60 protein-coding genes (2 of these 60 running past the window's edge) are annotated in these 54,642 nt (G+C 73.9%); 31 read left to right on the top strand and 29 right to left on the bottom strand.

Translation table 11 applies throughout. The features are described 5' to 3' along the window. The 3 genes from V6U89_RS10210 to V6U89_RS10200 form a co-directional block, all read right to left on the bottom strand. Positions 1–680 carry the start of a hypothetical protein gene (locus tag V6U89_RS10210; protein ID WP_334570568.1) on the bottom strand. The gene continues 730 nt to the left of window position 1, outside the view, so the window shows 680 of its 1,410 coding nt (coding positions 1–680); the start codon lies at positions 678–680; its stop codon lies off the left edge, out of view. Between the two features lie 83 nt (positions 681–763). Then, a complete protein-coding gene (locus V6U89_RS10205) occupies positions 764–1,150 on the bottom strand; it encodes a barstar family protein (RefSeq protein WP_334570566.1) in 387 nt (128 codons plus the stop codon). Between the two features lie 57 nt (positions 1,151–1,207). Then, entirely contained in the window at positions 1,208–1,681 is a 474-nt protein-coding gene (locus V6U89_RS10200) for a ribonuclease domain-containing protein (protein WP_442933903.1), read from the bottom strand. 159 nt (positions 1,682–1,840) lie between these two features. Here V6U89_RS10200 and V6U89_RS10195 point away from each other — a divergent pair, with 159 nt between their 5' ends. Further along, on the top strand, positions 1,841–2,359 hold the full coding sequence (locus V6U89_RS10195; RefSeq protein WP_334570562.1) for a hypothetical protein: 519 nt from the start codon (positions 1,841–1,843) through the stop codon (positions 2,357–2,359). 112 nt (positions 2,360–2,471) lie between these two features. On the opposite strand, the gene V6U89_RS10190 is transcribed toward V6U89_RS10195, so the two are convergent. Both V6U89_RS10190 and V6U89_RS10185 read right to left on the bottom strand, forming a co-directional pair. Beyond that, positions 2,472–3,416: an HNH endonuclease gene (locus V6U89_RS10190; protein WP_334570557.1), complete on the bottom strand. Its 945-nt coding sequence runs from the start codon at positions 3,414–3,416 to the stop codon at positions 2,472–2,474. Positions 3,417–3,529: 113 nt separating this feature from the next. Further along, complete coding sequence (locus V6U89_RS10185) at positions 3,530–3,769, bottom strand: winged helix-turn-helix domain-containing protein (RefSeq protein WP_334570552.1); 240 nt, start codon at positions 3,767–3,769, stop codon at positions 3,530–3,532. A 284-nt stretch (positions 3,770–4,053) separates the two neighbouring features. On the opposite strand from V6U89_RS10185, the gene V6U89_RS10180 reads away from it, so the two are divergent. Next, the gene (locus tag V6U89_RS10180; RefSeq protein WP_334570548.1) at positions 4,054–4,311 is read left to right on the top strand and encodes a cell division protein DivIVA; all 258 of its coding nucleotides are present in this window, start codon (positions 4,054–4,056) and stop codon (positions 4,309–4,311) included. 243 nt (positions 4,312–4,554) lie between these two features. Here V6U89_RS10180 and V6U89_RS10175 read toward each other — a convergent pair whose 3' ends face one another. From V6U89_RS10175 to V6U89_RS10165, 3 genes are all read right to left on the bottom strand, one after another. Beyond that, a complete protein-coding gene (locus tag V6U89_RS10175) occupies positions 4,555–5,391 on the bottom strand; it encodes a PH domain-containing protein (RefSeq protein WP_334570546.1) in 837 nt (278 codons plus the stop codon). A gap of 144 nt (positions 5,392–5,535) precedes the next feature. Further along, a complete protein-coding gene (locus V6U89_RS10170) occupies positions 5,536–5,859 on the bottom strand; it encodes a hypothetical protein (protein WP_334570544.1) in 324 nt (107 codons plus the stop codon). Beyond that, entirely contained in the window at positions 5,856–8,042 is a 2,187-nt protein-coding gene (locus tag V6U89_RS10165) for an EAL domain-containing protein (RefSeq protein ID WP_334570543.1), read from the bottom strand. The genes V6U89_RS10170 and V6U89_RS10165 overlap by 4 nt, the downstream gene beginning before the upstream one ends. A 290-nt stretch (positions 8,043–8,332) precedes the next feature. On the opposite strand from V6U89_RS10165, the gene V6U89_RS10160 reads away from it, so the two are divergent. Beyond that, positions 8,333–8,818, top strand: coding sequence for a hypothetical protein (locus V6U89_RS10160; RefSeq protein WP_334570541.1), 486 nt, complete (start codon positions 8,333–8,335; stop codon positions 8,816–8,818). 185 nt (positions 8,819–9,003) lie between these two features. Next, positions 9,004–9,687, top strand: a complete 684-nt coding sequence (locus V6U89_RS10155) for a DUF1345 domain-containing protein (protein WP_334570539.1) — start codon at positions 9,004–9,006, stop codon at positions 9,685–9,687. Positions 9,688–9,697: 10 nt separating this feature from the next. Here V6U89_RS10155 and V6U89_RS10150 read toward each other — a convergent pair whose 3' ends face one another. Continuing rightward, positions 9,698–10,387, bottom strand: a complete 690-nt coding sequence (locus V6U89_RS10150; RefSeq protein ID WP_334570537.1) for an HIT family protein — start codon at positions 10,385–10,387, stop codon at positions 9,698–9,700. Positions 10,388–10,442: 55 nt separating this feature from the next. After that, the gene (locus V6U89_RS10145) at positions 10,443–12,245 is read right to left on the bottom strand and encodes an ABC transporter ATP-binding protein (RefSeq protein ID WP_334570536.1); all 1,803 of its coding nucleotides are present in this window, start codon (positions 12,243–12,245) and stop codon (positions 10,443–10,445) included. Between the two features lie 81 nt (positions 12,246–12,326). On the opposite strand from V6U89_RS10145, the gene V6U89_RS10140 reads away from it, so the two are divergent. Continuing rightward, positions 12,327–12,755 (top strand): MarR family winged helix-turn-helix transcriptional regulator, encoded by a 429-nt coding sequence (locus V6U89_RS10140; RefSeq protein WP_154936353.1) that lies wholly within the window; start codon positions 12,327–12,329, stop codon positions 12,753–12,755. A gap of 142 nt (positions 12,756–12,897) precedes the next feature. Here V6U89_RS10140 and V6U89_RS10135 read toward each other — a convergent pair whose 3' ends face one another. The 4 genes from V6U89_RS10135 to V6U89_RS10120 form a co-directional block, all read right to left on the bottom strand. Beyond that, positions 12,898–13,923, bottom strand: a complete 1,026-nt coding sequence (locus V6U89_RS10135; protein WP_334570535.1) for a DUF559 domain-containing protein — start codon at positions 13,921–13,923, stop codon at positions 12,898–12,900. A gap of 186 nt (positions 13,924–14,109) precedes the next feature. Then, positions 14,110–15,303, bottom strand: a complete 1,194-nt coding sequence (locus V6U89_RS10130; RefSeq protein WP_334570533.1) for an RNA polymerase sigma factor — start codon at positions 15,301–15,303, stop codon at positions 14,110–14,112. After that, positions 15,300–15,647: a YciI family protein gene (locus V6U89_RS10125; RefSeq protein ID WP_334570532.1), complete on the bottom strand. Its 348-nt coding sequence runs from the start codon at positions 15,645–15,647 to the stop codon at positions 15,300–15,302. Before V6U89_RS10125 ends, V6U89_RS10130 begins: the two co-directional genes overlap by 4 nt. 81 nt (positions 15,648–15,728) lie before the next feature. Next, on the bottom strand, positions 15,729–16,271 hold the full coding sequence (locus V6U89_RS10120) for a carboxymuconolactone decarboxylase family protein (protein ID WP_334570531.1): 543 nt from the start codon (positions 16,269–16,271) through the stop codon (positions 15,729–15,731). Positions 16,272–16,503: 232 nt separating this feature from the next. Between V6U89_RS10120 and V6U89_RS10115 the strand changes: the two genes are divergently transcribed. The 4 genes from V6U89_RS10115 to V6U89_RS10100 are packed head-to-tail and all read left to right on the top strand — an operon-like array spanning position 16,504 to position 19,005. After that, positions 16,504–17,235: a lysozyme gene (locus V6U89_RS10115; RefSeq protein WP_334570530.1), complete on the top strand. Its 732-nt coding sequence runs from the start codon at positions 16,504–16,506 to the stop codon at positions 17,233–17,235. Positions 17,236–17,294: 59 nt separating this feature from the next. Then, complete coding sequence (locus tag V6U89_RS10110) at positions 17,295–17,966, top strand: peptidoglycan recognition protein family protein (protein WP_334570529.1); 672 nt, start codon at positions 17,295–17,297, stop codon at positions 17,964–17,966. A 35-nt stretch (positions 17,967–18,001) separates the two neighbouring features. Beyond that, positions 18,002–18,364, top strand: a complete 363-nt coding sequence (locus V6U89_RS10105; protein WP_334570528.1) for an ArsR/SmtB family transcription factor — start codon at positions 18,002–18,004, stop codon at positions 18,362–18,364. Then, positions 18,364–19,005 carry an SRPBCC family protein gene (locus V6U89_RS10100; protein ID WP_334570527.1) on the top strand — a complete coding sequence of 214 codons (642 nt, stop codon included), beginning with the start codon at positions 18,364–18,366 and terminating at the stop codon, positions 19,003–19,005. Before V6U89_RS10105 ends, V6U89_RS10100 begins: the two co-directional genes overlap by 1 nt. Before the next feature lie 155 nt (positions 19,006–19,160). On the opposite strand, the gene V6U89_RS10095 is transcribed toward V6U89_RS10100, so the two are convergent. After that, a complete protein-coding gene (locus V6U89_RS10095) occupies positions 19,161–19,526 on the bottom strand; it encodes an ADP-ribosylation/crystallin J1 (protein WP_334570525.1) in 366 nt (121 codons plus the stop codon). 119 nt (positions 19,527–19,645) lie between these two features. On the opposite strand from V6U89_RS10095, the gene V6U89_RS10090 reads away from it, so the two are divergent. Together V6U89_RS10090 and V6U89_RS10085 are read left to right on the top strand one after the other, a co-directional pair. Continuing rightward, positions 19,646–20,236 carry an NADAR family protein gene (locus V6U89_RS10090; RefSeq protein WP_334570522.1) on the top strand — a complete coding sequence of 197 codons (591 nt, stop codon included), beginning with the start codon at positions 19,646–19,648 and terminating at the stop codon, positions 20,234–20,236. 11 nt (positions 20,237–20,247) lie between these two features. After that, entirely contained in the window at positions 20,248–20,757 is a 510-nt protein-coding gene (locus V6U89_RS10085; RefSeq protein ID WP_334570521.1) for an NUDIX domain-containing protein, read from the top strand. Positions 20,758–20,985: 228 nt separating this feature from the next. Here the strand turns inward: V6U89_RS10085 and V6U89_RS10080 are convergent, their stop codons facing one another. Continuing rightward, on the bottom strand, positions 20,986–22,392 hold the full coding sequence (locus tag V6U89_RS10080; protein WP_334570518.1) for an endo-1,4-beta-xylanase: 1,407 nt from the start codon (positions 22,390–22,392) through the stop codon (positions 20,986–20,988). Between the two features lie 340 nt (positions 22,393–22,732). Beyond that, positions 22,733–24,694, bottom strand: a complete 1,962-nt coding sequence (locus tag V6U89_RS10075; RefSeq protein WP_334570517.1) for an ABC transporter ATP-binding protein — start codon at positions 24,692–24,694, stop codon at positions 22,733–22,735. A gap of 238 nt (positions 24,695–24,932) precedes the next feature. On the opposite strand from V6U89_RS10075, the gene pgi reads away from it, so the two are divergent. The 4 genes from pgi (at position 24,933) to V6U89_RS10055 (ending at position 28,869) form a co-directional block, all read left to right on the top strand. Further along, positions 24,933–26,570: a glucose-6-phosphate isomerase gene (gene pgi, locus V6U89_RS10070; RefSeq protein WP_334570516.1), complete on the top strand. Its 1,638-nt coding sequence runs from the start codon at positions 24,933–24,935 to the stop codon at positions 26,568–26,570. 108 nt (positions 26,571–26,678) lie between these two features. After that, positions 26,679–27,404: a FadR/GntR family transcriptional regulator gene (locus V6U89_RS10065; protein WP_334570515.1), complete on the top strand. Its 726-nt coding sequence runs from the start codon at positions 26,679–26,681 to the stop codon at positions 27,402–27,404. Then, positions 27,401–28,231: a sterol desaturase family protein gene (locus tag V6U89_RS10060; protein ID WP_334570513.1), complete on the top strand. Its 831-nt coding sequence runs from the start codon at positions 27,401–27,403 to the stop codon at positions 28,229–28,231. Before V6U89_RS10065 ends, V6U89_RS10060 begins: the two co-directional genes overlap by 4 nt. Beyond that, on the top strand, positions 28,228–28,869 hold the full coding sequence (locus V6U89_RS10055) for a lysoplasmalogenase (protein ID WP_334570512.1): 642 nt from the start codon (positions 28,228–28,230) through the stop codon (positions 28,867–28,869). The genes V6U89_RS10060 and V6U89_RS10055 overlap by 4 nt, the downstream gene beginning before the upstream one ends. A gap of 134 nt (positions 28,870–29,003) precedes the next feature. On the opposite strand, the gene V6U89_RS10050 is transcribed toward V6U89_RS10055, so the two are convergent. The 4 genes from V6U89_RS10050 to V6U89_RS10035 form a co-directional block, all read right to left on the bottom strand. Continuing rightward, entirely contained in the window at positions 29,004–30,722 is a 1,719-nt protein-coding gene (locus tag V6U89_RS10050) for an acyl-CoA dehydrogenase (RefSeq protein WP_334570511.1), read from the bottom strand. 25 nt (positions 30,723–30,747) lie between these two features. Beyond that, a complete protein-coding gene (locus V6U89_RS10045; protein WP_334570510.1) occupies positions 30,748–31,299 on the bottom strand; it encodes a PadR family transcriptional regulator in 552 nt (183 codons plus the stop codon). A gap of 109 nt (positions 31,300–31,408) precedes the next feature. Further along, positions 31,409–31,867, bottom strand: a complete 459-nt coding sequence (locus tag V6U89_RS10040) for a DUF4383 domain-containing protein (protein ID WP_334570508.1) — start codon at positions 31,865–31,867, stop codon at positions 31,409–31,411. Positions 31,868–31,961: 94 nt separating this feature from the next. Then, entirely contained in the window at positions 31,962–32,405 is a 444-nt protein-coding gene (locus V6U89_RS10035) for a hypothetical protein (RefSeq protein ID WP_334570507.1), read from the bottom strand. Between the two features lie 123 nt (positions 32,406–32,528). On the opposite strand from V6U89_RS10035, the gene V6U89_RS10030 reads away from it, so the two are divergent. Together V6U89_RS10030 and sigJ are read left to right on the top strand one after the other, a co-directional pair. Continuing rightward, a complete protein-coding gene (locus tag V6U89_RS10030) occupies positions 32,529–32,849 on the top strand; it encodes a hypothetical protein (protein WP_334570506.1) in 321 nt (106 codons plus the stop codon). 145 nt (positions 32,850–32,994) lie between these two features. Continuing rightward, the gene (sigJ, locus tag V6U89_RS10025) at positions 32,995–33,876 is read left to right on the top strand and encodes an RNA polymerase sigma factor SigJ (RefSeq protein WP_334570716.1); all 882 of its coding nucleotides are present in this window, start codon (positions 32,995–32,997) and stop codon (positions 33,874–33,876) included. A 129-nt stretch (positions 33,877–34,005) separates the two neighbouring features. On the opposite strand, the gene V6U89_RS10020 is transcribed toward sigJ, so the two are convergent. Together V6U89_RS10020 and V6U89_RS10015 are read right to left on the bottom strand one after the other, a co-directional pair. Continuing rightward, positions 34,006–34,851 carry a siderophore-interacting protein gene (locus V6U89_RS10020; RefSeq protein WP_442933902.1) on the bottom strand — a complete coding sequence of 282 codons (846 nt, stop codon included), beginning with the start codon at positions 34,849–34,851 and terminating at the stop codon, positions 34,006–34,008. 4 nt (positions 34,852–34,855) lie between these two features. Continuing rightward, positions 34,856–35,887 carry an ABC transporter substrate-binding protein gene (locus tag V6U89_RS10015; RefSeq protein WP_334570505.1) on the bottom strand — a complete coding sequence of 344 codons (1,032 nt, stop codon included), beginning with the start codon at positions 35,885–35,887 and terminating at the stop codon, positions 34,856–34,858. 197 nt (positions 35,888–36,084) lie between these two features. On the opposite strand from V6U89_RS10015, the gene V6U89_RS10010 reads away from it, so the two are divergent. The 3 genes from V6U89_RS10010 to V6U89_RS10000 are packed head-to-tail and all read left to right on the top strand — an operon-like array spanning position 36,085 to position 38,883. Further along, entirely contained in the window at positions 36,085–37,020 is a 936-nt protein-coding gene (locus V6U89_RS10010; RefSeq protein ID WP_334570712.1) for a FecCD family ABC transporter permease, read from the top strand. Beyond that, positions 37,017–38,039, top strand: a complete 1,023-nt coding sequence (locus V6U89_RS10005) for a FecCD family ABC transporter permease (protein ID WP_334570504.1) — start codon at positions 37,017–37,019, stop codon at positions 38,037–38,039. Before V6U89_RS10010 ends, V6U89_RS10005 begins: the two co-directional genes overlap by 4 nt. A gap of 43 nt (positions 38,040–38,082) precedes the next feature. Beyond that, on the top strand, positions 38,083–38,883 hold the full coding sequence (locus V6U89_RS10000) for an ABC transporter ATP-binding protein (RefSeq protein WP_334570710.1): 801 nt from the start codon (positions 38,083–38,085) through the stop codon (positions 38,881–38,883). Positions 38,884–39,022: 139 nt separating this feature from the next. On the opposite strand, the gene V6U89_RS09995 is transcribed toward V6U89_RS10000, so the two are convergent. Then, complete coding sequence (locus tag V6U89_RS09995; RefSeq protein WP_334570502.1) at positions 39,023–40,633, bottom strand: sulfatase; 1,611 nt, start codon at positions 40,631–40,633, stop codon at positions 39,023–39,025. 452 nt (positions 40,634–41,085) lie between these two features. Next, positions 41,086–41,868 (bottom strand): CDP-alcohol phosphatidyltransferase family protein, encoded by a 783-nt coding sequence (locus V6U89_RS09990; RefSeq protein ID WP_442933901.1) that lies wholly within the window; start codon positions 41,866–41,868, stop codon positions 41,086–41,088. Between the two features lie 95 nt (positions 41,869–41,963). On the opposite strand from V6U89_RS09990, the gene V6U89_RS09985 reads away from it, so the two are divergent. The 10 genes from V6U89_RS09985 (at position 41,964) to V6U89_RS09940 (ending at position 50,140) form a co-directional block, all read left to right on the top strand. After that, positions 41,964–42,944, top strand: coding sequence for a zinc-dependent alcohol dehydrogenase (locus V6U89_RS09985; RefSeq protein WP_334570500.1), 981 nt, complete (start codon positions 41,964–41,966; stop codon positions 42,942–42,944). A 4-nt stretch (positions 42,945–42,948) separates the two neighbouring features. Further along, entirely contained in the window at positions 42,949–43,347 is a 399-nt protein-coding gene (locus V6U89_RS09980) for a 6-pyruvoyl trahydropterin synthase family protein (RefSeq protein ID WP_334570499.1), read from the top strand. Between the two features lie 3 nt (positions 43,348–43,350). Further along, positions 43,351–44,385 carry a glycosyltransferase family 4 protein gene (locus V6U89_RS09975; protein ID WP_334570497.1) on the top strand — a complete coding sequence of 345 codons (1,035 nt, stop codon included), beginning with the start codon at positions 43,351–43,353 and terminating at the stop codon, positions 44,383–44,385. After that, positions 44,382–45,203, top strand: a complete 822-nt coding sequence (locus tag V6U89_RS09970) for a class I SAM-dependent methyltransferase (protein ID WP_334570495.1) — start codon at positions 44,382–44,384, stop codon at positions 45,201–45,203. The genes V6U89_RS09975 and V6U89_RS09970 overlap by 4 nt, the downstream gene beginning before the upstream one ends. A gap of 56 nt (positions 45,204–45,259) precedes the next feature. Further along, positions 45,260–46,285 carry a lysylphosphatidylglycerol synthase transmembrane domain-containing protein gene (locus V6U89_RS09965; RefSeq protein ID WP_334570494.1) on the top strand — a complete coding sequence of 342 codons (1,026 nt, stop codon included), beginning with the start codon at positions 45,260–45,262 and terminating at the stop codon, positions 46,283–46,285. Between the two features lie 12 nt (positions 46,286–46,297). Beyond that, positions 46,298–46,951: a GTP cyclohydrolase II gene (locus tag V6U89_RS09960; protein WP_334570493.1), complete on the top strand. Its 654-nt coding sequence runs from the start codon at positions 46,298–46,300 to the stop codon at positions 46,949–46,951. Position 46,952: 1 nt separating this feature from the next. Then, entirely contained in the window at positions 46,953–47,660 is a 708-nt protein-coding gene (locus V6U89_RS09955; RefSeq protein WP_334570491.1) for a RibD family protein, read from the top strand. 85 nt (positions 47,661–47,745) lie between these two features. Beyond that, positions 47,746–48,318 (top strand): sigma-70 family RNA polymerase sigma factor, encoded by a 573-nt coding sequence (locus tag V6U89_RS09950; protein ID WP_442933900.1) that lies wholly within the window; start codon positions 47,746–47,748, stop codon positions 48,316–48,318. Between the two features lie 105 nt (positions 48,319–48,423). Further along, positions 48,424–49,119, top strand: coding sequence for a response regulator transcription factor (locus V6U89_RS09945; RefSeq protein ID WP_334570489.1), 696 nt, complete (start codon positions 48,424–48,426; stop codon positions 49,117–49,119). Next, positions 49,112–50,140 (top strand): sensor histidine kinase, encoded by a 1,029-nt coding sequence (locus tag V6U89_RS09940; RefSeq protein ID WP_334570487.1) that lies wholly within the window; start codon positions 49,112–49,114, stop codon positions 50,138–50,140. Before V6U89_RS09945 ends, V6U89_RS09940 begins: the two co-directional genes overlap by 8 nt. Positions 50,141–50,208: 68 nt before the next feature. Here V6U89_RS09940 and V6U89_RS09935 read toward each other — a convergent pair whose 3' ends face one another. From V6U89_RS09935 to V6U89_RS09925, 3 genes are read right to left on the bottom strand one after another with little or no spacing between them, the layout of a single operon-like run. After that, positions 50,209–50,847: a class I SAM-dependent methyltransferase gene (locus tag V6U89_RS09935; RefSeq protein WP_334570485.1), complete on the bottom strand. Its 639-nt coding sequence runs from the start codon at positions 50,845–50,847 to the stop codon at positions 50,209–50,211. Further along, on the bottom strand, positions 50,844–51,518 hold the full coding sequence (locus tag V6U89_RS09930) for a TIGR04282 family arsenosugar biosynthesis glycosyltransferase (protein WP_334570483.1): 675 nt from the start codon (positions 51,516–51,518) through the stop codon (positions 50,844–50,846). The genes V6U89_RS09935 and V6U89_RS09930 overlap by 4 nt, the downstream gene beginning before the upstream one ends. Continuing rightward, on the bottom strand, positions 51,515–52,189 hold the full coding sequence (locus V6U89_RS09925) for a glycosyltransferase family 2 protein (RefSeq protein WP_334570482.1): 675 nt from the start codon (positions 52,187–52,189) through the stop codon (positions 51,515–51,517). Before V6U89_RS09925 ends, V6U89_RS09930 begins: the two co-directional genes overlap by 4 nt. A gap of 145 nt (positions 52,190–52,334) precedes the next feature. Here V6U89_RS09925 and V6U89_RS09920 point away from each other — a divergent pair, with 145 nt between their 5' ends. Then, entirely contained in the window at positions 52,335–53,858 is a 1,524-nt protein-coding gene (locus V6U89_RS09920) for a hypothetical protein (RefSeq protein ID WP_334570480.1), read from the top strand. Positions 53,859–54,104: 246 nt separating this feature from the next. Here the strand turns inward: V6U89_RS09920 and V6U89_RS09915 are convergent, their stop codons facing one another. Next, a protein-coding gene (locus V6U89_RS09915) for an NAD-dependent epimerase/dehydratase family protein (protein WP_334570479.1) crosses the window boundary here: on the bottom strand, positions 54,105–54,642 show its 3' portion. It continues 524 nt past the right edge of the window; only the last 538 of its 1,062 coding nucleotides appear in the window; its start codon lies off the right edge, out of view; its stop codon occupies positions 54,105–54,107.

Raw genomic sequence — 54,642 nt, 5'->3', positions numbered from 1 at the left:
ATGGTGATCCGGCCCTCGGCCGTGAAGCCGTTGCAGCAGCTCAGCGTGCCGCCGACCGCGAGGCCGACGGCGGCGAGGGCGCGCCCCTGCGGATTGGCCAGCGCGGCGCCGTGCAGCCGTACCGATCCCCGGATGTCGGCATGGTGCAGCTGGACCTCCCCGGTGCACCGCAGGCCGTCGCCCCGGACGTCGTGCCCGACCGAGAGCAGCCGGGCGTCGAGCGCCGGCGCCCCCGACAGCCACGCCCGGTCGAGGTCGAGCGCACCGTCGATTGTGGCGGCCGCGAGTCGGACGCCGTCGGCGCACCGGGCGTCGGTCAGCCGCAGGTTGCCCGCCACGACCGCCTTGTCGGCCCAGACCCCGGCCAGCTGGGAACCGGCGAGGTCGATCTCCCGGGTGCGCGCGCCCACCAGCTCGACGCGGTCGGTGAACACGCAGCGACTCATTCGCACCGCGTACGGGATCTCCGCGTACGACAGGTCGAGGGTGCCGGTGATCTCCGCGCCCACCAGCGTCAGGGCGGCCAGCTCACCCGGCTCGGGCGGTACCGCCCCGAGCAGCAGGGCCCGGACGACCGCCGCGCGGACGACCCGATCCTCGGCGTCGGTCAGGTCCACCAGGCCACGGCGCGGGAACGCCGTCCACAGTGCCCTTTCCGGGACGGTCAGCTCCAGCTCCACCCCGCCATGATGCCCGCCGACCGCAACCGGCGACGGCCCGGCCGCCGGCGGGCGGCGGTGGCCCGGTTGCCGGCACCATCGGGTCAGGACGTCGCGGCGGCGACGCGGCGGCGCAGCGCGGGCAGCCGCTCGTCGGTGGTGCGCAGGACGAGCCGGAACGGGTGTCGGCCGTGCGACGACACGTCGTCGCAGACCTGCAGCAGGGTGGCGAACTGCGCGGGCGGCTCGTCGGCGAGGAGCTGCTCGGCGTCATCGACGCGCAGGGCCAGCGGGCCGGCGTCGTCGGAGTCGAGCAGGCAGTCGGCCAGTGCGTCCCAGTTGCGCCCGAACCACTCGGGCAGGTCGAGTGCCTGCGCGAGCAGCCCGAACAGGTCCCCACGGCTGCGGGCGGCGGCTCCTGGCACGACGACGGTGCCGGGGGTCGGCTCGGCGGTCAGCTCCAGCCACGGTGGCAGGTCGGGCGCGTCCATCCGGTCATCCTCCCCGTCCGGTCGGGCCGGCTGGTCCCCGGCCCGACCGCTGCCCGCTCAGAGTCGGTAGAAGTTCGCGTAGTGGTCCGGTGAGAACCAGGTGACCCCGGTGCTCCGGTTGACCACGATCCGGTACGCGTCCCGCGAGGCCCCGTACGCCCGGGGGTAGACGTCGTACTCGTGGTAGGTGGCGTTGGCGGGGAGCTGGCCCTCCCGGTTGTAGAACTGGCCGCCGGCGAAGTTGTAGAGTCCGCCGCTCCAGGTGTACCAGCCCCGGCTGGTCGGGAAGCCCTTGGCGGCCCAGCCGGACCGGGCGGTGCGGGCGTCCGTGCAGCGGGCCATCGTGCACGAGCTGTAGACCGCGGCGGACGCGGAGTGGGTGAGCGCCGGGGTCACCACGGACGGGCCGACGAGCGCCCCGGCGACCATGGCGGTGAGCAGGGCGAACGTGCCGACCAGGCGGCGCAGGCGGGCGAGCGGGGCGGGCGGGGTCACAAGAGTGGTCAACAGGCCCTCCGGATCACGAGGCATCGATCGATGTCGACTCATAGTGTCGGGCCCGGCGGACTCGCCCAGGAAGTCCCCGGCGACCGAATTCGTCCACAACGGTCGATGACATCCCGGTGCCGCCGTCCGGTGGAGCGTCCACGCGATCTCGGCTGCTTCCCCGGGGATGGCACGATGTCCGGCATGGACTGGATGCCGTTGCTGAGCACGGGAGCGGGCGCCCTCATCGCGCTCTCCGGCAGCTTCCTGGTCGACCTGCGGCGGGGACGGGACACCCGGGACCGGGACCGGGACCTCGACCGGTGGCGCACCTGCATCGACTTCGCGCTCGCCCTGGGCACCGCGCACAGCATGCTGCGCAACGCCGCCGCCGGTGACCGCGCCGCGACCACCCGGGCGATGAGTGAGTCCGGGGCGTACCAGGAACGCGAACGGCTGTTGATGTCCGGTACGCCGGAGCTGGTGGTGGCGGGCGAGGACGCGTTCCACCGGCTGGTCGACATGCAACGGCTGATCCGCGCCGGTGAGGACCTGCGCACCGCGGAGGGGCACGAGGCGTACCACCGGTTCGCCGAAAAGCTGTGGATGTTCCGGATGGCGGTGCGCCGGCACTTCGGGCACCGGGCGATCGATCCGGGGACGCTGGACCGCAAGGACTGGTCCGAGCGCAACGAGTGCGTGTACTGCGGCGCCGCCGCCTAGCGACTGCTCCGCACCGAGTGGAGGATGTTGTCGGCGTTGATCCAGCCGTCCGCGATGACGCTCGCATCCAGGCGTGACCACCGGAGGCGAAGCTGGATTGCACACGAACGTCTCAGGCAGCTTTGAAGACGGTTTCGACGTGCCATTCGAGGAACTCGCCGTTCGGTCGGTCAGCCTTCCGCTCAGGCACACTGATCTGACTGCCGGCCTTGGCATAAAACTGGTCACCGTTGCCGAAGTCCTGACGCAGCCGAGGACTGACCATCAGGCGATACTTAGGGTCGACGCCCAGATAGCCCCGATCGAACAGGATGTGCACGTCCGCCTTGAGTAGCAGACCGTTGTCGAGGCGATGCTCCCCACCCTGAGGCAGCGGTCGGATGTGTGCCGCCTGCAGCACCGGCCGAACCCTGTTTCCGGTGATGGCACAGCGTCGTCCATAGGCGCCGAGCACCACGGCCTTGAAAGACTGCTGCCCGAGGCGCTGAGGCAGTAACCTCGGATCGCCGTACACCGGCCCGGGCCGATGCCACGGCTCACTCAGGTCGAGTTCAACGGTGGTGCCGATTAGACGGTGGATGAGCAGGTCGAAGTATCCCGCGACGGACGGGTCGGCAAGGTCGTAGGTTTTTCCGTGCACGACATTCGAGGCGAAGCCAGGCGGCGGATCAACAGTGGACCCGTCGGGAAAAAACGTGGTGTCCCGAACGAAGATGCAACCGATCACCGGGTCTTCGTCGAGTCCGATCGGCTGCCTACGGTATCGCCCGACGTTGCCGCGCATCTCGTCAAGACTCGCGACGCCGTTCGCCTCACCGAACAGTTCCCAGGCCTCGGAAATCTTCAGCTGGGTGAAGCCACTGAAGAAGCCTCCGCCAATGACGCGGTTGAGTGGGTAGTGAGCCTTGAAGAAGAAGGGTTCGCCAGGCGTCAGGGCACGAAAACCGCCACCGGATGGCCGCCAGAAGTTGACTTCGGTCAGCCCTGGGCGTGCAGCCAGGAACCGATACCACTTCTCATCCGTGACGCCCACGAAGCTCTTCACATCGACCAGCATGCACCGAAGTTGATCACCTAGCACCCTCCGAACGGTCGGCGCTGGGCCGTGACCGACTGACGGCGGAACCACCGGGACCCGACCGGCGGTTGCTCAAGACATTGCCGACAGGCTCAGGGTTCGCGCATCCAGGTCTTCGGATCGGTCACGAAGACGCCCTTGCCCTGCTGTCGCCGGATGACCCGCAGGGCCTCCAGCCGGGCGTAGGCCATCTGCACGGTCCCGTGGCTCACCCCGTATTGGTCGCGCAACTGGCTGATCGAGGGCAGCCTGTCCCCCGGTTTGAGTCTCTTGGTCCTGACGTCGGCGATCACATCGTCGGCGATGCGCCAGTAGTCCGGCACTTCTCGCATGGCACTCCTCGCGTGGCAACCCGATTCGATCACAACGCGACGCGCCCAACAAGCAGCGTTGACTCATCTGACTGTTCTAGCTATGTTGCTGGTGAGCCGCTCCTCGCGTGGCAACGAGTTCGGCTCATCCCCCTGGTCGGGGCGGGTGCGCGTGCCCGTCCCGACCCACCGGACCGCTCCGCTGCCGTACCGCTGATGGGAGCTGCGGCGGCGGGGCCGGCGGGCCGCGCGCGGCCGGCGTGCGCGCGGCCCGCCCTTCCAGACAGACTCGCGAGAGGACGCCCGTGACCGAGCTGCATCCCGGCGGCGCCCCGGCCCGGCCGACGCCGCACGAGGTCCGCACCCACGCTTTCCGGCCGCACCGCGACGGCGACCCCGATCAGGTACGCCGGTTCCAGGCCGTGGTCGCCGACGAGCTGACCGACCTGCACCAGCGGGTACGCGAGCTGAGCCAGGAGAACGAGCGGCTCAGGCGGGCGTTGCGCGACTGGCGGACAATGCACGCCCGGGAGTGCCGGCCGCCGAACTCCGGTCCCTGGTGAACGACCGCCCCTCCCCCGGCGACCTGCTCGTCGTCGACGGCCGAGCCTCCGTGCAGTTCGGCGGAGACCGCGCCCTGCTGCTCCGGGTCGTCTCGGTCGGTTCGGAAGAGCCGTACCCGGGCTGGATCTGGCTGGCCGGGTACGTGCTGGACCGGCGGGGCCGGGCGACCGCCCGGCGCGAGGTGTACGTGCAGCTCGCCGGCCTCCGCCCCGCAGGTCAGCCGGCCCCGCCCCTGACCAGCGCTAGAGCCGCGACAGGATCTCGGCCTTCTTCGCGGCGAACTCCTCCTCGGTGAGGATGCCCGCGTCGCGCAGCTCACCGAGCTGGCGCAGCTGCGCGATGGGATCGACCGGCGCGGGAGCCGCCGTCGGTGCCGGGGCGGCAGGCGGCCCCGGGGCGGCGGGCGGCGGCACCGGCGTGCCGGGCAGGCCGGAGTAGTGCCGGGTGTTGGTCCGCTGCTGTTGAGCCAGCCGCGCGGCGTGGGCGGTGTGGTTGATGACCGCCACCGCCTCGCGGGGCTGCGGGATGTCCTCCAGGACCACCAACTCGATACCGTTGGAACGCTGCACCTTGACCACCACGCTGCCGAGGCCGCGGGCCTTCTGGGTGATGGACTGCCGCAGGTCCACGTCGATCACGTCGCCGATCGGCACCTGCTGCGCGTTGGTCGAGAGGAATCCTCGCTCGAAGTACAACATGGTCTCGGTCAGCTTGTACCGGCCGCCGCCGATCCCGGTGAGCGGCTGCCCGACCGCGGCCCAGAGCACACCGGGCTCCAGCGGGGCGGGCGCCTGCGGAGGGGGCGACACCGGCACCGTGCTCATCGGCACCGTGCTCACCGGCACCGGGGTCACCGGCTGCGCCTCCACCATCTCGGCGGGGCTCTGCGCCACGACGGCGTCGGCCGGTGCGCGCATGGCGGGCAGGTTCGCGGGGCCCGGCGCCACGGCGTCGTCGACGTAGAGCTGCCACCCCACCGGGGGCGGCGGCCACGTCGGATCCGGCTGCCAACCGGCCGGCGGGAGCCAGCCCTCGGGTGCCGGCGGCCAACCCGGAGGAGTATTGAATCGCAACGCCATGACGATGCCGCACCTCGTTGAATCGCTGTTCAGGACCGGTAGAGACTAGCCGGGCCGGCACCCGCGCAGTTCCGCCGAAACGACTGATCCACTTGCCCTTCTCGGGTCGTCGGATCGGGTCGGCCCGTGCGCGGTCGGCGCGGTTCAGGGTCGCTCGTCGAGCAGCGGTCTCAGCTGATCCAACAGCTCGGACCGGCGGACGTTGCGGGGCAGGTCGATTTTCAGGTCGATTCCCGGGCCCTTCACCGTCAGCGTCACCGACTGTTGCGGCTCCCGAAGCCGCCAGTTGCGGATCGCGGCCACCAGGTTCTCCATTTGCGGCTGCAACGCGGCGAGGGTTGCCAGGTTCGCGGCGACGGCGACGCCCTCGATGGCGAGGGTCAGCGCCGACATGTCCCGGATCCCCTCGTACGGCAGCGCCACCTCGTCCAGCACCTCGGGCGGTAGCAACAGCTTGATACTGGTCAACGCTCACCCCTCACCATCGCAGCGATACGTTCCCGGTCTGTGGGGCTCAGCGGACGCAACGACGTCGACGCCGTCTCACCGCAGAAATAGCCCTGGACGTGGTGGATTCCGAGGTCGTAGATCTGCTTCAGCGGCACCGGCGCGTCATCGTCGAAGCCCTCCACGATGACCGGTCGAGGGCTGGACGCGTCACCCCGGTCACTGGCGTAGCGCGCGACCTGGACCACCAGACCGAGTTCCTCCAGGGCCAGGTGATGGTGCAGCACCGCCCGGTCGACCTTGATCTGGGTCAGCGGCAGCTCCGCCATCCGCGCCAACGACGAGTAGCCGACGCCGAAGTCGTCCACCGCGAAGCTGATCCGCAGCCGGCGAGCCAGCGCGGTGAGACGCTGGTGGAAGTAGGTCAGCGGCCGCTGCATCCAGTCCTCGCCCGGCCCGGGTGCGATCTCGTCGTGCTCGGAGATCTCGAGGGTGACCGTCCGCGCCTTCAGATCCGCCTCGGTCAGCGCGCGGGCGACCTGGGCGATGTAGGCATCGCTGAGCAGCGAGCGGACCGCGACGTTCACCGAGAGAGGTTTGGTCCCCTCCCAGGGGGAGGCGGCATCGGCCTTGGCGTACGAGTCGACCGCCTTGGCGAACAACAGGCCGTCCCGTTCGATGATGAAGCGGTCACCCCAGGCGTGTGCCATCTGCAGCGCGGTCACGGGTGCCACGGACTCGTTCTCCCGGCGGCGGGCCAACGCCTCGTAGCTGTGGATGCACACTCCCGCCGCGCGCACGTCCAACTCCACCACCGGCTGGAAGACGACGGTCATCGAGTCGATCAGCTTCTGATAGAGGCTGAACGCGTGCTCGTAGAGCGACGACGGCATTCGACCGAAGGACGTACGCAGGGCGGTCATCACCTGCATCTCCGTCAGCAGCGGATCGTCGGGGAGGCCGGAGCTCCAGACGGCTTCCAGCATGACGGCCAACGGCTCGCCCATGTCGAGCGCCGCGAGCGCCGGGTCGACGATGACCAGGGTGTGCGGTCGGCCCGGAGAGGGCAGCCGTACGCAGAGCACCCGCCGCCCGGCGTCGTCGGAGACGACGTGCCCCGGCGACGAGGACCGGGCCAGGGTGGCGTCGGCCGCGCTCAACTCCAGCAGCGGATGCAGTTCGTCCTTGTCGAACCGGGAGGTGAAGCTCATCGCGCGGATGCCGGACGGCGAGAAGTCGACCACGGCGACGGAATGGGCGTCCAGGGCGTACCGGATCACCTCCGCCTTGGTCGCCTCGACGGCCTGGCGGGCCCGGGGAGCGAGCAGGGCTTCGGAGCGGAACAGGCGCCCCAGGAGCTGGCTGATCGAGCTCGACAGGTCGTCGAGCGGGTTCTTGCACGGCCGGCTGGTGCCGGCGAGGGCCGGCGCGCTCAACGGCCGCCGGTCGTGCCGGGGCACCGGAGGCTGGGTGAGGACCGTCGTCGGCCCCCACATCTGCACGAGTTGGACCGGTGGCGGCTGGATTCCCTGTTCGGCCACGAAGGTGGCCATCTGGGCGAAGGACACCCGCCCGTTGCCGTCGGCCGCCTCGCCGTTCAGCGCGCGGAGCAGGTGATGGGTCAGCACGCCGTGCCCGTGCTCCTCGCTCTCCCTCGCCGCCGACCCTTTCGGGCACGCCATCAAGGCACTGTGTCGGTCGACCTGGGTGCGGTAGGTCTGCATGGCCTCCGCGTGCCGCAGGTCGGCGTCCAGGTATGTGCCAGCGTGGCAACAGTCGAGGATGAGGAACGAGGTGCCGGCGAACGCCTCGAACACGTCGCGTTTCAGGAACGCCATCCGGAGGCCGTTGTCCGGCTCGCTGAGCAGCGCGTCGGGATCGAGATCGGCGGTGACGAGGTAGGCGTCGGGCTGGCTGCTCCACTCCGGCCGTAGAGCGTGGCCGGCGAAGTAGACCAGCAGCACGTCGGAGGGGCCCGCGTCGAGCGTCAGCTCCCGCAGCCGCCGCTTGATGTCACGCCAGGTGGCCTTCGCGCCGACGTACAACTCGACATCACCGGGGTCGAACGTACCGACCTCCCGGTCGAGCAGGACGTCGCTCATCGCTCGGGCGTCGCTCTCCGCGTAGCGCAGCGGCGGAAGCTGGAGGTCGTACCCGCACTGGTTCACTCCGATCAGAACTGCCCACCGCTGGATCGGCTTCATTGAGGACCCCCGGGACGAACGCCGCGCAGCTACGTTGCGAGATCAGAGCAATACTCGCGGTCACCCTATCGGATCTTCGACTCCGGCGGGCAGTCGGAAATGTGTCATGCATGAAAGGACCAGAGCGGACCACACCGTCGCTGCCCGAAGAGCACCGGGTCGCCGTCCGGGTCGATCACCCGGCACTCGCCTCCGCACCGCGCCACCCACCGATGCCAGGCGCCATCGGGTAATCGAGATCGACTTTTCGCGTACCCCCACGGGGACGCCGGCACCCCTACGATGCGCCCATGCCCCTCTCCGCCGCAGCAAGCCCCGATACCGCCAGCTGGACGCCGCCCCGACGGCCGGACTGCTCCTGCCCCGAGCACGACGAGGACCTCGCCGACCTGGTGCTGCCCTCCGCCGAGCCCGGCGAGCCGCCGATGACGCTGCCGGATCTCGTCGCCGCGAACGCCCTCGGCGTCCTGCCCGCCGAGCCACGCGACCGCTGGTTGGAGGTACACGACGAGTCGGACTCGGGGCCGGCGCGTCTGGGCCCCTTCCACTGGGGTCTGTGGCTCGGCGACGAGGCCCGGTCGTGCTATGACGACGACTCGGAGCGCTCGCTGGACCAGGCGCTGCTGGACCGTCCGGGCGTCGAGCGGGTCGAGTGGATGGAACGCGAGGAGTTCCTGGTCGGCGCTCCCACCCTGTGCGGGAGCGGGCTGATCGCCGCCATGGCGCGCGCCCTGGCCGACCCTCGGGTACGCGCCGCCGGGCCGCCGACCGCCTAGGTCGCGCCCTGCCGATCTTGTAGTGGTTGATCGTTGGCGGTGTGCCAGTGGCGCGTCGTGGTGATGACCGATGAGGCGTGGGGCGGTCTTCACCGACGTCGGTCAGTGGCCCATCCAGGTTACCAACAAGCTCGCTGTGCGCGGCTATCAGCACGCCGGGCGGTGCGATGGGCGACACTCGGACGATGACCGGCATGCCCCCGGAGACGTTGTATCACCGATGCCTGGGCTGGCACGCCCCTGCCCTGCGGCGAGCCGTCCTCGTCGCCTCCATCGGGCTCATTGTCGCTCTCGCGCTCCTGCCGTTCATGACGTGGCAGTTGGCCGCGGTCGGGGGCTGGGACGCCGCCGCGCTCTCCTTCCTCCTCAGCATCTGGCCGGTCATCATCCGAGCGGACAGCTCTCACACCGAGGAGATGGCCATGCGTGAGGACGAGACGCGGGTGACCGCCGCAGTGCTGCTGGTAGCAGCGGGCGTCACCAGCCTGCTGGGTGTCGGCCTTGCTCTCAGCCTCGCCGGCAAGCAGAGCGGCTCGACGCGGGTGCTGCTCGTCGGCGTCGCAATGCTGACGGTCCTGCTGTCGTGGACCGTTGTCAACACGGTCTTCACCCTGCGCTACGCCGACCTGCAATTCCGATCGACGACCGGGGGGATCGGCTTCGAGGGCCAGCCTGCGCAGGGGCAGACCACCTACCGCGACCTGGCCTATGTCGCCTTCACGATCGGCATGACCTACCAGGTGTCGGACACGGCCATCAGCGATCCGAAGATCCGGGGCAGCGTGCTGTCCCATGCCGTCCTGTCGTACATATTCGGTGTGGTGATCGTGGCGGGCTCCGTGAGCCTCGTCGCCGACCTGGCCCGCTGACGATGTCCGACTACCGACCGGCCGGTTCGCTGGTGGGCGACCGGTGGCCGCCGTGGCACGCGATCAACGCGTCCGCCACGATTCCAGCGTCAGCTTCGGCGACGTCCGCCGGGTACTCCGGCAGCAGGTCGTCCCAGACGACCAGCCACGACCCGTACAACTGGGCCTGTCCTTCGGGCCGAGCGAAGAACCAGACGTGCAGGTGGGCGCCACCATCTCCGATGCGGTAGACGTGGGCCCGCGAGATGTGCGGCAGTGCCTGGATGTGGCGGACGATGCGAGTGCTCAACAGCCCCAGTTCGGCGGCCAGTTCGTCAGGTAGATCCGCCATGTCGTAGTGATCGCGCGGTAACAGCATGAGCACCAGCGGGACGCCCACTCCCGGAATCCGGGCCAGCCGCCAGTGATCGTTGAACCAGATCCCTTCGTCCCGGTCGCGGCACGCGTTGCAGTCCGACGGATCCTCGCCGTGCCGTGGGGGCTCCGGGAGCACCGGCGGGCGCAGCGGCGCTACGCGTAGTCCGTCCGGCTCGAACGGACTGATCTCCCATCCCGTCATGCGGGCCAACGGGAGCCGGCGCTCGCTGTCCGCGACGGCGACTGCGTGGTCGTAGAACTCGTCCGGTTGCAGGGCCATGCGGCGAAGACTAGTACGACAAGATCCGCAGTGGTCGACAGCCTCGTTGTGGCTGCCAGGCACCGCCCGATGGTCTCGGGCCCTCCGCCGACGCCGCCGGAGCCCCGGCGGCGCCGGGTCAGCGGGCGAGCGCCGCGTAGCGCCCGTCGCGGTCGATCAGCATGTCGTGGGTGCCGGACTCGACGATGCGCCCGTGGTCGACCACGGCGATCTGGTCGGCGTCGCGCACGGTGGAGAGCCGGTGCGCGATGGTGATCACGGTACGACCCCGGGCGAGCTGGTCGAAGGCCCGCTGCACCGCCCGTTCGGTCTCGGTGTCCAGGGCGCTGGTGGCCTCGTCCAGCACCAGGATGCGCGGGTCGCGCAGCAGCGTGCGGGCGATCGCCAGGCGCTGCTTCTCCCCGCCGGAGAAGCGGTGCCCTCGGGAGCCGACCACGGTGTCGTACCCGTCGGGAAGGCCGGCGATGAGGTCGTGGATCTGCGCCGCGCGGGCCGCGTCCTCGATCTCGGCGTCGGTGGCGTCGGGCCGGGCGTACCGGAGGTTCTCCCGCACGGTGGTGTGCAGCAGGTACGTCTCCTGGCTGACCACGCCCACCACCGCCGCGAGGTCGGTCAGCCGCAGGTCGCGCAGGTCGACGCCGTCGATGGTGATGCGGCCGCTGCCGGGGTCGTGCAGGCGGCTGACCAGGGCCGCGAGCGTGCTCTTGCCGGAGCCGGTCTCGCCGACGAGTGCCAGGCTGGTGCCGGCCGGCACGTCCAGGGTGATCCCGGCGACGGTGGCGGTGTCGCTGCCCGGGTAGCTGAAGGTGACATCCTCCAGGCGCAGGTGGCCGCGGACCCGCGCCGGGTCGATCTCGACCGGGTGCGCCGGGTCGTCCACCTCGACCGGGAGGTCCAGGTACTCGAAGATCCGGGCGAAGAGCGCCAGTGACGCGGTCAGTGAGACGCCGACGTTGAGCAGCCCCATCAGGGGGCGGAACAGCCCGCCCTGCAGGGCGGTGAAGGCGACCAGGGTGCCGATGCTGAGGGTGCCGGCGGTGCCGGGCAGGCCGGCGCTGAGGTAGATCACCGCCGGGATGGCGGCGAAGATGACGGTCATCGTGGCCATCCGCCAGCGTCCGGCCAGCTCGGAGCGGAGTTCGAGGTCGACCAGGCGGGCCGACGAGGTGGCGAACCGGTCGATCAGCGCGGCGCCGGCGCCGAGGGTCTTGCTGAGCTGCACGCCGCTGATCGACAGCCCTTCCTCGATGGTGACGTTGAGGTCGGCCAGTTCGCGCTGGCGCTGGGCGGTGATCTCGCGCCGCATCCGGGCCACCTTGCGGGTCAGCCAGATCGCCGGGGGCAGCACCAGGAGCGAGACCAGGGAGAGCCGCCAGGAGAGCGCCACCATGGCGACCGCGGTGGCCACCACGGTGGTCAGGTTGGCCGCGATCGAGGTGGCGGTGGAGGTGACGACGGTCTGCATGCCGCCGATGTCGTTGGTGATGCGCGACTGCACCTCGCCGGTGCGGGTGCGGGTGAAGAACGCGATCGACTGGCGGTGCAGGTGGGTGAAGACGTCGGTGCGCAGCCGGTGCATCACCAGTTGACCGACACGGGTGGAGATCCAGGTCTGCACGACGCCGAGCACGGCGGTCACGGCCGCGACCGCCACCATGCCGACGACCAGCCAGACCAGCAGGGTCAGGTCGCGCTCGGGCAGGGCGCGGTCGATCACGGTACGCAGCAGGAACGGCGTGGCCATCGCCAGCACCGACGAGATCACGATGATCACGGTGATGGTGGCCAACTGCCAGCGGTACGCGGTGAAGAGCCGGCCGATGCGGCGCAGCGACACGTCGCGGGCCTGGGCCTTTTCGGCGGCGGAGACGGCACGGGGGGCGCCGCCGCGGCCCTCCCGATGGGTGGGGGTCGGGTCCAAGGAGTGCCTCTTCCTGTCGGGACTATTGCTGAGGTTACCTCATCATGAGGGAACAACAGGAGTTGCTGCTACCGTATTCCCGTGGACGCCGACGAGCGCGAGGCGCACGACGAGAGCCTGGCCGAGCTGTTCTGGGCGGTGGCCCGCCGGCTGCGCCACCAGTCCCGGCAGACCCTCGAGCCGTGGGAGATCAACCCCGGCCACGCCCGCGCCCTCGCCGTGCTCGGCCGACACGGGCCCATGCGGCTCAGCGCGCTCGCCGACCACCTGCACATCGCGCCCCGCTCCACCACCGAGGTCGTCGACGGTCTGGAGGAACGCGGGCTCGTCGCCCGCCACCCCGACCCGGCGGACCGGCGCGCGACCCTGGTCACGCTGACCGACGAGGGTACGCGGATCGGCGCGGCGATCCGTGCGGCCCGTACCGCCGAGGCGGACCGGTTCTTCGGTCATCTCTCCCCCGCCGACCACGCCCACCTGACCCGCATCCTCCGCACCCTCCGCGACTGACCTCATCCCGCCTTGTCCGGCGGCGGGGCTATCGGCTAGCAGGGCCCGCGGCGACGCCGGCGCACACCCGCTGCCTGCTTCGCCACGTGCGGCCTGACCGTGTTCGACGGCGAGGCTGCCCGCCTCGCGCCTGCCGACACCGTCACGCGCTCGGGCGGCGGCTGGCCAGGATCGCCAGCACCTCGCGGCGTACGGCGTCGGTCTCGTGCACCAGGCGGCGGTGGGCGAAGCGCACCACGAGGATGCCGGCGGTGGCGAGCAGCGCGTCCCGGCGCAGGTCTGTCTCGCGTTGTCGTGGGTCGGCGTGGGTCGCGGCGCCGTCGAGTTCGAAGTCGACCCGCTCCCGCTCGGCCCAGACGTCCAGGTACATCGTCCGGCGACCGATGACGATCCGCTTCTGCCGTTGGAACGATGGCATCCCGGGGCCGGTGAAGACATGGTCGTGGCCCCAGATCTCCAACGGGCTGCGGCAGCCGGCCCGGAGCCGATCGAGCAGCGTCCGCAGCTCGGCGCGACCGGCGAGGCGCGGCGCGCGGTCGAGGGCGGCGGCGATGCGCTCGGGCGTAGTCAGGCGATCGTTCACCGCCCGGATCACCGGTGCGGGGCGGTCCGCGGCGGGCAGCAGCGGCCACGCGTCGACCAGAGCCTGCTCCAACCGAACCACCGGCATCCCCGCCCGGGTCACCACCTGGGGCGGCCCCACCACGAATCCTTGGCGGTGGTGCACCGCCAACTGGAGTCGGGGGCGGACGCCTGAACCGCGCGGCGCGTCCAGGTGCACGGGCTCGTCCACGGGTTGGCGGCGCAGGCCCCACACGTCGAGGGCGGTGAGGCAGCTCAGGGCCGCCCGCCCGTCGGCGTAGGCGAGGGCGGCACGCCTCCTCGCTCCTGGCTCGAGACGCAGGAAGGCCGGAGCGTCGAGCGGACGATCGACGCGGACGGCTTCGTGGTTCGGGCCGGCCTGGGTCGGCGGGAGGCTCGGGCCCACCTCCTCTCCCGAGGCGCCGGGCTCGCCAGGAGCCAGATCGGCATCGACGTAGACGCCGGGCAGCACGCGCAGGAGTAGACCGGCGTGGCAGGCGTGCCACAGCACCCACTCGGGGACCACCTCGGTCACCACCCGCCGGGTCACCACTCCCCCGCCCCGCTCCAGCAGAGCCAGCAACATCGGATGCACCCCGGAAGGCTGCCGCCCACCCCACCCCGCCCGCTCCCCCGCCTCGCCTTCCTGGGGACACCACCCCCGCCTGTGGAGAACCCCCACCCCGGCGGCTCATCTGCTACGGCGTGCCCATGATCGGGTCGCAGAATCCGAGAGGCTGGTCGGCGTGTCGTCTCGGAAAGACGTACTGGATCAAGAAAGGGCGGCGAGCTGGGCGCGGAGGTGGGCGCGCTCGGGTTCGTTGGCGGTGTGGGTGAGGGCGGTTTCGTAGGCTGCGGCGGCCTCGGTGGGGCGCCCCAGGCGGCGGAGGAGGTGGGCGCGGACGGCGTGGTAGACGTGGTACGTGTCGAGGTGCAGGTCGTCGACGAGGACGAGCGCCACGGCGGGGCCGTGCACCTCGGCGACGGCCACCGCCCGGTTCAGCGCCACCACCGGGGTCGGGGTGAGGGCGTACAGCTGGTCGTAGAGCTGGAGGATCTGGGACCAGTCGGTGGGGGCGTCGCTGTGCACGGCGTTGATCGCGGCCTGGAGCTGGTACGGGCCGGGGCGGTTGCGGCGCAGGCAGCGGCGGACCAGGGCCTGTCCCTCGGCGATCAGCGCCTGGTCCCAGCGGGTGCGGTCCTGCTCGGCGAGCGGGACCAGGGCGCCCTGGGCGGTGACCCGGGCGGGGCGGCGGGCCTCGGTGAGCAGCATCAGCGCGAGTAGGCCCAGCGCCTCCGGCTCGTCGGGCATCAACTCGACCAGCAGCCGGCCCAGGCGCGCCGCCTCGGCGCAGAGCTCGGTGCGGACCAGCCGCTCCCCGGCACTGGCCGTGTACCCCTCGTTGAAGATCAGGTACACCACGGCGAGCACCGCCCGGAGCCGGTCGGGCAGGTCGGCGTCGCGCGGGACGCGGTACGGGATCCCGGCGTCGCGGATCTTGGCCTTGGCGCGGACCAGCCGCTGCGCCATGGTGGCCTCGGGGACCAGGAAGGCGCGGGCGATCTCGGCGGTGCTCAACCCGCCGAGCAGGCGCAGGGTGAGCGCCACCCGGGCGGCCGGGCCGAGCGCCGGGTGGCAGCAGGTGAAGATCAGCCGGAGCCGGTCGTCGCGCACGGGTCCCTCCTCGGCCGGTGGCTCCTGGGCGTACAGCAGCGCGGCCTGGGCGTGCCGGTCCGCCCGCGAGGCCTCCCGCCGCAGCCGGTCGATGGCGCGGCGGCGGGCGGTGGTGATGATCCAGCCGGCCGGGCTGGGCGGCGGGCCGGTCTCCGGCCAGCGCCGCACCGCCTCGGCGAAGGCGTCCTGGACCGCCTCCTCGGCGAGGTCGATGTCGCCGAGGACGCGGACCAGCACGGCGACCGCCCGGCCGTACTCGGCGCGGAAGGCCGCCTCGACGTCGAGGGTCACCCCTCGCCCTGGAAGGGGCGCACCTCGATCGGCAGGGTGGTGGCGAGGGCGTACCGGCGACCCCAAACGAGAGCGGCGTCGAGATCGGCGGCGCGGATGATGGTGAACCCGCCCAGGTACTCCTTGCCCTCGACGAAGGGGCCGTCGGTGACCAGCACCTCGCCGTCCTTCGGGCGCAGCACGGTGGCGGTCTCCGGGGCGTGCAGCCCCTGCCCGAAGACCCACGAGCCGGTCGCCTCCAGCTCCTCGCGGATGGCGCCCAGCTCCCGCATCACCCCGGCCAGGAACTCCGGGTCCGGCGTCCCGCCCTCGGGCTGGTACATGCTCAACAGGTACTGCTTCATGTCGTCCTCCCGGTGTGGATCGGCTTCCACTCTCCACACGAACGACGGGCGGCCGGATCGACACTCCGGCGACGGATTTTCTCAGGCGCGGTAGCCGGCGGTCAGGATCCGCTGCGCGGACATCGCGTACGCCCTGGGGTCGTCCGGGGTGGCGGCGCCGAGCCCGTCGACGTACCGGTTGTACATGCTGAAGGCGGCGGCGATCAGGACCACGTCGTGGATCTCCCGATCGGTGGCGCCGTGGGCGCGGGCGGCGTCGACCAGCTCGCCGGTGACGGCGCGCCCGTCCTCGCGGACGGTGTCGGCGAGGCGGAGCAGGGCGCGCAGCTTCTCCGGCACCGGGGCGGTCGACAGGTCGGCGAGGACCCGGTCGACCAGGTCGGGGCCGTCGTCGAGCTGGGCACCGGCGGTGGCGGAGTGCGACGCGCGGCAGAAGTCGCACCCGTTGCGGCCCGAGACGTACGCGGCGATCAGCTCGCGTTCACCGCGGCTCAGGCTGCTCGGCCCGCGCAGCAGCACCTCGGCCAGGTCCATCAGCGGTCCCGCGGTCTCCGGCCGGTACCGCAGCAGGCCGACGATGCCGGGCTCGCGCCGTTCGTCCACGCCGAGGTCGATGTGCGCCATCCGGTCACCCTTTCGTCGGCCGCGCCCACCCGGCTCGGCAGCTGGCCCCGCCATTCTGGCGGCTACGTCGACGCGGATCCATGGCCGGACGGTCAGGTGTGGACGGAGGGGACACACACTCCATAGATAATCTTGACTTAGTCTATTGAAATTTATCTACGTCTCATGACCTAATACTGACAGTTCCTTTCGTCACTCCCGCCGCCCCCGCGGCGCCCCCCAGGGAGGAAAGATGAACCGTCTCCGCGCGGCCGCGGCCGCACTGCTGGCGACCGTCACGGTGGTCGCCACCGTCGGCCTCGTCTCCGGCTCCGCCAGCGCCGCCCCCGCCGGCCTGCCCGGCATGGACGTCTCCAGCCACCAGGGCAACGTGAACTGGTCGGCCGCCTGGAACAACGGCGCCCGGTTCGCGTACGTCAAGGCCACCGAGGGCACCTACTACACCAACCCGTACTTCGCCCAGCAGTACAACGGCTCCTACAACGTCGGGATGATCCGGGGCTCGTACCACTTCGCCCGCCCGGACACCACCAGCGGCGCCACCCAGGCCAACTACTTCGTCGACCACGGCGGCGGCTGGTCCAAGGACGGCCGGACGCTGCCCGGGGCGCTCGACATCGAGTACAACCCGTACGGCGCGACCTGCTACGGCCTGAGCCAGAGCGCGATGCGCAGCTGGATCGCCTCGTTCGTCAACCAGTACTACGCGCGCACCGGCCGGTGGGCCACCATCTACACCACCACCGACTGGTGGACCACCTGCACCGGCAACACCTCGCAGTTCGCCGCCAACAATCCACTGTGGATCGCCCGCTACGCCAGCACGGTGGGCACCCTGCCGGCGGGCTGGCCGACGTACTCCTTCTGGCAGTGGTCGTCCTCGGGCGTCTTCCCCGGTGACCAGAACGTCTGGAACGGCACCCTGGACCGGCTCCGGGTGTTGGCCTGCAACGGACCCTGCTGACCCCCACCGGCGGCGGGCCGCCCGGCCCGCCGCCGGCACCACCGACGAAGGAGGCCACCATGTCCGTACCCGTGTCCCGCCGGGCCGCGCTGCGCGGCGCGGTCCTGCTCGGCGCCGCCGCCGGCGCCTCCGCCCTGACCCAGCTCGGCGGGGGCCGCGACGCGCGCGCCGTCGCCACCCGCGTCGACCAGCCCGTCATCGCCAACTGCGCGACGTGGGGCGCCCGACCGCCGTCGCAGCCGGTCAGCGTGGTGCAGAGCCGACCCAACAAGATCATCGTGCACCACACCGCGTTCCCGAACACCACCGACTACAGCCTGGCCAAGGCGTACGCGAACTCCCGCGACATCCAGAACCTGCACATGGACAGCAACGGCTGGCTCGACTCCGGGCAGCACTTCACCAACAGCCGCGGCGGCTACCTCACCGAGGGCCGGCACGGCAGCCTGTACGGGCTGCTGCACGGGCAGACCATGGTGCAGGGCGCGCACTGCGTCGGGCAGAACAGCCAGGCGATCGGCATCGAGAACGACGGCATCTACCTGGATGTGCAGCCGCCGGCGGCGCTCTGGAACAGCCTGATCGTCTTCTGCGCCTTCACCTGCCAGCAGTACGGCATCGCGCCCAGCGAGATCTACGGGCACAAGGACTTCAACAGCACCCAGTGCCCCGGCCTGCTGCACGGCCGGCTTCCCGAGCTGCGCGCCGCCGTCGCCGCGCGACTGGGGTGATTGCTTATATAAGCCTCGGCTGATAGAAAGGGTCCGTGCACGCCTTCGACGTCCTCGGCGACCCGGTGCGCCGCCGCATCCTGGAGCTGCTCGCCGAGGGCGAGCTCAGCGCCGGGGAGGTCTGCGCGGTGATCCGACGGGAGTACGGCATCTCGCAGCCCGCCGTCTCGCAGCACCTGCGGGTGCTGCGGGACAACGGCTTCGCCACCGTCCGACCGCAGGGCGCCCGCCGGCTCTACGCCGTCGACCCGCGACCGCTGCGCGAGGTCGACGAGTGGCTGGCCGGCTTCCGCCGGTTCTGGGCCCCGGCCCTGGACGCCCTCGCCACCGAGCTGGCGCGCGGCCGACGCGAACGGCGCCTGCACCCACCCCAGGACCCGACCGAGGAGAAACGCTGATGAGCGACGTCACGCACCAGATCAGCGCCGTGCGGCGCACCGTGGGCAGCCGGACCCTGGAAGCCGGCGAGGCCCGGGTGATGACGATCAGCCAGACGTACGACGCGCCCCTGGAGGACCTCTGGGACGCCTGCACCAACGCCGAACGCATCCCCCGCTGGTTCCTGCCGGTCTCCGGAGAGCTGCGGCTGCACGGCCGCTACCAGCTCGAGGGCAACGCTGGCGGCACGATCCAACGCTGCGACCCGCCGAAGAGCTTCGCCGCCACCTGGGAGTACGGCGACGAGGTCAGCTGGATCGAGGTGCGGCTGACGCCGGAGGGCGACGGACGTACCCGGTTCGAGCTGGAGCACGTCGCGCACGTCGACGACGAGCGCTGGACCGAGTTCGGCCCGGGCGCGGTCGGCGTGGGCTGGGACCTGGGTCTGCTCGGCCTCGCCTCGCACCTGGCCGCCGACGGCAGCGGGATCTCGCCCGAGCAGGCCGAAGCCTGGATGGGCTCCGACGAGGGTCGGCGGTTCGTCACCCTGAGCAGCGAGAGCTGGGGCGAGGCCAGCATCGCCGCCGGCACCGACCCGGCGGCCGCGCGGGCCGCGACGGCACGCACCACCGCCTTCTACACCGGCGCACCGACCGCCTAACCACAGCTCTCCCGGGTACGCGCGTCGATCAGCGCCGCCGGGCCGGGTGGGGAGCGCGCTGGGCCGTGCGGGCATGCACGGCCCAGCGCGCTTCTCGGTCGGAGCGGCCCCTCAGCCCGTCGCGGCCGGCACGACCTGGCTCGCCCACACAACCCTCACCCGATGGCGGTCGGCGCAGTGCCGAAGGTGTGCACGACCTCGATCCGACCGACGATGTGCCGGTTGAACTCGGGCAGCTCCTCCGCCGGCACCCACAGCTCCAGGATGTCCCGGCCGCCGGCCTGTCGGACCGGGTAGCGGGCGAGGAAGGCCCGGTCCACCTCGAAGCGGGTGACGAAACCGGCGCCGGAGGCGGGCACGTTCCAGTCCCGGGCGATCATGATGGCGTACCGCTCGATGAGCACCGGGTAGATGATCGACTGGTCGGGCAGGCGGGGCGGCCACGCCGTCCAGCCGGAGGCCTCGACCAGCGCCAACTCCTGCGGCCCGGTCGGTCGCCACAGCGTCGTCGTCTCGCGCATCGTCCCCACCTCGCCCGGTCGTCCGGCGGAGGCTACCGAGCCGCCGGCCCGCCCGGCGAGCCGGTTTCCGGGGGAAACCGGGAGGCGGAGTGTCGGTGCCCGGGGCGACACTGTCGAGCATGCCGCCGCCCCGTAGTGCCGCCGACGTCGCCGCCCTCGTCCAGAGCGGACAGCCGGTGAAGTACCTCTGTTTCTGGGGGCACCGGCCCCGGCGCGACGGCACCGTCGGCGCGGGCTGCCTGAGCCAGTGGTGGCCGGCGGCGTTCACGGTGGACGGCTGCCGCTTCATCACCGCCGAGCACTGGATGATGTGGCAGAAGGCGGCGCTCTTCGGCGACGAGGAGGCCGGCGAGCGGATCCTCGCCGCCGGCCACCCGCACCGCGCCAAGGCGCTCGGCCGCCAGGTGCGCGGCTTCGACCAGGCGGTGTGGGAGGCCCGGCGGTACGACATCGTGGTCGCCGGCAGCATCGCCAAGTTCGGCCAGCACGACGACCTGCGGGCGTACCTGCTGGGCACCGGCGACCGGGTGCTGGTCGAGGCGAGCCCGGTGGACCGGGTGTGGGGCATCGGGCTGGCCGCCGACGACCCGCGCGCCGAGGACCCAGCCCGGTGGCGGGGGCTGAACCTGCTCGGCTTCGCGCTGATGCAGGCCCGGGAGACGCTCCGGGAGCAGGTCGATCGGTCGCCGGAGCGGCCACCGGGCCGGTAACGTGCGGCGACATGACCGGCTCTCCCTACGCGCACTGCTCCTTCTGCAGCGCCGCCTACCCGGCGGGCGCCGGCTGGCCGCGAATCTGCGCGGCCTGCGGCGAGACGGTCTGGCGCAACCCGCTGCCGGTCGCGGTGGCGCTGCTGCCGGTCCGCACCGACACCGGCCTGGGCCTGGTGGTGGTCCGCCGGGACATCGAGCCGGCGCGCGGCCTGCTCGCGCTGCCGGGTGGCTTCATCGAGTACGGCGAGGAGTGGGCCGACGCGCTGGTCCGCGAACTGCGCGAGGAGACCGGCCTGATCGGCGAGGCGGACCAGGCCCGGCTGTTCGCGGTGCACGGGGCACCGGCCGGGGGCACCATCATGATCTTCGGGGAGCTGCCCGAGCGGCCGGCCGACGGGCTGCCGCCGTCGGCGCCGACCGAGGAGGCCACCGAGTGGCTGGTGCTCACCGAGCCCGTCGAGCTGGCCTTCTCCACGCACACGCAGGCGATGGCCGACTTCTTCGCCCGGCAGGGCTGAGCGCGCCGGGGCGACGGCTGATCGGCTCGGCGCGCTGCGGATGCCAGCCCAGCGCCGTGCCGTGCCGGGCGACGTCGCGGACCCGCTACCCGGGACACCGGCCGGACGGGCGGCCCGACGCCAGGTGGTGCGGGAGGTTGTCCGCCCGCCTAGCGGGAGGCGCCCTCGGCGCCACCCGACCGGGTGAGCCGGCGCGGAGGGTGGACCCCTCCGCGCCGGATCAACCGCTCAGCTCGCCGAGCAGGTGGGCGTGGTGGACGGTCCCACGCCGGTGCCCTGGAAGCCGAAGGTGGTGCTGGCGCCGGCGCCCAGCTGACCGTTGTAGCTGAGGTTGCGGAAGGTCAGGCTGCCGCTGGTGCCGCTGGGCTGTGCGTTCCAGGAGTTGGTGACCGCGGCGCCGGCCGGCAGGGTGAGCCCGACCGTCCAGCCGCGGACGGCCGACGCGCCGGCGGTGACCCGCACGGTCGCGACGAAGCCACCGGTCCAGGAGTCGAGCGACACGCTGGCCGTGCAGGACGCGCCGCCGGGCGGCGGGGTCGACGGCGGGGGCGTGGTGGGCGGGGGCGTGGTGGTCGGTGGCGTGGTGGGGCCGCCGGAGTTGAGCGCGTCGAGCGTGGCGGTGTAGGCCGCCTTCTTGTTGCCATTGCCGTCGAAGAGCAGCGGGGTGCCGCTGGCCCGCCAGGAGTCGGTGTCCCGGATGCCCCAGACGGTGATGCCGGTGCAGCGGCTCACGGCGAGGCAGGCCCGGACGACCCGGCCGTAGTTGTCGGCCTGGGCCGATCCGGACCCCTCGATGTCCAGCTCGGTGATCTGCACGTCCACGCCCAGGTTGGCGAAGCGCTGAAGGTTGGCCTGGTAGTCGGCCGGCACCGGCGAGGCGCTGTTGAAGTGGGACTGGAAACCGACGCAGTCGATCGGCACGCCCCGGGCCTTGAAGTCCTGCACCATCGCGTACACCGCGTTGCTCTTCGCGTTCTGCCCGTCGGTGTTGTAGTCGTTGTAGCAGAGCTTGGCGGTCGGGTCGGCTGCCCGGGCGGCACGGAACGCCACCTCGATCCAGTCGTTGCCGGTGCGCTGGAGGTTGGAGTCGCGCCGGGCGCCGGTGCCACCGTCGGCGAACGCCTCGTTCACCACGTCCCAGGAGTGGATCTTGCCCCGGTAGTAGGTCGCCACCTGGGTGACGTGGTTGACCATCGCCGAGCGCAGGGCGCTGCCGCTGAGGTTCTGCGCCCAGCCGGGCTGCTGCGAGTGCCAGGCCAGCGCGTGCCCGCGCACCTGCATCCCGTTGGCCCGGGCGTGGTTGACGATGCGGTCGGCGTTGGCGTACGTGAACTGGCCCGGGGTGGGTTCGGTCGCGTCCCACTTCATCTCGTTCTCCGGCGTGACCGAGGTGAACTCGCGGTTGAGGATCCCGACGTAGGTGGCGTCGGAGAGCTTGTTCGCGGCCACCGCCGCACCGAAGTAACGGCCGGTCTGGGCGGCGGACGCGCCCAGGGTGGTGGCGGCGCTGGCACCGGGCGCCAGGGCGAGCGTCGTGCCGAGGGCGGCGACGCCCGCGGCGGCGGCCACGAGGGCCGCGCAGAGCCGGGCTCGGGTCGTCGGACGTCCGCCCGGGCGGGCGGGGACGTGGGTCATGGCAGGTCAACCTTTCGACAGTGATGGGGGTGGGACGTCGCGCCTCGACCGTCGCCCGACGCGGTGACCGGCTCCGTCGCCCGACGCGACCGCCCGGAGGCCGCGCCGGGATCCGCCGTGCTGCGACTGCCACCGCAAGGGTCGAGGGGTCCCGTCCTGACGGTACCGAAAGCTTTCCGACACTTCAACGAAAATCGATGTCTCGCTCATCGCGTCAGGTTCACCGGCGTGTCTGCGGGGCTGGCGACGAAGCCGAGGCTTGGGGGCGCCGAAACTTTCGGGGTGGACGGGCCGACGCCGACGGGAGCAGCGCGAGGATGCCGCCACCCCGCCCGGCCGGTCACCCGGTCGACGACTCCCCGGACTCCGTGCCGGCAGCCGCGAGGTAGCCGCTCGCCTGGAGTTCGAACAGCTCCCGGTAGAGCCCGCCGGCGGCCATCAGCTCGTCGTGGGTGCCGTGCTGCACCAGCCGGCCGTGGTCCAGCACGAAGATCCGGTCGGCGTGCCGGACGTTGGCCAGCCGGTGGGTGATCAGGACGACCGCCCGGTCGGGGCGGCGGCGCAGGTGTGTGAAGAGGGCGTGCTCGGCCCGCGCGTCGAGGGCGGCGGAGGGCTCGTCGCAGATCAGCAGCCGGGCGTCCCGGTAGAGGCCCCGGGCGGCGACCAGCCGCTGCCACTGGCCGCCGGAGAGGTCCTGGCCGTTCTTGAACTCCCGGTCGAGCAGGGTGTCGTACCCGAACGGGAGGTCGTCGATCATGTCGTGCGCGGCGGCGGCGCGGGCGGCGTCCTCCACGCTCGGGCCGGCCTGGTCGGCGCGGCGGTCGTGCCGGCCGATGCGGATGTTCTGCCCGGCGGTGAAGGGGAACTTCCAGTACTCCTGGGTCATCACCGCCACCTGGGCCGCGGTCTGCGCCGGGTCCAGCTCGGCGAGGTCGACGCCGTCCCAGTGGATCGTCCCACCGGTGGGGCGGTAGAGCCCGGCGATGAGCTTGGCCAGGGTGGTCTTGCCGGAACCGTTCTCGCCGACCAGGGCGACCACCTCGCCCCGGCGCACGGTCAGGCTGACCTCGTCCACCGCCGGGGTGTCCGTGTCCGGGTAGCGGAGGCTGACCCGGTCGAGTGCGATCGTGTCGAACCCGGGCATCGGGCGGCCCTTCCCCACCCCGATCCGCCCCCGCGCCCGTTCCAGGAAGTCCCGGTAGTCCTGGTAGTAGAGCGCGTCCTCGTAGAGGTTGTTGGTGGCGAAGACGGCGATGCCGAGGCTGGACCGGGCGGACTGCAGCGCCAGCAGGGCGGTCGCCGCGGCGGCCAGCGCGACCACGCCGGTGAGCAGCAGCCCGCCGAGCACGGCGTACATCCCGAAGGCCGCCACCCCGGCGGCGGACATGCCGAACGCCCGGGTGGCGCTCTGCGCCCGGACCAGGCGCAGCTCGGCCCGGGTCTCCACAGCCATCACGCGGCGGAACTCGGCCAGCAGGAAGTCACGCATCTGGTAGGCCCGGACCTCGACGGCGGTGCGCCGGTTGGCCATCAGGTGCGCCAGCATCCACATCCGGCGGCGGCGGGTGATCCGGGCCAGCATGGCCAGGTACTTTCGGCGGGCCATCCGGACCGCGGTGACCGCCTCGGGCACCGCGGCGAGCAGCAGGCACGGCAGGAGCACGGGCTGGATCACGGTCACCGCCGCGGCGGTGGCCAGCACGCCGACCACGCCGGTGATCAGGTTGACGGTGTGGTCGACGATGGAGGCCGCCTCGGCCATCCCCCGGTCCCGGACCCGGTCCATCTCCTCGGCGAAGCCGGCGTCGTCGAAGGCGGCCAGCTCCACCGCCGTGGTGGCCTCGAAGAGCCGCAGCTCCACCTCGTAGTTGATCTGGGGCATCAGCCGGGCCTGGGCCCAGCCGGCGGTCACGGTGAGGACGCCCCGCGCCGTCACCGCCAGCGCGGCCAGGACCAGCGACGGCAGCGCGGCGCGGACCCGGTCCGGTGTCGGGCCGGCGGCGAACAGCTCACGGAGCACGCCGGTGGTGGCGAGCAGCCCGAGGGTGGTCATCACTCCGGCCGCGAGGTTCAGGCCGATCGCCGCGAGGGTGTCCCGCCGGCTGGTGGCCCAGGCGAGCGTGACCGCCTCGCGGACCAGGTGGGGCAGCCGCCGGGCGACCGACCGGAAGCTGGTGTGGGCGAACTCGGTCGCCCGGTGCATCCAGTGGCCGTCCTCCAGCTCCGGCAGCTCCAGGTCGTCGGCGTCGTCGGACGGGCCGTCCTGTCGGGACGAGCGGCGTGGGCCGATCACCGTCGCCATGGGTCCTCCCGGGCCGAGGGACAGGGCAGGGGGAGAGCCTACTGTCGGCTACCGCGCGGTGTCGTGGCGTGACCGGCGTGTCGTACACGTGTCGCAAGGGCGTGTCGCCGACCACGGTGCGGGACGGGTCTGCCGCGTCGCGTCGCGCCGGCCCCGCCGGGGTGGCAGGCTGGAGCCGAGCCGGCGGCGGCGCGAGGAGCGCCACCGGCGTCCCGTCGTGAAGGAGAAGATCCACCTGATGGCTGCGAGTGTGACCACCACGGACGAATGGCAGGCGCTGCGCAAGCACGCCGAGACGATGCGCGGCACCCACCTGCGGGAGCTGTTCGCCGCCGACCAGCGCCGGGGTGAGCGGCTCACCGGCGAGGTCGCCGACCTGTACGTCGACTACAGCAAGAACCTGGTCACCGACGAGACGCTGGAGCTGCTCACCGCGCTGGCCGAGCGGGCCCGGCTCACCGACCGGATCTGCGCCATGTTTGCCGGGCGGCACATCAACTCCACCGAGGACCGGGCGGTGCTGCACACCGCGCTGCGGCTGCCCCGCGACGCCACCCTGATCGCCGACGGCCAGGACGTGGTGGCCGACGTGCACCGGGTGCTGGACCGGATGGCGGCGTTCGCCGAGCGGGTCCGCTCCGGGCAGTGGCGGGGGCACACCGGCGAGCGGATCAGCACGGTGGTCAACATCGGCATCGGCGGGTCCGACCTCGGGCCGGTGATGGCGTACGAGGCGCTGAAGGCGTACCGCGACGGCGGGATCAGCTGTCGGTTCGTGTCCAACATCGACCCGACCGACATCCACGACAAGACCCACGACCTGGACCCGGCGACGACGTTGTTCGTGGTCGTCTCCAAGACCTTCTCCACCCAGGAGACCCTGGCCAACGCCAACCAGGCGAAGATGTGGCTGCTGTCCGGCTTGGACGCCGACGACGACGCGGCGATCGCCAAGCACTTCGTCGCGGTGAGCACCAACGAGCAGCGGGTCCGCGACTTCGGCATCGACCCGCAGAACATGTTCGGCTTCTGGGACTGGGTAGGCGGCCGGTACTCGCTGCCCTCCGCCGTCGGCCTGTCGGTCATGCTGGCTGTGGGCCCGGCACACTATCGGGACCTGCTGGCCGGCTACCACGCCGTGGACGAACACTTCCGGACCACGCCGGTGCAGCGCAACATCCCGGCACTGCTGGGCCTGCTGAACGTCTGGTACACCAACTTCCTGGGCGCGCAGACCCACGCCGTGCTGCCGTACTCGCAGTACCTGCACCGGTTCCCGGCCTACCTGCAGCAGCTGACGATGGAGAGCAACGGCAAGTCCGTCACGCTGGACGGCACCGCGGTCGACCACCGGACCGGCGAGATCTTCTGGGGCGAGCCGGGCACCAACGGCCAGCACGCGTTCTACCAGCTGATCCACCAGGGCACGCTGCTCATCCCGGCGGACTTCATCGCGTTCAGCCAGCCCAACCACGACCTCGGCGACATGCACGACCTGTTCATGTCGAACTTCTTCGCGCAGACCGCCGCGCTGGCCTTCGGGCGGACGAAGGAGCAGGTCGAAGCCGAGGGCACCGCGGCCAACGTGGTGCCGCACCGGGTGATGCCGGGCAACCACCCGACGACCTCGATCATCGCGCCGAAGCTGACCCCGGGCACCCTCGGCCAGCTGATCGCCCTCTACGAGCACATCGTCTTCACCGAGGGCGCGATCTGGGACATCAACCCGTTCGACCAGTGGGGCGTGGAGCTGGGCAAGGTGATGGCCAACCAGCTCGCGCCGAAGCTGACCGGCGACGATCCGGACCTGTCCGACGTGGACTCCTCCACCGCCGCGCTGATCCGCCGCTACCGCCGCGAGCGCGGCCGGGACTGAACCCCGCGAGACGGCGGCCGGGTCGACGACCTGGCCGCCGTCTTTTTTCGGGTACGCGACTGGTCCAACCAGTTGACGGGTTGATGTGCGCGGGGTCACACTGCTGCCGTGGCCTTCGTACCCGTCCCCCGCAGCTCCGTCGCCGACCACGTCTTCGGCCAGCTTCGCGACGCCATCGTCAGCGGCCGCTACCGCCCCGACGAACCGCTGCCGGGCGAGCGCGAGCTGGCCGCCGCGTTCGCGGTCAACCGACACGCCGTGCGGGAGGCCCTGCGCCGGCTGCAACAGCTCGGCCTGCTCCGGGTCAGCCAGGGCGGCGCCACCCGGGTGCTCGACTGGCGGGTGCACGCCGGTCTCGACCTGGCGCTGTCCCTCGTGCAGTCCGGCGACGTGCTCCCCGTCGACACGCTGGTGCGGGACATGCTGGAGATGCGCGCCTGCGTCGGCGTGGACGCCGCCCGGCTCTGCGCCGAGCGGGCCGATGCCGAGCTGCGGGGCAGCGTCATCCGCGACGTCGAGGCGTACGCGGCGCTCGCCCCGGACCTGCACGCGATGGACAAGGCCAACATCGTGCTCTGGCGGGACATCGTCGACGGCTCCGGCAACACGGCGTACCTGCTGTCCTTCAACAGCCTGGTCGCCGGGGCGGTGGCCGTCGGCGAGGTGCCGCCCGAGCGGCGCGCCGCCGAACTGCTGGACGTCACCGGCCACCGCCGGCTGGCCGAGGCGATCGCCGACGGGCGCGGCGACGACGCCGCCGCGCAGGCCCACGCACTGCTCACCGCCTCGCTCACCACCCCCGCCACCCCACCAGGAAGGGAATGCCGAGCATGATCCCCGCCGTGCTCTACGCCGTACCCGCGTTCCTGCTGCTCGTCGTCGTGGAAGCGCTGTCGTACCGGTTCGCCCCCGACGACGACGAACGCGGCTACGAGCTGCGCGACACCACCACCAGCCTCACCATGGGCGTCGGGAGCGTGCTCATCGGCACGCCCTGGCGGCTGCTCACCGTCGGCCTCTACGTGGGGCTGTGGACCCTCGCCCCGGTGCAGCTCTCCCCCACCAGCGTCTGGACCTGGGTGCTGCTCTTCTTCGCCGAAGACCTGGCCTACTACTGGTTCCACCGCACCCACCACGAGGTACGCCTGTTCTGGGCCGCCCACGTGGTACACCACTCCAGCACGTTCTACAACCTCTCCACCGCACTGCGGCAGGGCTGGACGACGCCGATGACCTCGCTGCCGTTCTGGCTGCCGCTGGCGCTGCTCGGCATCCCGCCGTGGATGATCTTCCTCCAGCAGTCGATCAGCCTGCTGTACCAGTTCTTCCTGCACACCGAGCGGATCGACGTGCTGCCCCGACCGATCGAGTGGGTCTTCAACACCCCGTCGCACCACCGGGTCCACCACGGGGCCAACACCGAGTACCTGGACCGCAACTACGGCGGCATCCTGATCGTCTGGGACCGGCTCTTCGGCAGCTTCGAGCCGGAACGTGCCGCCGTCCGCTACGGCCTGACCAAGAACATCAACACCTACAACCCGCTGCGGGTGGCCACCCACGAGTACGCGGCGATCTGGGCCGACGTCCGGCGGGACACGTCCTGGCGGCACCGGCTGGGGCACGTCCTCGGCCGGCCCGGCTGGCAGCCCGCCCGATGAGGCGGCTCTGGCCCGGACTGTACGCGGCGGTCGTCGCCGTCGAGCTGGCCGGCGTCGCACTTGACGTACCCGCGCTGCAGTGGGCGGCGAAGCCGCTGCTCGCGCCGCTGCTGCTGGCCTGGCTGCTGCGCGTACGCCGCAGGTGGGACCTGGTGGCGGCCGGCCTGGTGTTCGCGACGGCGGGTGACGTGGCGCTGCTGCTGCCCGGCACCACCGCGTTCCTGGTCGGGATGGGGTGCTTTCTCGGCACCCAGCTCTGCTTCCTGACGGCCTTCCTGCGGCACCGGCGGGCGCCGCTGGCCGCGTTCGCCGGCTACCTGGCGGTCTGGGCGGGCGCGAACGCGCTGCTCTGGGAGCGGCTGGGCGACCTGCGGCTGCCGGTGCTCGGCTACAGCCTGGCGTTGAGCCTGATGGCCGCCGCCTCGGTGGGGGTGTCCCGCCGGGCGGCGGCCGGCGGGGCGCTCTTCCTCGTCTCCGACGCGCTGATCGGGCTCGGCGCGGCGGGGGTGGAGCTGCCCGGGCGCCAGCTGGCGGTGATGGCCACCTACATCGCGGCCCTGGTCCTGCTCACCACCGCGTGGGCCCGCCGCGAGCAGCCCGACCGTCGCCCCGAAGGAGCCGCGCTGCTGCCGGCCTGAACCGGACAGCCGAGCGTGGCCCCTTCCCCGGCGGAAGCCGAGGCCGACGCATGATCCACCCGGTTGGCGGTGGGTCGGGGTGTCGGAGCGCCCCGACACCTCGACCCACCGCATTCCGGGACCCGGCGGGTCCGTCAGGGGTTCATCTCGTAGGCGCCGGAGAGGGCCGCCACCTGGGACCAGACCCGGGCGGTGCGCTGCGGGTCGGCGACCGGTCGACGGACCTGGGTCAGCGCCCACGCGGCCTGCGCGTCGGTGGTGGCCGCCTTGCCGTGCAGTTCGGTGGCGTGGCCGGAGAAGTCGCGGACCAGGATGTCGAAGATCTCGTCCAGCAGGTCGGCGTCCAGACCGGTCAGCGCGGCCTGCTCCAGGATGAGCTGGCCGTAGACGACCAGCGCGAACAGCTGGCCGAGGGCGAGCAGGAAGTCCAGGTCGCGCTGCTGCTCCTCGCTCGGCGCGTGGGCGGCCAGCAGCGCGCAGAGCCCGTCGGCCTGCTCCCGGAACCGGGCCACGTTCGGCACGCCGGCGTGCGCGTCGTACGCGGCCCGCCAGTCGTGGAAGCGGATCGCACCCAGCCCCCGGGCCGGGCCCTGGCGGAACAGGAACTCGTCGTCGGCCGGGTCGTGCCGGGTCGGCACCGGTGCGAACTCGGCCGGCCGGAACAGGTAGTTGGCCATGAACTTCAGGATCAGGGCCAGGTTGACATGCACGGTGCCTTCGAGCTTGGGCAGGCCTCGGATGTCCCGCGCGGCCTTGTCGAAGTAGGTGTCCGCCTCGAAGCCCTTGGCGGCGATGACGTCCCAGAGCAGGTCGACGACCTTCTCGCCCTCGGTGGTCACCTTCATCTTGGTCATCGGGTTGAACAGCAGGTAGCGGCGGTCGTCCGGGCCGGCCGAGCGGAAGTAGTCCACCGCCCGGTCGCTGAACAGCTTCATCGCCACCAACCGGGCGTACGCGTCGGTCAGCTCCCGGCGCACGTGCGGGAAGTCGGTGACCCGCCGGCCGTAGAGCACCCGGTTGTGGGCGTGGGTGACCGCCTCGTACATGGCGTGCTCGCAGATGCCGATCGAGGCGGTGCAGAGGTTGAACTTGCCGACGTTGACCGTGTTGAGCGCGGCATCGAAGGCGGCCTTGCCGGTGTGCAGCACGTCCTCGGCGCGCACCGGGTAGTCCTCCAGCCGGAACTCGCTGACGTACATCTGCGCGTTCACCACGTTGCGCACCAGGTGGTACGCCGGGTGCCGGCTGTCGGCGGCGAAGAAGACGTACCCCTCGGGGCCCTCGACGTCGGCGCGGCGGCCGAAGACGGAGACCAGGCCGGCGACGTTGCCGTTGCCGATGTAGTACTTGCCGCCGGTGGCCCGGAAGCCGCCCTCGCCGTCCGGGGTGAGCAGCATGTCGGTGGAGTAGATGTCGGCGCCGTGGCTGCGCTCGGAGAGGCCGAACGCCATCACGTGCCCGCCGTCGAGCAGGGCCGCGGCACGGGCCCGGGCGGCCGCGTTGTCGCTCTGCCAGACCGGTCCGAGGCCCAGGACGGTGACCTGCCAGGTGTACCAGTAGCCCAGCCCGTAGAAGCCGAGCACCTCGCTGAGCGCGGCGTTGCGGGCGGTGTCCCAGCGCTTGGCCGGGTCGCCGGCACCGTCGGCGGCCGGGGTGCAGAACGCCGCGAAGAGACCGGACTTGGCGGCGAAGTCGAGGAAGTCGCCGTACCAGGTGTGGTCGTTGTAGCTGTCGACCAGGGCCTTCTTGCCGCGCTGCTCGAAGAAGTCGACGGTGGCGCGCAGCAGCCGGCGGGACTCGGAGTCGAGGTGGGCGGGGTCGTAGGTGCGCGGGTTGAGCAACGGGTCGGCCATGGGGGTCCTTTCCGGAGGGTGGGGGTCAGCGGGCGAGGTCGCGCAGGGTGGCGAGGACGTCGTCGAGCCAGGCCAGCACCATCCGCTCGTACGCGATGCCGCCGCGCAGCACGACGTGCTGGAGTGCCGCGCGGGCGTCGCCGGGGTCGGGCGCCGGGAAGTCGCGGCGCTCGCCGGCCAGGTAGCTGGTGAGGACCGCCTCGTGGTCGGCGCGGTAGCGCTCGACCTCGGCGACCAGCTCCGCGCGGCCGGCCCGGTCGGCGAAGGCGGCACCGCGGATCTTGACGGCCAGCTCGTGCCGGACCGCCTCCGGTTGCACGGGCGCGCGCAGCCAGTCGGCCAGCGCGCTCTGCCCGGCGGCCGTGGCCGACCAGCACCGCTTGTCGGGGCGGCCGTCCTGGCCGACCTCCTCGGCGGTGACCCAGCCGTCGGTCTCCATCCGCTTGAGCACCCGGTAGATCTGCTGGTGGGTGGCGGTCCAGAACCGGCCGATCGAGCGGTCGAAGCGGCGGGCCAGCTCGTAGCCGGAGGCCGGCTGCTCCAGCAGGGAGACCAGGATCGCGTGCTCGAGGGCCATGCGGGCATCCTGCTATGCAACGAGTTGCATAGGCAAGGCCGCAGGGGCGTCGGTCACACGGACGACGACGCCGCGCCCCTCGTGGGAGCGCGGCGTCGTCGGAGCAGGGTCAGCGGCGGGCGCCGGCGGGGCGGCGGGTCAGCGCCAGCCCGAGGGCGATCATGCCGACGCCGAGGAACAGGTGCAGCCAGTCGTCCGCGTTGTTGAGCGGGACGAAGTTGGCCCCGCTGTCGTGGTCGACGACCACGCCGTAGAGCCAGAGCACCAGGTAGATGGCGCCACCGGCGAGCAGGAACGTGCGCGCGCCGGAGACCGTGCGCGCCAGGGCGAGCCCGGCGACGCCGTACGCGAGGTGTACCAGGTTGTGCAGGATCGACACCTGAAACAGCCCGAGCAGCTTCGCCTCGGAGTCGTGCCCGGCGAACTTCATCGTGCCGTAGTCCGTGGTGATGCCGGGGATGAAGCCCAGCACCCCGATCAGCAGGAAGAGCACGCCGGCCGCCTGCGCGGCGCGACGGACGGGCGACACGGCGGTCGCCGATGCCCCTCGACCGGGTCTGTTCACCATGTCAACCACCTCCGTCGAAGTCCGTGTGGCCCCGGATGCCCGGGACTACACGCCGCAAACCTGCGGAACCGGGCGGTTGCGTGCGGAAGCCGGCTCAGGCCGGTGGCAGGTGCTCCTTGAGCGCGGCGAACTCGGCCACGGTCAGCCAGGAGGGGTTGGCGCCCTGCGGCTGGCGGAGGACCTCCGCCCCGGCCAGCCGGGCGTCGGCGCGCAGCCGCTCCCGGGGCACCCGGTCGCCCGGGTCGAGCACCGTCAGCTCCAGCGGCACCGACCAGGGCTCCCCCGGCGCCCCCGGCACGGCCGGCCCGGCCAGGCGTCCGACACCCCACACCCCGTACGCCAGCCGGCCTCGGCTGCCACTGGCCCAGAGGACCACCGGCTGACCCGCCCGCATCAGCTCCGCGCGGTAGCCGGGGCGGACGCACCAGCTGCACACCCGGGGGTCGGCGGCGAAGCGGGACGCCAGGTCGACCGCGTCCGCGTTGCCCTTGACCAGCCAGGCGCCGAGGCCTTCCGGGGTGACCCGTCGAGTCGTCATCCCGCCCTGGTGCCCGAGACCGGCGCAGGTCAATCAGTCAACGTGGCGTTGACCACTTCACGAGGGGGTTTACCGGACGCGGGAGGTGGAGACTTTCCGCCGGTACCGACAGAGGGGGAGACCGTGTCCGAGACCGACCGCCCAGAGCCGCGCGACCGGGGCATCGCGCCCGCCGGGGTGACAGATCCGCTGCTGTGGCGGCTCGCCGCCGGCGTGGTGGACGCGCACCAGCCGGACGAGACCGGACACTGCGACAACCTGCTCTGCGGCCAACAGGAGTGGCCGTGCGACGCCGCCCGCCAGGCGCAGCGGGCGTTGGCACTGTCCGGCGACGCCCCCGAGGAGGTCGCCGACCCGGTCCGCGACGACCGGCGGGAGGAGTCGCCGGGCGACCTGACGGCCCTGGCCCACCGCCGCTCCCGGCCGGCCGCCGAGGCCGCCTGACGCTTCCTGGGCGGATCGCTCGCCTGGTTCCGCTCGCCCGCTCCCGGGCGGGTGCCTGCACACCCACTCACCGACCCGCGGTCACATCGGCCGGCTCCGCTGTGTCTACTGCTGTGAGACGCGACGAGGGGGCGACGTGACAGCGGTGGACGAGCACGAGTGGTTGACGCAGCGGTTCGAGGAGCACCGGACCCGGCTCCGGGCGGTGGCGTACCGGATGCTCGGCTCGCTGAGCGAGGCCGACGACGCCGTCCAGGACGCCTGGCTACGGGTCAGCCGGGCCGACACCCATGCCGTGGAGAACATCGGCGGCTGGCTGACCACCGTGGTGGCCCGGGTCTGCCTGAACGCGCTCCGCTCACGGGAACGGCGCCGCGAGGAACCGCTCGACATCCGGCTGCCCGAGCCGGTGATCAGCCGCGAGCCCGGGAACGACCCCGAACACGCCGCCGTGCTGGCCGACTCGGTCGGGCTCGCGCTGCTGGTGGTGCTGGAGACGCTGACGCCGGCCGAGCGGCTCGCGTTCGTCCTGCACGACATGTTCGCCGTGCCGTTCGAGGAGATCGCCCCGATGGTCGACCGGTCCCCGGCCGCGGCCCGGCAACTGGCCAGCCGCGCCCGGCGGCGGGTACGCGGGCAGGCCCCCGTGCCCGACCCGGACCTCGCCCGGCAGCGGGCGGTCGTCGAGGCGTTCTTCGCCGCCGCCCGCGACGGCGACTTCGACGCGCTCGTCGCCGTGCTGCACCCCGACGTCGTGCTGCGCTCCGACGGCGGCCCGGGCAGCCGCCACACCGTCGTGCTCACCGGCGCGCCGACGGTCGCCGGGCAGGCGGTCACCTTCGGACGGCTCTACCCGTTCATGCGGCCGGCGCTGGTCAACGGGGCCGCCGGCGCCGTGGTCGTGGCGCAGGGCCGGCCGATCTCGGTGATGGGTTTCACCGTCACCGACGGCCGGATCGTCGCCGTCGACGTGCTCTCCGACCCCGACCGGCTGCGCCGGCTCGACCTGGCCGTCCTCGACGACTGACGGCATGCGGCCCGGTGGGGCGCGGGACCTCCGTCGCACGCCGGGGAGCGGTGTCGTCCGCACCGAGGGGTAGCCGCCGCCCGGCCCCGCGGCACGCGCCGCAGCCGCGGCCGAGGACAGCCAGGCCGGTCAGGCGTCCGCCTCCGCGCGCAACTGCTCCTCGGATGCGCCGCGCCGCCAGTAGCCGGCGAAGGTCACCCGCCGCCGGTCCAGGCCGCGGTCGGTGACCAGGTGCCGGCGGACCGCCCGGACCGTCGAGGACTCGCCGGCGATCCACGCGTACGCCACGCCGGTCGGGAGCCGGGCGGCGCGGATCGCCTCGACCAGCAGGCCGCTGCCGGGCGGGGTGGTGCCCCGGACCAGCCAACGCACCTCCGCGTTCGCCACGGTGGGCAGTTCCCGCACGTCGGCGGCGGCCGGCACCTCGATCCACGCCCGGACGGTGGTTCCGGCGGGCAGCCAGGCCAGGATGCCGGCGGCGGCCGGCAGCGCCGTCTCGTCGGCGGCCAGCAGGACGTGGTCGGTGCCGGGCGGGGGCCGGAAGCAGACGCTGCGGTTGTCCCGCTCGGCGGGTCCGAGCAGGACGATCCGGTCCCCCGGCCGGGCCCGGCCCGCCCATCGGGTGGCCGGGCCGCTGTCGCCGTGGTGCACGAAGTCGACGTCCACCTCGGACGCCCCCGGCCGCTGCCCGCTGATGGTGTAGGAGCGCATCACCGCGCGGACGGCCGGGTCGGTGGCCCGCCAGCGCGCGTACCAGTCGTCCCCGGCGTCGAGCGGGACCACCGGCTCCGGCTGGCCCGGGTGGGGCAGGAAGAGCGAGACGCTCTGGTCCCGGCCGCCGCCGGCGAACGCGGCCAGCTCCTCGCCGGTCAGGGTGACCCGGATCAGCGAGGCGCCGATGCGCCGGGTGTGTCGGACCTGGGCCTGGTAGAAGCGGTAGCGCAGGGCGACGGGGGTCGCGGTGCCGGTCGTCACGGCGTCAGCCGACCCGCTTGGCCGACCGGATGGCGGTGGCGAGATTCTCCAGCAGCGGCGCCGCGCCCGCGTACGAGAACCGGGGCACCGCGTCCCACCCGGTGACCTGGTTGGCGCGGACGGCGGGCAGCTGCTGCCAGGTGGGCTTGGCCGCGAGGTCCTTGGGCTGCAACGCGGTGGACCGGTTGTCGAGCAGGATCAGGTCGGCGGGGAACTTGCCGGCGTTCTCCCAGCTCAGGCTCTCGAAGTAGTCGCCGGTGGCGAGCTTGTTCGGCACCACGATGTCGACGCCCAGCTCGGCGAAGTACATCAGGTCGGTGCTGACCTTCGGGTTGGAGACGTAGAACAGGTCGGGGCTGCCGGAGGCGGCGAGCACGCGGATGCCGGGGTTGGCCTTGACCGCCTGGCGGACCGACTCGGCGGCGGCCTCGAAGCGCGCCTTGGCGTCGGTGACCTTCTTCGCGCTCAGGTCGGCGCCGAGGGAGCGGGCGAGTTCCGCGTACCGCTCGATGGGCCGGGTCATCGGCACCCGGGCGGTGGTGACGGTGGCGCTGGGCGCCAGGGCGAGGATCTTGTCGCGGCTCTCGTCCGGCACGTACCAGAGGGCGCCGGGGTCGTACATGTGGGTGACCAGCAGTTCGGGGCGCAGCCCCGCGTACTTCTCGACGTTGAACTCGCCCCAGACGTTGCCGAGCACGGTGACCCGGTCGACGTCGAGGCCGCCGGCCTGCGGGTCGGTCGAGCCGTCGCTGCGGGTGGTCTCGCCGAACACGCCGACGATCTGCGAGTCGAGTCCGAAATCGACCAGCGCGGCGGCAACCCCGGTGAAGGCGACGACCCGGGTCGGGGTGCTCGCCAGCTCGACCTTCTGGTTGCGGTCGTCGGTGAACGACCAGGGGCCGGTCGAACCCTTGGCGCTGGTAGAGCCGTGCTTGTCGGCCTGGCCGCAGCCGACGAGGAGGGTCGCGAGGGTGGCGCCGCCAGCGGCGAGCAGGCCCCGGCGGGAGAGTCCGCGGGCGGACATGGATGAAGGCATGATGACGTCTTTCGATCAGGACCGGACCGCGATGATCCGCGATGGCGGGGTTAGGTTAACCTAACCTAACCCGAAGTCAATCGGTGCCATGCCGTTTCCCCCCGGAGCCGACCCTGTCCGTCACCACGCTCGCCGCCGCCCCGGCGCCGGCACCACCCACCCGCCGGGCCGGCCCGGCCGCGGCGCTCGCCGCCGGGCTGCTGCTCCTGCTCGTCGTCGCGATGCTGAGCATCGCCGTCGGCGCCCGACCGCTCTCCCCCACCGAGGTCTGGCACGGCCTGGTCTCCGCGGCCTCCCCCGAACACGCGGTGGTGCACCGGATGCGCCTGCCCCGCACGTTGCTCGGCCTGCTCGCCGGCGCGGCGCTCGGGGTGGCCGGGGCGCTGATGCAGACGCTCACCCGCAACCCCCTGGCCGACCCGGGGCTGCTCGGCATCAACGCCGGCGCGGCGGCCGCAGTCGCCTCCGCCACCGCCCTGCTCGGCATCGGCACCACCGGCGGCTGGATCTGGTTCGCCCTGCTCGGCGCCGCCACCGTCACCGTCGGGGTGTACGCCGTCGGCGGCGGCCGGCGGGCCACCCCGGACCGTCTCGCGCTGGCCGGGGCGGCCCTCAACGCGGTGCTCTACTCCTACGTCAGCGCGGTCATGCTGCTCGACTCCGCCTCGCTGGACCGGCTGCGGTTCTGGACGGTCGGCTCGCTGGCCAACGCCGAGTTCGCCACCCTGCGTACCGTGGCGCCCTTCGTGCTGGCCGGCCTGCTGGTCGCCCTGGCCGGCGCGCGGTCGCTGAACGCGCTGGCCCTGGGCGACGACACCGCGCGGGCGCTCGGCGCCCGGCCGGCCCTGGTCCGCGGCGGCGCCATCGTGGCGGTCACGCTGCTCTGCGGCGCGGCCACCGCCGCCTGCGGGCCGATCGTCTTCGTCGGGTTGCTCGTGCCGCACCTGGTCCGCGTGCTGACCGGGCCGGACCTGCGCTGGCTGCTGCCCGCCTGCGCGCTGTACGCGCCCGTCCTGCTGCTCGGCGCCGACGTGCTGGGCCGGGTGCTGGGCCGCCCCGGTGAACTCCAGGTCGGCCTGGTCACCGCCGTGCTCGGCGGCCCGCTCTTCCTGCGTCTGGTGGCCCGCCGATGACCGTGCTGCGCACCCCCGGTGGCCGGTCACTGCGCTGGCGTCCCCGATCGCTGGTCGTCGTCGCCACCGCGGTGCTGCTCGCCGTCGGTCTCGGCGTGCTCGCCGTCGGCGGCGGCGACTACCCGATGAGCCCGGCCGACGTGCTGCGCACGCTGACCGGGGGCGGCACCGCGGCCGAGGAGTTCATCGTCGGCGAGCTGCGCCTGCCCCGGCTGGTCACCGCGCTGGGCGTCGGGGCCGCCCTGGCGCTGTCCGGCGCGGTGGTCCAGACGCTGCTGCGCAATCCGCTGGGCAGCCCCGACATGGTCGGCATCACCCAGGGCGCGGCGACCGGCGGGCTGGTCGTCGTGGTGCTCGGCGGCAGCAGCCTCGCGCTCTCCGGCGCGGCGCTGGCCGGCGGGTTCTGCACCGGCCTGGTGATCCGGGCCGTCGCCGGCGCCCGGGGCCTGGCCGGTCACCGGCTCGTGCTGGTCGGGATCGGCATGATGGCGATCCTCACCGGCGTCAACGGCTGGCTGCTCACCCGGGCGCCGCTGATGGACGCCGCCCGGGCGGTGCTCTGGCTCACCGGCAGCCTGGACGGGCGGGGCTGGTCGCAGGCGGTGCCGCTGCTCGGCGTCCTCGCGGCGCTCACCCCGGTGGTGCTCGCCGGCGGCCGGGCAATGGCCATCGTGGAGCTGGGCGACGAGACCGCGACCGCGCTGGGCGTGCCGGTGACCCGGGTCCGGCAGGTGCTGCTCGGCGCGGCGGTGCTGCTCGCCTCCGTCGCCGCGGCCGCCGCCGGGCCGGTCTCCTTCGTGGCGCTCACCGCCCCGCACCTGGCCCGCCGGCTCACCCGGGCGCCGGGCCCGAACCTGGTCGCCTCGGGGCTCACCGGTGCGGTGCTGCTGGTCGGGGCGGACCTGGTGGCGCAGCGCGCCCTCGCCGGCCAGCAACTGCCGGTGGGCGTGGTGACCGGCGTGCTCGGCGGGACGTACCTGGTGTGGTTGCTCGCCGCGCGGCGGGCCGGACAGAGCTGAAGGAGATCGCGTGTCGGGAAACCCGCGCCTGGACGGGGTCGGCCTGACCCTGGCGTACGAACGGCGGATCGTCGCGGAGGGGCTGTCGGTGGCCGTACCGGACAGGTCGTTCACCGTGGTGATCGGGCCGAACGCCTGCGGCAAGTCGACGCTGCTGCGGGCCCTGGCCCGGACGCTGCGGCCGCGCGCCGGGACGGTGCTGCTCGACGGGCGGGACATCCACGCGCTGCCGTCCCGGGCGGTGGCCCGTACCCTCGGCCTGCTGCCGCAGTCGTCGGTGGCGCCGGACGGCATCACGGTGGCCGACCTGGTCGCCCGCGGCCGGTACCCGCACCAGGGGCTGCTGCGGCAGTGGTCCCGGGAGGACGAACGGGTGGTCGCCGAGTCGATGGCCGCCACCGGTGTCGCCGAACTGGCCGACCGGCCGGTCGACGAACTGTCCGGCGGGCAACGGCAGCGGGTCTGGATCGCCATGGCGCTGGCCCAGCAGACGCCGCTGCTGCTGCTCGACGAGCCGACCACCTGGCTGGACGTCGCCCACCAGATCGAGGTGCTGGACCTGTGCGCCCGGCTGCACGAGGAGCAGGGCCGGACGCTGGTGGCGGTGCTGCACGACCTGCACCACGCCGCCCGCTACGCCACCCACCTGATCGCCATGCGCGACGGCCGGGTGGTCGCCGAGGGCGACCCGCGCGAGGTGGTCACCGCCGAACTGGTCCAGGAGGTGTTCGGGCTGCCGTGCCGGATCGTCGAGGACCCGGAGACCGGTACGCCGCTGGTGGTGCCCGCCACCCGCCGTCCACGTCTGCCGGATGCGGCCTCGCGGGTGGTGCCGGCGTCCTGACCGGGTGCGGCCGGAGGAATTCCGACGGCGGGCACGGCCCGGAGGTGGACGGAGTCCGCCGTCGGCCGGCTGCGTCGACGGAGGTTCTGGTGGCCGCTCGCGTTCGCCCTGTAAGCGGCGCCGGCACATCTTGCCCCGGTCACCGGGGCGACGGCGGGGCCGCCGCCCCGGCCGGTGGCTGTGGGCCGAAGGTGCGCAGGAACCGGTCCCGGAAGGTGTCCATCCGCCAGACCGGCGCGCTCGGGCCGGGCCGCAGCCCCTCGTCCCAACCCCAGGCGGCGACCCGGGCCAGCACCGCCGGGTCGTGGGCCACGATGGTGATCGGCACGTCCCGGCCGGCGTTCTCGCCGGTCACCACCGGCGCGGGCTGGTGGTCGCCGAGGAAGACCAGCACCAGCTCCTCGTCGCCGTACGTCTCCAGGTAGGAGATCAGGCTGTTCAGCGAGTACTCGATGGAGCGCCGGTAGCCGGTGCGGACCTCGGTGGCGCTGCGCCCCACCACGTCCTTCGGGTTGACGGCCACCGAGGTCGGCCGGCGGTAGATCGACCCGTCGCCGACGTGGTCCCAGTCGAGCATCCGGGGGATCGCCGCCCAGGGAGAGTGGCTGGAGATCAGCGGGATCTCCGCCATGATCGGCGCATGCCCCGGGGTGGCCCGCTCCCGCCGCTGGAAGGTGGCCAGCGTGTACTGGTCGGGCATCGGCGCGTAGTTGAACTTCGGGCCGCGGTAGTCGAGCCCGGCCGCGTCGTGGTAGCGGTCGAAGCCGAAGAAGCTCCTCTCCGGCCAGGGCTGGGTGGCCGCCGGCATCACCCCCACCGTCTGCCAGCCGGCCCGCCGGAACGCGCCGTTGAGGGTGAGCCGGTCGCCGGCCAGCAGGCTGAGGTGGCGTTGCTGGTTGTCCACCCAGAGCCCGGACAGCAGCGTGTCGTGGGCCAGCCAGCTGCCCCCGCCGGCGGTGGGTGAGGTGAGGAAACCGCTGCGGGCGTGGAAGCCCCGCTCGGCGAGCCGGCGCGTACCGCCGTCGAGCACCGCGCCGACCTGCGGGGCGAACTCCGGGTCCTGCACCGCGTCCCGGCCGTAGCTCTCCACGAACGCGACGATCACGTCCTTGCCGCGCAGGGCGGTGAGCAGCTCGTCGCCCGAGGTGTCGCGGAAGGCGTCGGCGGCGGCCTCGGCCGCGAAGGCCTCCCGGTCCCGCAGCCCGGCACCCAGCTGGCCGACATGCTGGCCGACCAGCCGGGACGTCCCCGAGTCGGCGAGCGGCACGCCGATCGTCGCGCCGGCGACCCAGACCGCCGCGCACCCCGCCAGCACCCGGACCGTCCGGCGGTCGTGTCGGGCCACCAGCCGGGTCAGCCGGAGCACCGACCGGGTGGTCAGCACCAGCAGCGCGCCGACCGCGGCGACGAGCGCCACGATCGCGCCGACCGCGCCGGCCCGGCCGACGGAGTCGCGGACGAAGCCGTACGCGTCGTCCAGCAGCACCCAGTCGAGGACCAGGTCGAAGGGACGGGCGAGGCTGGCGGACATGCCCATGTCGAGCAGCTTGACGACGGCGAGCAGCCCGAGCGCGACGCCGCACAGCACCGCCACCGCCCGCCGGGCCACGCCGTGCAGCACCAGCAGCAGTGCGGCGGCGACCAGCCCCTCGACCGGGATGCGCAGGAACGCGGCGGGGCCGAGCTGGTCGAGCCGGTTCGGCGCCACCAGCACGGCGAACACGAGCAGGCCGGCCGCCACGGTGGTCACCCGCGCCGCGACGGTACGCACCCGTCCCCGTCCACCGGCGACGACGGCATCCGCCCCGGGCCCGTCCGGCTCCGGCCTGCTCGGAGTGTCGGCTGCCTCCGCCCCGGCGGGCATCGGTTGTACCGCCGCACCGGGGGCCTCTGCCCCGCCGTGAGCCGGGTGCGGCCCGGACGCCGCGGCGGGGGTCCCCGACCCGGCGGGAGCCGGATGCGGCGGGGACGCCGCCTCGGGGGACGCCGCCTCGGGGGACGCCGCCTCGGCGGGCTGATCGAGGGCCGGGTCGGCGGGCTCGTCGCGCCGAGGCTGCGGGGTCGGATCGGCCGGCGGGGACGGGTCGACCGGGCGGGCCGGTCCGTCCACCGTGGCCCGGCGGCGCAGGCGTGACAGCACTGACACTGCGAGATCCCTTCCGTGGGCTGTCCCCGGCCGTCCGGCCGGGCGATCGATGCGGCTCAGACGGGCTGGTGCGCGGCGAGCGGGCGCTCGGCGACGGTGTCCGGCACCGGCCGGAGCGCCGGGACGGGCCGGCGGACCGGGGCGAGCCGGGACGGGCGGTGCCACCAGAGCCAGCCGACGTCGTGGCCGAACGACTCGACCAGCAGCGCCAGCGAGGCCGCCAGCACGACGGCGGTCGCCGGCGCGGGCAGCACCTCCGCCGTGGCGACCAGCAGCAGCACCCCCTGGGCCGCGGCGACCACCTTGCGCCAGTACCGCGGCGGCAGCGTCCCGCGCATCCAGGGCAGCACCCAGCTCGCGGCGACGAAGGCGTACCGCATCGCGCCGATGGCGAGCACCCAGCCGCCGGTGGACGGCGCCACGTGGATGCTGAGCACCAGGATGAGGAAGGCGTCGACCTCCATGTCGAAGCGGGCGCCGAGGGCGCTGGCGGTGCCGGTGCGCCTGGCCACCCAGCCGTCGACGGCGTCCAGGGCGAGCGCCGCCGCGGCCATCGGCACCAGCACGGCCAGCGGCGCCGCTGCGTCGATGGCGTCCACCACCAGGGCGGTCACCCCGCCGACGAGCACCGCCCGGGTCAGCGTCACCCGGTCCGCCGGGCCCAACCGGTACGCGCCGCGCCGGCGCAGGCCACGGTCGAGCGCCCCGCAGAACCCAATACCGTACGCGACGCCGGCCAGCCAGCCGGCGGCGTCGAGCCCGACGGTCGCGGCCAGCCCGGCGAGCAGGACGATCTGGGCGGTCAGGCCGATCACCGGACCGGTTCGAACCTTGGACACCCTGCCTCCGTGTTTATGATCGACGGCCTCGACAGGAAACACGGAGCGGGTGGCCGTTCGGTTCGGTCCGGCGGCCAGATGAGGAGAACATCCGCGTGATCCGCGACGCCCACGCCTTCTGGCTCCGCTCCCCCGGCGTGGGTGAGATCCGCCCGGTGACGCTACCGGAGCCGGGCCCCGACGAGGTCCTGGTACGCGCGCTGTACTCGGGGGTCAGCCGGGGCACCGAGACGCTGGTCTTCACCGGTGGCGTGCCCGCCGACCAGTACGCGGCGATGCGCGCCCCGTTCCAGGAGGGCGACTTCCCCGCCCCGGTCAAGTACGGCTACCTCAGCATCGGCGTGGTCGAGGCCGGTCCGGCGCGGCTGCGCGGGCGTACCGTCTTCTGCCTGCACCCGCACCAGAGCGCGTACGTCGTGCCGGCCTCGGCGGTGACGCCGGTGCCCGACGGCGTGCCGGCGTCCCGGGCGGTGCTGGCCGGCACGGTGGAGACGGCGGTGAACGCGCTCTGGGACGCCGCGCCGCTGGTCGGCGACCGGGTCAGCGTGGTGGGCGCCGGCATGGTCGGCTGCGCCGTCGCGGCGCTGCTCGCCCGCTTCCCCGGGGTACGCGTCGAGCTGGTGGACACCGACCCGGCGCGGGCGGCGGTGGCCGCGGCGCTGGGTGTCGGGTTCGCCTCGCCCGACGACGCGGCCGGCGGGCGGGACCTGGTGGTGCACGCCAGCGCGACCGGCCCGGGGTTGCAGCGCGCCATCGACCTGCTCGCCCCGGAGGGCACGGTGGTCGAGCTGAGCTGGTACGGCGACCGGCCGGTGCAGTTGTCGCTGGGCGGGGCGTTCCACTCCGGCCGGTTGACCATCCGCAGCAGCCAGGTCGGCACGGTCTCGCCGGCCCGGGCGGCCCGGCGAAGCTACGCCGACCGGATGGCGCTGGCCCTGGAGCTGCTCGCCGACCCGGTCTTCGACGCGCTGCTCACCGGCCGGTCGCGCTTCGCGGACCTGCCCGACGTGCTCGACCGACTGGCCGCGGGGAGCCTCCCCGCGCTGTGCCACCTCATCACCTACGACGGGGAGTGACGCCGTGTTCAGCGTGACCGTACGGGACCACATGATGGTCGCCCACAGCTTCCGGGGCGAGGTCTTCGGGCCGGCGCAGCGGCTGCACGGGGCGACGTTCGTGGTGGACGCGACCTTCCGCCGCGCCGAGCTGGACGCGGACGGCATCGTGGTGGACATCGGCCGGGCCACCGAGGAGCTGCGGGCGATCCTCGCCGAGTTGACCTACCGCAACCTCGACGACGAGCCGGCCTTCGCCGGGGTGAACACCACCACCGAAGTGCTGTGCCGCACGGTCGCGGACCGGCTGGCCGAGCGGGCGCACGCCGGTGGGCTCGGCCCGGGGGCCCGCGAGCTGGCCGGGATCACGGTGACGCTGCACGAGTCGCACATCGCCTGGGCCAGCTACGAGCGGTCGCTGTAGCCGGTGCCCGTGGTGCACGTCGTCCTCCCCGGCGACATCGACGACCCGGCGACCCCGAGCGGCGGCAACACGTACGACCGCCGGGTCTGCCGGGGCCTCGTTGAGCGGGGGTGGGCGGTGCGCGAGCACGGCGTACCCGGGCGGTGGCCGCGCCCCGACCCGCCGGCCCGGACCCACCTGGCCGGGGTGCTCGCGACGCTGCCCGACGGCACGGTGGTGCTGCTCGACGGGCTGGTCGCCTCGGCCGTGCCGGAGGTGCTGGCCCCGCACGCCGGGCGGCTGCGGCTGGTGGTGCTGGTGCACATGCCGCTGGAGGACCACACCGAGGCGGCCGCGCTGGCCTGCGCCGCCGCGGTGGTCACCACCAGCGGGTGGACCCGCCGCCGCCTGCTCGACCGGTACCCGCTGCCCGCCGACCGGGTGCACGTGGCCACCCCCGGGGTGGACCCGGCACCACCGGCGACCGGCACGGGCGCCGGCACGGCGCTGCTCTGCGTCGCGGCGGTCACCGCGCACAAGGGACACGACGTGCTGGTCCGCGCCCTGGCCGAGGTCGCCGACCTGCCCTGGACGCTGGACTGCGTGGGCGCGCTCACCCGCGATCCCGGCTTCGTCGCCGGGCTGCGCCGGCTGGTGGACGAGCGGGGACTGGCCGGGCGGGTCCGGCTGGCCGGGCCGCGCACCGGGTCCGACCTCGACGCCGCGTACGCCGCCGCCGACCTGCTGGTGCTCGCCTCGCACGCCGAGACGTACGGGATGGTGGTCACCGAGGCCCTGGCCCGCGGCCTGCCGGTGCTCGCGACCCGGGTGGGCGGGGTGCCCGAGGCGCTGGGCCGGGCCCCGGACGGCGAGCCGCCCGGCCTGCTGGTACCCGCCGACGACCCGGCCGCGCTGGCCGGCGCGCTGCGGCGCTGGCTCACCGGGGCGCCGCTGCGGCACCAGCTGCGGCAGGCGGCCCTGGCCCGCCGGGACGGCCTCGCCGGCTGGCCGGACACCGCCGCCGCGATCGCCCATGTCCTGAACGGAGTGAGGGTATGACCACGCACGGCACCGATCCCTTCGCCGACTGGCTCGCGCTGCGCGAGCCCGCCGACGCCGCCGCCCGCGCCGACGACCTGGTGGACCGGGTCCGCGCCCGGCTGGCCGCCGGCCGGCCCCTGGTGGTGCACGACCTGGGCAGTGGCACCGGCTCCATGGCACGGTGGCTGGCCCCCCGGCTGCCCGGCCCGCAGCACTGGGTCCTCTACGACCGGGACCTCGGCCTGCTCGACCGGGCCCGCGCCGCCCCGCCGCGCGCCGCCGACGGCAGCCCGGTGCGCGTCGAGACGCGGCGCACGGACATCACCCGGCTCACCGCCGCCGACCTGGCCGGCGCCGACCTGGTCACCGCCTCGGCGTTGCTGGACATGCTGACCGCCGAGGAGATCGAGGCGATCGTGACGGCCTGCGTCGGGGCGGGCCGCCCGACCCTGTTCACGCTCTCCGTCATCGGCCGGGTGCGGCTCGACCCGCCGGACGAACTGGACGCGGCGGTCGCCGCCGCGTTCGACGCGCACCAACGCCGTACCGTCGACGGCCGGCGGCTGCTCGGGCCGGACGCCGCCGCGGCCACCGTCGCCGCGTTCCGGCGGCACGGGGTTCCCGTGACCGTCCGGTCCAGCCCGTGGCGGCTGGGCGCCGGGCAGGACGCGCTGATCGCCGAGTGGTTCACCGGCTGGTGCGACGCCGCCGTCGAGCAGCGCCCCGAGCTGGCCGCCCGGATCACCGGGTACGCGCGCCGCCGGCTGGCCGAGGCGGCGGCGGGCCGGCTGACCGTCACGGTGGGCCACGACGACCTGCTCGCCGGGGTGGAATGAACCCGACTGCCGGCCGGTACGTGGAGCAGGGAGAGATCTTCGACAGGAGGCCCCGCGTGCCACAGGCTGCCCACGACACCCCCGGCACCCCGGTCCGTCCGACGTGGGCCTGGGTGAGCAACCTCGGCGGCGTGGCGCTGGTGGCGGCGCTGCTGTGGTGGCTGGGCACCGGCCCGGCGCTGGCCGCGCTGCGCCGCATCGACACCCCGGCGGTGGTCGCGGCGCTGCTGCTCGGCGCGCTCAGCACCGTCTGCTGCGCCTGGCGATGGCGGCTGGTCGCCGGGGGGCTCGGCGTCCGGCTCCCACTGGGCACCGCCGTGGCGGACTGCTACCGGGCGGTCTTCCTCAACGCCACCCTGCCCGGCGGGGTGCTCGGCGACGTGCACCGGGCGGTCCGGCACGGCCGGGAGGCCGGCGACCTGGGCCGGGCCGTGCGGGCGGTGGTCTGGGAACGCAGCGCCGGTCAGGTCGTCCAGGTCACGCTCGCCGCGGCGCTGCTGCTGGCGCTGCCGTCGCCGGTGCGGCCCTGGCTGCCGGAGGCCACCGCGCTGACCCTGGCGATCGCCCTGGGCGTGGTGCTGCTGGCCCGGACGCTGCCCCGCTCCGGCCCGTCGCGGCGGGCCCGCGCGCTGCGCGCCGCCGCCGCCGACGTCCGCGCCGGCCTGCTGACCCGCCGGACCGGGCCGGGCGTGCTGCTCGCCTCGGCGGTGGCGGTCCTCGGCCACCTGGGCACCTTCCTGGTGGCGGCCCGGGTCGCGGGCGCGACCGCCCCGCTGGCGCAACTGCTGCCGCTGACCCTGCTGGCGCTGCTGGCGATGGGGCTGCCGGCGAACGTGGCCGGGTTCGGCCCACGCGAGGGGGTGGCCGCCTGGGCGTTCGGGGCCGCCGGGCTGGGCGCCGCCCAGGGGGTGTCCACCGCGCTGGTGTACGGGGCGCTGGTGGTCGTCGCCGCCCTGCCCGGCGCAGCCGTGCTGCTGCTGGGCCGACTTCCGGTCCGGTTTTCGTACCGGCACACACCTCGTACGGTGGGCCAGGGCGGTTCTGCCGCGGTACCCGCTGCCGGGTTGGCCGGCGGCGCCTGACGGAGGAGATACATGTACGGAGCACTTCCGGTCGCCACGGTCCGCACACAGGTCACGGTCCCCCTCCGCCTGCCCGACGGGTACGCCACCACGGCCCGGGTCTTCACCTTCGACGGGCTGGTGGACGGGCGGGAGCACCTGGCGTTCGGGCTCGGCGACTGGGCGGGCGCGCTGCGGCGGTCGCCTTCCGGGCCGGCGCCCCTGGTCCGGCCGCACAGCGAGTGCCTGACCGGGGACGTCTTCGGCAGCCAGCGCTGCGACTGCGGTCCGCAGCTGCGCGAGGCGGTGGAGCGCATCGCCGATGCCGGCGGGTTCCTGCTCTACCTGCGGCAGGAGGGGCGCGGCATCGGCCTGTACCCGAAGCTGGACGCCTACGCGTTGCAGGACGCCGGCCTGGACACCTACGAGGCGAACGTGGCGCTCGGGCACGGCGAGGACGAACGCGACTACCGGGCGGCCGCGCAGATGCTGGCGGTGCTGGGGGTGCGGCGGCTGACGCTGCTGAGCAACAACCCGGAGAAGGCCGAGCAGCTCGACCGGCTCGGCGTGGCGGTGACGGAGGTGGTCCCCACCGGGGTCTACCTCTCCCCCGCCAACGCCGACTACCTGGCGGCGAAGGCGAGCCGGGCGGCGGCCCGCACCGCCGACTCGCCGTCGCTGACCTGAGATGGGCACCGTGCCGGCGGGCCGGCGGCCGTACGTGCTGCTGAGCTGCGCCACCTCGATCGACGGGTACATCGACGACGCCACCGGACAGCGGCTGCTGCTGTCCAACGCCGACGACCTGGCCCGGGTCGACGCCGTCCGGGCCGGCTGCGAGGCGATCCTGGTCGGCGCCGGCACCGTCCGCCGCGACGACCCGCGGCTGGTGATCCGCTCGGAGCGGCTGCGCCGGGAGCGGGTGGACCGCGGGCTGCCGCCGTCGCCGGTGAAGGTGACGCTGACCGGGCGGGGCGACCTCGACCCGAGCGCCCGGTTCTTCACCGTCGGCGACGCGGACCGGATCGTGTACTGCGCCTCGCCGGCGGTGGCGAAGACCAGCGAGGTGCTGGACGGGCTGGCCACCGTGGTGGACGCCGGCGACCCGCTGGACCCGGCCCGGGCGCTGGCCGACCTGGCCGGGCGCGGGGTGGACCGGCTGATGGTGGAGGGCGGCGGGTCGGTGCACGCCCAGTTCCTCACCGCCGGGCTCGCCGACGAGCTGCACCTGGTGGTCGCCCCGTTCTTCGTCGGCGACCCCCGGGCGCCCCGCTTCGTCCGCGACGGCCCGTTCCCGTGGCACCCCGGCCGGCGGGCCCGGGTGGTCGAGGCCCGGCAGATCGGTGACGTGGTGCTGGTCCGGTACGCCCTGTCGGAACGCTGCCCGGACGCTTGACCCGGTGAACCGGCGGGCCCGTTCGTCCGTACCACCGGCCGACCCGGAGAACCGACCTACTACGCTTCGTCGTAGGAGGTGGGGCGTGGCGGACGAGGGAGCGGCTGTGGTGGACGAGGGCGACGAGCAGGTGACCGCGTGGGCGCTGGCCGCCGGGCGGGGCGATCCGCTGGCGCTGGCCGCGTTCGTCCGGGCCACCCAGGGCCCGACCTGGCGATTCCTGCACCACCTGCTGGCTGACGCGGAGACCGACGACCTGGTGCAGGAGACGTACCTGCGGGCGATGCGCGCGCTGCCCCGGTTCGCCGCCCGGTCCTCGGCGCGGACCTGGCTGTTCGGCATCGCCCGCCGGGTCGCCGCCGACCATCTCCGCTCCCGACGGGCCCGCCCACCGGCCACCAGCATCGACGGGTACGACCCGCCGGCGGCGGGCCGGTTCGAGAACGTCGTGGTGCTGGACGCCCTGCTGCGGCAACTGCCGGCCGAGCGGCGCGAGGCCTTCGTCGCCACCCAGCTCCTCGGCCTGTCGTACGCCGAGGCGGCGCAGGTCTGCGACTGTCCCGTCGGCACCATCCGGTCGCGGGTGGCGCGGGCCCGGGCGGACCTGGTCGACGCGATGGCCGAACACGCCACCCGGACGGACACCCGCGCCGGCTGACCCCGCCGCCGGCCCGCGTCGTTTCGTAAGGACATCGCAAGGTTTCCGCGCCCCGGCGCCGGCCCGGCCCACGGCTACGCTGACCGGCACGAGGGGGAGGTACGCGTGCCGCAACGGGTGCTGGTCGTCGACGACGACCGGACGGTCAGCGACGTGGTCTGCCGCTACCTGGAACACGCCGGCTACCAGGTGGACCACGTCTCCGACGGCGCCGCCGCGCTGGCCGCCGTCGCCGCGGCACCGCCGCAGCTGGTCGTGCTCGACGTGATGCTGCCCAAGGTCGACGGGCTGGAGGTCTGCCGGCGGCTGCGGGAGCGGCCGGACGGCGTACCCATCGTGATGTTGACCGCGCGCGGCGACGAGGCCGACCGGATCCTCGGCCTGCAACTGGGCGCGGACGACTACCTGAGCAAGCCCTTCTCCCCGCGCGAGCTGGTGCTGCGGGTGCGGTCGGTGCTGCGCCGGGCCGGCGGCGAGCCGGCCGCCGCGGCGGCGGAGGTGCTGACCGACGGCGGCCTCACCGTCGAGACCGGCCCCCGGGTGGCCCGGCTGCACGGTCGGGAGCTGGCCCTCACGCTGCGCGAGTTCGACCTGCTGGCCCACCTGATGCGGCACCCGGCGCGGGCGTTCCGCCGGGCCGAGCTGCTGGAGCGGGTCTGGGGCTGGAGCTTCGGCGACCAGTCCACCGTCACCGTCCACGTGCGCCGGCTGCGGGAGAAGATCGAGGCCGACCCGGCCGACCCGCGCCGGATCGTCACGGTGTGGGGCGTCGGCTACCGGTACGAGCCGATCGATGGCTGACCTCGCGCTGATCTTCGGGGCGGCGCTCGCCGCGGCCTGCTGCGTCGGGCTGCTCGGCGCGGGAGCGCTGCGGCTGCTGCGCGGCCGGTCCATCACGGTGCACATCTCCGTGCTGCTGGCGATGACGGTGAGCGCGGTGGTCGCCGGCGTCGCGGTGATCGCCGAGGCGATGTTCCTCTCCCCGCACGACCTGGAGGTGGTGCTGATCACCGTCTCCGCGGCGGCGGTGGTCAGCCTCGCCGTCGGCTGGCTCTTCGGCCGGCGGCTCGCCGCGGCGGCGGTCTGGGCAGACCAGGCGCGGGAGCGGGAGCGGCGGATCGAGAAGGGCCGCCGCGACCTGGTCGCCTGGGTCTCGCACGACCTGCGCACGCCGCTGGCCGGGCTGCGGGCGATGGCCGAGGCGCTGGAGGACGGGGTGGTCGCCGATCCGGAGACGGTGCGCGAGTACCACCGCCGGATCCGGGTGGAGACCGACCGGATGACCCGCCTCGTCGACGACCTGTTCGAACTGTCCCGGATCAACGCCGGGGCGTTGCGGCTGTCGCTGTCCGCCGTGCCGCTGGGTGACGTGGTCTCCGACGCCCTGGCCGGCACCGCGCCGCTGGCCGCCGCCCGCCGGATCCGGCTGGTCGCCGCCGAGTCGGGCTGGCCGACGGTGACCGCGAGCGAGCCGGAGCTGGCCCGGGTGGTGGGGAACCTGCTGCTCAACGCGGTGCGTTACACCCCGGACGACGGCACCGTGCGGGTCGATGCGGGCCGCGACGGCGACGCCGCCTGGCTGGCCGTGGCGGACACCTGCGGCGGCATCCCCGAGGACGACCTGCCCCGGCTCTTCGACGTGGCCTTCCGGGGCGAGCCGGCCCGCACGCCCCGGCCGGGCAACGGCGGCGCCGAGGGCTCCGGCGGGCTGGGCCTGGCGATCGTGCGCGGGCTGGTCGAGGCGCACGGCGGCCGGGTCGACGTGCGCAACGTCGCCGGCGGGTGCCGGTTCGTCGTCCGGCTGCCGCTGGCCGACGGCTGACCCACCCGTCCCGGCCGACGGTCAGGATGCCCAGCCGTCCGGACCGGCGGGCGGCGCGGGCCGGGCGGTCAGGGGCGGGTCAGCTCGGCGAACCAGCGGCAGCCGGCCCGGAACACCTCGCCGACCGCCAGCCCGGCCGCCGCCGCCGGGCCCACCACCGCGGTGGTGTCCAGCCAGGCCCAGCGGAAGCTCGGCCCCCGACGCCGGCCGGTCAGCACGTGGACCTGACCCTGCCAGGCACCGGACCCGGGCGGCTCCAGCTCCACCAGCACCGTGCCGGCCGGCCGCAGCAGCGCCCGGCACCGGCGCAGCAGGGCCGCCGGGTCGCCGCCGATGCCGACGTTCCCGTCCAGCAGCACCGCGTGCGCCCAGCGCCCCTCCGCCGGCAGCGGGCCGAACAGGTCGGCCTGCACGGCCACCGCACCCCGGGACCGGGTCAGCGCCACCGCCCGGGCCGACACGTCCACCCCGACGGTGGTCAGCCCGGACCGGGTCAGGGCCAGGGTCACCCGGCCCGGTCCGCAGCCCAGGTCCAGGGTCGGGCCGGCGCAGCGGGCGAGCACCGCCGTGTCCGCCCGGTCGGCCGGGCGGTGCCACCGGTCCACCGGCAGCCGGCGGCGCAGCCCGTCGGCGGGCACCAGCCAGTGCGCGTCCACGCCCCGGTCGCGCAGGGCGGCGGCGAAGCCGTCCACGGCCGGCGCGGTCACGCCCGCACCACCATGGCCCGACGTACCGCGGCGACCTGCCGGGCGAACCGACCACCCGGGGCCGCGGCGGCCACCGCCCGGGCGTCCGACCAGTCGTCGACGTCCCGCAGCACCGGCAGCGGCACGGTACGCAGCCCCCGCTCGGCCAGCGCCGACCAGGTCGAGCGGCCGGTGTCCGGGGTCGACATCCGCACCGCACGCAGGGCCACCGACTGCCGGGGGTCGCGCAGCCCCAGCGCCCACCAGCCGCCGTCGGCGGCGCGCCCCAGCACCGCGTCGGCGTCGGCCAGCCGGCGTACGGCGGCGGCCAGCCGCGCCGGGGTCAGCTGCGGGGTGTCCATGCCGATCTGGAGCACCGGACGGCCCGGGAAGGCGTCGGCGACGTCGGCGTGGGCGTGCACCAGCCGGGCGGCGAAGTCCGCGCCCCGCTGCGGCAGGACCGGCCAGCCGGTGACGGCGGCGGTCAGCGCAGCGGCGTCCTCGGCGTCGGCGAGGCATCCGGCCAACGCCAGCACCGGCGTCACCCCGGGGGTCTCCCGGACGGCGTCCAGGGTGTCCCGCAGCGCGGCGGCGGCCACCCGGGCGGCCTGCAGGCCGGTGGCGGGCGGGCAGAGCCGGGTCTTCACCGCGCCGGGCACGGGCGCCTTGGCGACCACCAGCAGCACGGTCACCGGGGACCGTCCACGCTGCGCAGCACGGCGGCGAAGTCGCGGGTGGCGCGCAGGGTGCCGCGGACCGAGCCGGAGACCTTGGAGCGGGTACCGACGGCGCGGGGGGCGTAGGCGACGTCGAGTTCGTGGATCCGCCAGCCCGCCGCGGCGGCCCGGATCAGCAGCTCCAGCGGGTAGCCGAAGGCCCGGTCGGTGACGCCGAGACCCAGCAGCGCCTCGCGCCGGGCCACCCGGATCGGGCTCAGGTCGCGCAGCGGCACGCCCCGGTGCCGCAGCAGCGCGGCGACCAGCGCGGTGCCGGCGCGGGCGTGCCAGGGCCACACCCCGACGCGGACCGGGCGGCGGCGGCCGACGGCCAGGTCGGCGATCCCCTCGGCGACCGGCGCGACCAGGGCGGGCAGCTCCCGAGGGGCGAAGGAACCGTCGGCGTCGAGGACGCAGACCAGCTCCGTCCCGGCGGCCTCGATCCCGGCGTGCACGGCCGCGCCGTACCCCCGGCGGGGCTCGTGCACCACCCGGGCGCCGTACCGGGCGGCCACCTCGGGCGAGCCGTCCCGGGAGCCGTTGTCCACCACGATCGCCCGGTAGCCGGGCGGCAGCGCGGTCAGCACGCCGGGCAGGGCGGCGGCCTCGTCCAGGCACGGCAGCACCACGTCGATCTGCGTCTGCATACCGCCGACGCTAGGGCCGCCCGGGGCCGCCCGAGCCGCGTTCGGCCTTACGGAACGCTTACCGAGCAGGCATTTCTTACCGTCCGGTGACGTACCGGTGGTTCGGCTGACGAGCCGGCGCGCAGGTGCGTACCGTCCGGTCGAGATGAGACCCGGTGCCACGCTCCCCCGCTCGCCCGCCGCCGACCGTACCCCGGCCCGCGACCGGGGCGATGTCGTCGTGCTGGCGGTCGAGGCGACGCTGCTGGCCGGCGCGGTGGCCGTCGGCGCGGTGCTGAACCACCGGGGAGTGGGTCTGCACGCCGACGCCGCGCCGCTCTACGCCACCTGGCGGCCGCACCTGGGCTGGGGCACGCCGGCGGCGCTGCTGGTCGCCGGCGTCGTGCTCGGCCCCGGGCTGCGCTGGGCCCGGACCGCCCGGTGGGGCCCGCTGCTCGGCGCCGGCTACCTGACGGCGGTGGCGTGGACGCTGGCCCTGGCGTTGGTGGACGGCTGGTCGGCGGGGCTGACCCGGCGGCTCACCCCGCAGGCGGAGTACCTGCACGAGGTGCCCGGGGTGACCGACGTGGGGCGGATGCTGGCCGGCTTCACCGACCGGATCCTCGACTTCCAGCCGGACTCGTGGTCCACCCACACCGCCGGCCACCCGCCGGGCGCGCTGCTGTTCTTCGTCGGCCTGGACCGGGTCGGCCTGGGCGGCGGGACGGCGGCGGCGCTGGCCTGCGTCCTGGTCGGGACGAGCATCGTGGTGTCCGTACCGCTGGCGCTGCGGGCGCTGGGCGCCGGCGAGGCGGCCCGGGCGGTGCTGCCGTTCCTGGTGCTGCTGCCCGGGGCGGTCTGGGTGGGCGCCTCCGCCGACGGGGTCTTCACCGGCGTGGTCGCCGCCGGCCTGGCCCTGCTGGCGGTACGCGGACCCGCGACCGCGCTGGCCGGCGGGCTGCTGCTCGGCGTCGCGCTGCACCTGTCGTACGGCTTCGTGCTGGTCGGGCCGCTGGCCCTGGCCGTGCTGGCGTTGCGGCCCTCGGGTCGGCGCGGGGCGCTGCTGGCCGGGGCGGCCGGGGTGAGCGCCGTGGTGCTGGCGTTCACCCTCGCCGGCTTCCACTGGTGGCAGGGGTACGACCGGGTGGTCGAGCGCTACTACCAGGGCTGGGCGGCCGACCGCCCGTACGGGTACTGGGTGTGGGCCAACCTGGCGGCGCTGCTGCTCTCGGCCGGGCCGGTGGTCGGGCCGGCGCTGCGCCGCACGCTGCTGGCGGCCCGGGCGGACTGGCGCGGCACGGCGCGAGCCGGTGCGGCGGAGCCGACGGCATCCGCCGCGACGCTCGGGGCTCCGGGCCCGGTCGCGGGCCGGCTGGTGGGCGGCCTCCTCGCGCACCGCCGACCGGTCGCGCCGGCGTCCCGGGTGCGGCTGGCGTACCGGGTCCGGCTGGCCTCCCGGGTGCGGCTGCTCGGGCCGACCGTGCTGCTGCCCGCCGCCGCCGCGCTGGCGGTGATCGGCGCCGACCTGTCCGGGATGAGCAAGGCCGAGGTGGAACGGATCTGGCTGCCGTTCGCGGTCTGGCTGCTGGTCGCCGCCGCGCACCTGCCCGCCCCGGCCCGCCGCTGGTGGCTCGCCGCCCAGGCACTCACCGCCCTGACCGTCAACCACCTCCTCTCCACCGTCTCCTGACCGACCGCCCTCCCCCGACACCCGCTCGCCTGGCTCGCACTTTCCGAGAAAGAGGCCCCATTCCGCCACCCGAGGCCCCTGATTCAGAGAAAGTGCGCGCACGAAGGGCGGGCGGCGTGGTCGACGGGCGGCCGCAATTTCCGAGAAAGAGGGCCCATTCGGTCGTCTGAGGCCACTCTTTCCGAGAAAGTGCGCGCTCACGGCGCGGGTCGGCGTGGGGCGGCGGGGCGGGGGGCGGGGCGGGGGTCAGGCCGGTACGGCGGCTGGGGCGCGGAGGGGGTCGGTGGCGAAGGCGGTCACCCCGTCGAGGAAGCGGACCCGGGCGGTGAAGCCGAGCAGCTCGCGCGCGCGGCCCGGGTCGGCGACCACGTGCCGTACGTCCGCGGCGCGGGCGCCGCCGACCACCACCGGGGTCGGCCCGTCCATCGCGGCGGCCAGCGCGGCGGCGAGGTCGCCGACGGTGTGCGGCTCGCCGGAGCAGACGTTGAGCGGCACCAGACCGTCCGGGGCGGGTGCGGTCAGCGCCAGCAGGTTCGCCCGCGCCACGTCGGTGACGTGCACGAAGTCGCGGCGCTGCCGGCCGTCCTCGTAGACCCGGGGCGGCCGGCCGTCCGCCAGCGCCGAGCGGAAGATCGAGGCGACCCCGGCGTACGGGGTGTCGCGGGGCATCCGGGGACCGTAGACGTTGTGGTAGCGCAGCGCCCACACCCCGCCCCCGGTCTGCCGGGCCCAGGCGGCGGCCAGGTGCTCCTGCGCCAGCTTGCTGGCCGCGTACGTGCTGCGC

Origin of the sequence: Micromonospora sp. CPCC 206171, from assembly GCF_036906755.1 — a bacterium.
In the GTDB taxonomy this organism is placed as follows: Bacteria; Actinomycetota; Actinomycetes; order Mycobacteriales; family Micromonosporaceae; genus Micromonospora; species Micromonospora purpureochromogenes.
Note: the sequence above shows the minus strand (reverse complement) of the source record. Positions and strands in the feature narration are given on the sequence as shown.

Excerpts from the sequence above, each read along its gene's own strand:
- V6U89_RS10075 (WP_334570517.1), bottom strand. The coding sequence starts at position 24,694 with ATGGCGACGGTGATCGGCCCACGCCGCTCGTCCCGACAGGACGGCCCG.
- V6U89_RS10155 (WP_334570539.1), top strand. The coding sequence starts at position 9,004 with ATGACCGGCATGCCCCCGGAGACGTTGTATCACCGATGCCTGGGCTGG.
- V6U89_RS10080 (WP_334570518.1), bottom strand. The coding sequence starts at position 22,392 with ATGACCCACGTCCCCGCCCGCCCGGGCGGACGTCCGACGACCCGAGCC.
- V6U89_RS10200 (WP_442933903.1), bottom strand. The coding sequence starts at position 1,681 with ATGCCTCGTGATCCGGAGGGCCTGTTGACCACTCTTGTGACCCCGCCC.
- V6U89_RS10175 (WP_334570546.1), bottom strand. The coding sequence starts at position 5,391 with ATGGCGTTGCGATTCAATACTCCTCCGGGTTGGCCGCCGGCACCCGAG.
- V6U89_RS10115 (WP_334570530.1), top strand. The coding sequence starts at position 16,504 with ATGAACCGTCTCCGCGCGGCCGCGGCCGCACTGCTGGCGACCGTCACG.
- V6U89_RS09955 (WP_334570491.1), top strand. The coding sequence starts at position 46,953 with ATGGGCACCGTGCCGGCGGGCCGGCGGCCGTACGTGCTGCTGAGCTGC.
- V6U89_RS09960 (WP_334570493.1), top strand. The coding sequence starts at position 46,298 with ATGTACGGAGCACTTCCGGTCGCCACGGTCCGCACACAGGTCACGGTC.
- V6U89_RS10165 (WP_334570543.1), bottom strand. The coding sequence starts at position 8,042 with ATGAAGCCGATCCAGCGGTGGGCAGTTCTGATCGGAGTGAACCAGTGC.
- V6U89_RS10135 (WP_334570535.1), bottom strand. The coding sequence starts at position 13,923 with ATGTTGCTGGCTCTGCTGGAGCGGGGCGGGGGAGTGGTGACCCGGCGG.
- V6U89_RS10160 (WP_334570541.1), top strand. The coding sequence starts at position 8,333 with ATGCCCCTCTCCGCCGCAGCAAGCCCCGATACCGCCAGCTGGACGCCG.
- V6U89_RS10120 (WP_334570531.1), bottom strand. The coding sequence starts at position 16,271 with ATGGCGCACATCGACCTCGGCGTGGACGAACGGCGCGAGCCCGGCATC.
- V6U89_RS09970 (WP_334570495.1), top strand. The coding sequence starts at position 44,382 with ATGACCACGCACGGCACCGATCCCTTCGCCGACTGGCTCGCGCTGCGC.
- V6U89_RS10110 (WP_334570529.1), top strand. The coding sequence starts at position 17,295 with ATGTCCGTACCCGTGTCCCGCCGGGCCGCGCTGCGCGGCGCGGTCCTG.
- V6U89_RS10125 (WP_334570532.1), bottom strand. The coding sequence starts at position 15,647 with ATGAAGCAGTACCTGTTGAGCATGTACCAGCCCGAGGGCGGGACGCCG.
- pgi (WP_334570516.1), top strand. The coding sequence starts at position 24,933 with ATGGCTGCGAGTGTGACCACCACGGACGAATGGCAGGCGCTGCGCAAG.
- V6U89_RS10190 (WP_334570557.1), bottom strand. The coding sequence starts at position 3,416 with ATGCTGGTCGATGTGAAGAGCTTCGTGGGCGTCACGGATGAGAAGTGG.
- V6U89_RS10005 (WP_334570504.1), top strand. The coding sequence starts at position 37,017 with ATGACCGTGCTGCGCACCCCCGGTGGCCGGTCACTGCGCTGGCGTCCC.
- V6U89_RS10035 (WP_334570507.1), bottom strand. The coding sequence starts at position 32,405 with ATGACGACTCGACGGGTCACCCCGGAAGGCCTCGGCGCCTGGCTGGTC.
- V6U89_RS10085 (WP_334570521.1), top strand. The coding sequence starts at position 20,248 with ATGACCGGCTCTCCCTACGCGCACTGCTCCTTCTGCAGCGCCGCCTAC.
- V6U89_RS10185 (WP_334570552.1), bottom strand. The coding sequence starts at position 3,769 with ATGCGAGAAGTGCCGGACTACTGGCGCATCGCCGACGATGTGATCGCC.
- V6U89_RS09940 (WP_334570487.1), top strand. The coding sequence starts at position 49,112 with ATGGCTGACCTCGCGCTGATCTTCGGGGCGGCGCTCGCCGCGGCCTGC.
- V6U89_RS10100 (WP_334570527.1), top strand. The coding sequence starts at position 18,364 with ATGAGCGACGTCACGCACCAGATCAGCGCCGTGCGGCGCACCGTGGGC.
- V6U89_RS10205 (WP_334570566.1), bottom strand. The coding sequence starts at position 1,150 with ATGGACGCGCCCGACCTGCCACCGTGGCTGGAGCTGACCGCCGAGCCG.
- V6U89_RS10090 (WP_334570522.1), top strand. The coding sequence starts at position 19,646 with ATGCCGCCGCCCCGTAGTGCCGCCGACGTCGCCGCCCTCGTCCAGAGC.
- V6U89_RS10045 (WP_334570510.1), bottom strand. The coding sequence starts at position 31,299 with ATGGCCCTCGAGCACGCGATCCTGGTCTCCCTGCTGGAGCAGCCGGCC.
- V6U89_RS10050 (WP_334570511.1), bottom strand. The coding sequence starts at position 30,722 with ATGGCCGACCCGTTGCTCAACCCGCGCACCTACGACCCCGCCCACCTC.
- V6U89_RS10060 (WP_334570513.1), top strand. The coding sequence starts at position 27,401 with ATGATCCCCGCCGTGCTCTACGCCGTACCCGCGTTCCTGCTGCTCGTC.
- V6U89_RS10095 (WP_334570525.1), bottom strand. The coding sequence starts at position 19,526 with ATGCGCGAGACGACGACGCTGTGGCGACCGACCGGGCCGCAGGAGTTG.
- V6U89_RS09920 (WP_334570480.1), top strand. The coding sequence starts at position 52,335 with ATGAGACCCGGTGCCACGCTCCCCCGCTCGCCCGCCGCCGACCGTACC.
- V6U89_RS09925 (WP_334570482.1), bottom strand. The coding sequence starts at position 52,189 with ATGCAGACGCAGATCGACGTGGTGCTGCCGTGCCTGGACGAGGCCGCC.
- V6U89_RS10195 (WP_334570562.1), top strand. The coding sequence starts at position 1,841 with ATGGACTGGATGCCGTTGCTGAGCACGGGAGCGGGCGCCCTCATCGCG.
- V6U89_RS10040 (WP_334570508.1), bottom strand. The coding sequence starts at position 31,867 with ATGGTGAACAGACCCGGTCGAGGGGCATCGGCGACCGCCGTGTCGCCC.
- V6U89_RS10015 (WP_334570505.1), bottom strand. The coding sequence starts at position 35,887 with ATGCCTTCATCCATGTCCGCCCGCGGACTCTCCCGCCGGGGCCTGCTC.
- V6U89_RS10055 (WP_334570512.1), top strand. The coding sequence starts at position 28,228 with ATGAGGCGGCTCTGGCCCGGACTGTACGCGGCGGTCGTCGCCGTCGAG.